This window comes from Lysobacter sp. ISL-50, assembly GCF_018612875.1.
Classification (GTDB): Bacteria; Pseudomonadota; Gammaproteobacteria; order Xanthomonadales; family Xanthomonadaceae; genus Lysobacter.
Map to the genome: position 1 here is coordinate 1 of NZ_JAGGRI010000014.1, position 55554 is coordinate 55554.

General features: G+C 68.1%; 55 protein-coding genes and 1 pseudogene (1 of these 56 only partly in view). 25 read left to right on the forward strand and 31 right to left on the reverse strand.

The genetic code is table 11. The features are described from left to right. A pseudogene (gene minC, locus J7J50_RS09030) lies at positions 1-384 on the reverse strand (septum site-determining protein MinC); the annotation flags it as partial. Further along, a complete protein-coding gene (locus tag J7J50_RS09035) occupies positions 381-995 on the reverse strand; it encodes a GNAT family N-acetyltransferase (protein WP_215056511.1) in 615 nt (204 codons plus the stop codon). The gene J7J50_RS09035 and the pseudogene minC, both read right to left, overlap by 4 nt. 141 nt (positions 996-1136) lie before the next feature. Here J7J50_RS09035 and J7J50_RS09040 point away from each other — a divergent pair, with 141 nt between their 5' ends. The 5 genes from J7J50_RS09040 (at position 1137) to J7J50_RS09060 (ending at position 5629) form a co-directional block, all read left to right on the forward strand. Next, on the forward strand, positions 1137-2339 hold the full coding sequence (locus tag J7J50_RS09040) for a histidine kinase (RefSeq protein WP_215056512.1): 1203 nt from the start codon (positions 1137-1139) through the stop codon (positions 2337-2339). Beyond that, entirely contained in the window at positions 2336-2989 is a 654-nt protein-coding gene (locus J7J50_RS09045; protein ID WP_057942249.1) for a response regulator transcription factor, read from the forward strand. Before J7J50_RS09040 ends, J7J50_RS09045 begins: the two co-directional genes overlap by 4 nt. A 301-nt stretch (positions 2990-3290) precedes the next feature. After that, entirely contained in the window at positions 3291-4373 is a 1083-nt protein-coding gene (locus tag J7J50_RS09050; protein WP_215056513.1) for an SRPBCC family protein, read from the forward strand. A 166-nt stretch (positions 4374-4539) separates the two neighbouring features. Beyond that, positions 4540-4938 carry a DUF423 domain-containing protein gene (locus J7J50_RS09055; RefSeq protein WP_215056514.1) on the forward strand — a complete coding sequence of 133 codons (399 nt, stop codon included), beginning with the start codon at positions 4540-4542 and terminating at the stop codon, positions 4936-4938. A gap of 1 nt (position 4939) precedes the next feature. Further along, positions 4940-5629, forward strand: coding sequence for a DNA-3-methyladenine glycosylase 2 family protein (locus J7J50_RS09060; protein ID WP_215056515.1), 690 nt, complete (start codon positions 4940-4942; stop codon positions 5627-5629). Positions 5630-5769: 140 nt separating this feature from the next. Here the strand turns inward: J7J50_RS09060 and J7J50_RS09065 are convergent, their stop codons facing one another. The 8 genes from J7J50_RS09065 to J7J50_RS09100 form a co-directional block, all read right to left on the reverse strand. After that, positions 5770-7242 carry an FAD-binding oxidoreductase gene (locus J7J50_RS09065; protein ID WP_215056516.1) on the reverse strand — a complete coding sequence of 491 codons (1473 nt, stop codon included), beginning with the start codon at positions 7240-7242 and terminating at the stop codon, positions 5770-5772. Between the two features lie 52 nt (positions 7243-7294). Then, entirely contained in the window at positions 7295-8059 is a 765-nt protein-coding gene (locus J7J50_RS09070) for a class I SAM-dependent methyltransferase (protein ID WP_215056517.1), read from the reverse strand. A gap of 79 nt (positions 8060-8138) precedes the next feature. After that, positions 8139-8942 (reverse strand): M15 family metallopeptidase, encoded by an 804-nt coding sequence (locus J7J50_RS09075; protein WP_215056518.1) that lies wholly within the window; start codon positions 8940-8942, stop codon positions 8139-8141. Positions 8943-9026: 84 nt separating this feature from the next. Further along, positions 9027-9206 (reverse strand): hypothetical protein, encoded by a 180-nt coding sequence (locus J7J50_RS09080; RefSeq protein ID WP_057942254.1) that lies wholly within the window; start codon positions 9204-9206, stop codon positions 9027-9029. Next, entirely contained in the window at positions 9203-9385 is a 183-nt protein-coding gene (locus J7J50_RS09085; protein WP_215056519.1) for an Arc family DNA binding domain-containing protein, read from the reverse strand. The genes J7J50_RS09080 and J7J50_RS09085 overlap by 4 nt, the downstream gene beginning before the upstream one ends. Beyond that, positions 9382-9774 (reverse strand): hypothetical protein, encoded by a 393-nt coding sequence (locus tag J7J50_RS09090; protein WP_215056520.1) that lies wholly within the window; start codon positions 9772-9774, stop codon positions 9382-9384. The genes J7J50_RS09085 and J7J50_RS09090 overlap by 4 nt, the downstream gene beginning before the upstream one ends. 10 nt (positions 9775-9784) lie before the next feature. Then, complete coding sequence (locus tag J7J50_RS09095) at positions 9785-10648, reverse strand: SPFH domain-containing protein (RefSeq protein WP_215056521.1); 864 nt, start codon at positions 10646-10648, stop codon at positions 9785-9787. Between the two features lie 265 nt (positions 10649-10913). Next, a complete protein-coding gene (locus tag J7J50_RS09100) occupies positions 10914-11921 on the reverse strand; it encodes a hypothetical protein (protein ID WP_215056522.1) in 1008 nt (335 codons plus the stop codon). 103 nt (positions 11922-12024) lie between these two features. On the opposite strand from J7J50_RS09100, the gene purT reads away from it, so the two are divergent. The 3 genes from purT to J7J50_RS09115 all read left to right on the forward strand — a co-directional run bounded on the left by purT (position 12025) and on the right by J7J50_RS09115 (position 14148). Next, positions 12025-13224 (forward strand): formate-dependent phosphoribosylglycinamide formyltransferase, encoded by a 1200-nt coding sequence (gene purT / locus J7J50_RS09105; protein WP_215056523.1) that lies wholly within the window; start codon positions 12025-12027, stop codon positions 13222-13224. Positions 13225-13269: 45 nt separating this feature from the next. Then, on the forward strand, positions 13270-13680 hold the full coding sequence (locus J7J50_RS09110; RefSeq protein WP_215056524.1) for a hypothetical protein: 411 nt from the start codon (positions 13270-13272) through the stop codon (positions 13678-13680). A gap of 108 nt (positions 13681-13788) precedes the next feature. Continuing rightward, positions 13789-14148: an ADP-ribosylation/crystallin J1 gene (locus tag J7J50_RS09115; RefSeq protein ID WP_215056525.1), complete on the forward strand. Its 360-nt coding sequence runs from the start codon at positions 13789-13791 to the stop codon at positions 14146-14148. A 175-nt stretch (positions 14149-14323) separates the two neighbouring features. Here the strand turns inward: J7J50_RS09115 and J7J50_RS09120 are convergent, their stop codons facing one another. From J7J50_RS09120 to J7J50_RS09140, 5 genes are all read right to left on the reverse strand, one after another. Further along, on the reverse strand, positions 14324-14671 hold the full coding sequence (locus J7J50_RS09120; RefSeq protein ID WP_215056526.1) for an SMI1/KNR4 family protein: 348 nt from the start codon (positions 14669-14671) through the stop codon (positions 14324-14326). A 5-nt stretch (positions 14672-14676) separates the two neighbouring features. Beyond that, positions 14677-14829 carry an ATP-grasp domain-containing protein gene (locus tag J7J50_RS09125; RefSeq protein WP_215063464.1) on the reverse strand — a complete coding sequence of 51 codons (153 nt, stop codon included), beginning with the start codon at positions 14827-14829 and terminating at the stop codon, positions 14677-14679. Positions 14830-14934: 105 nt separating this feature from the next. Continuing rightward, positions 14935-16179 (reverse strand): endonuclease/exonuclease/phosphatase family protein, encoded by a 1245-nt coding sequence (locus tag J7J50_RS09130; protein WP_251044214.1) that lies wholly within the window; start codon positions 16177-16179, stop codon positions 14935-14937. A gap of 324 nt (positions 16180-16503) precedes the next feature. Further along, complete coding sequence (locus J7J50_RS09135; protein ID WP_215056529.1) at positions 16504-16938, reverse strand: hypothetical protein; 435 nt, start codon at positions 16936-16938, stop codon at positions 16504-16506. Between the two features lie 122 nt (positions 16939-17060). Further along, a complete protein-coding gene (locus J7J50_RS09140) occupies positions 17061-17795 on the reverse strand; it encodes an arginyltransferase (RefSeq protein ID WP_215056530.1) in 735 nt (244 codons plus the stop codon). Positions 17796-18005: 210 nt separating this feature from the next. Here J7J50_RS09140 and J7J50_RS09145 point away from each other — a divergent pair, with 210 nt between their 5' ends. Continuing rightward, on the forward strand, positions 18006-18638 hold the full coding sequence (locus tag J7J50_RS09145; protein ID WP_215056531.1) for a calcium-binding protein: 633 nt from the start codon (positions 18006-18008) through the stop codon (positions 18636-18638). A gap of 681 nt (positions 18639-19319) precedes the next feature. Then, positions 19320-21536: a DUF11 domain-containing protein gene (locus J7J50_RS09150; protein WP_215056532.1), complete on the forward strand. Its 2217-nt coding sequence runs from the start codon at positions 19320-19322 to the stop codon at positions 21534-21536. Between the two features lie 137 nt (positions 21537-21673). On the opposite strand, the gene J7J50_RS09155 is transcribed toward J7J50_RS09150, so the two are convergent. Continuing rightward, entirely contained in the window at positions 21674-22981 is a 1308-nt protein-coding gene (locus J7J50_RS09155) for a sigma-70 family RNA polymerase sigma factor (RefSeq protein ID WP_215056533.1), read from the reverse strand. A 347-nt stretch (positions 22982-23328) separates the two neighbouring features. On the opposite strand from J7J50_RS09155, the gene J7J50_RS09160 reads away from it, so the two are divergent. Further along, entirely contained in the window at positions 23329-23913 is a 585-nt protein-coding gene (locus tag J7J50_RS09160) for a hypothetical protein (protein ID WP_215056534.1), read from the forward strand. A 182-nt stretch (positions 23914-24095) separates the two neighbouring features. On the opposite strand, the gene J7J50_RS09165 is transcribed toward J7J50_RS09160, so the two are convergent. The 3 genes from J7J50_RS09165 to J7J50_RS09175 all read right to left on the reverse strand — a co-directional run bounded on the left by J7J50_RS09165 (position 24096) and on the right by J7J50_RS09175 (position 26897). Beyond that, a complete protein-coding gene (locus J7J50_RS09165; protein WP_215056535.1) occupies positions 24096-24947 on the reverse strand; it encodes a hypothetical protein in 852 nt (283 codons plus the stop codon). A gap of 1 nt (position 24948) precedes the next feature. Continuing rightward, positions 24949-25848, reverse strand: a complete 900-nt coding sequence (tesB, locus tag J7J50_RS09170) for an acyl-CoA thioesterase II (RefSeq protein WP_215056536.1) — start codon at positions 25846-25848, stop codon at positions 24949-24951. Between the two features lie 485 nt (positions 25849-26333). Continuing rightward, positions 26334-26897 carry an N-acetylmuramoyl-L-alanine amidase gene (locus J7J50_RS09175; protein WP_215056538.1) on the reverse strand — a complete coding sequence of 188 codons (564 nt, stop codon included), beginning with the start codon at positions 26895-26897 and terminating at the stop codon, positions 26334-26336. 40 nt (positions 26898-26937) lie between these two features. Here J7J50_RS09175 and J7J50_RS09180 point away from each other — a divergent pair, with 40 nt between their 5' ends. The 6 genes from J7J50_RS09180 (at position 26938) to J7J50_RS09205 (ending at position 32917) form a co-directional block, all read left to right on the forward strand. Continuing rightward, positions 26938-27450, forward strand: coding sequence for an MOSC domain-containing protein (locus tag J7J50_RS09180; protein WP_215056539.1), 513 nt, complete (start codon positions 26938-26940; stop codon positions 27448-27450). Between the two features lie 376 nt (positions 27451-27826). After that, complete coding sequence (locus tag J7J50_RS09185; protein WP_215056584.1) at positions 27827-28354, forward strand: hypothetical protein; 528 nt, start codon at positions 27827-27829, stop codon at positions 28352-28354. Between the two features lie 13 nt (positions 28355-28367). Further along, positions 28368-30695 carry a bifunctional 23S rRNA (guanine(2069)-N(7))-methyltransferase RlmK/23S rRNA (guanine(2445)-N(2))-methyltransferase RlmL gene (gene rlmKL, locus J7J50_RS09190; RefSeq protein WP_215056540.1) on the forward strand — a complete coding sequence of 776 codons (2328 nt, stop codon included), beginning with the start codon at positions 28368-28370 and terminating at the stop codon, positions 30693-30695. A 43-nt stretch (positions 30696-30738) separates the two neighbouring features. Continuing rightward, positions 30739-31332, forward strand: coding sequence for a methyltransferase domain-containing protein (locus tag J7J50_RS09195; RefSeq protein ID WP_215056541.1), 594 nt, complete (start codon positions 30739-30741; stop codon positions 31330-31332). 233 nt (positions 31333-31565) lie between these two features. Next, the gene (locus J7J50_RS09200; protein ID WP_215056542.1) at positions 31566-32420 is read left to right on the forward strand and encodes a pirin family protein; all 855 of its coding nucleotides are present in this window, start codon (positions 31566-31568) and stop codon (positions 32418-32420) included. A 251-nt stretch (positions 32421-32671) separates the two neighbouring features. Continuing rightward, positions 32672-32917, forward strand: a complete 246-nt coding sequence (locus J7J50_RS09205; protein WP_215056543.1) for a hypothetical protein — start codon at positions 32672-32674, stop codon at positions 32915-32917. 102 nt (positions 32918-33019) lie between these two features. On the opposite strand, the gene aqpZ is transcribed toward J7J50_RS09205, so the two are convergent. The 7 genes from aqpZ to mfd all read right to left on the reverse strand — a co-directional run bounded on the left by aqpZ (position 33020) and on the right by mfd (position 41028). Then, on the reverse strand, positions 33020-33733 hold the full coding sequence (aqpZ, locus tag J7J50_RS09210) for an aquaporin Z (protein WP_215056544.1): 714 nt from the start codon (positions 33731-33733) through the stop codon (positions 33020-33022). A gap of 210 nt (positions 33734-33943) precedes the next feature. Then, the gene (locus J7J50_RS09215; RefSeq protein WP_215056545.1) at positions 33944-34414 is read right to left on the reverse strand and encodes a hypothetical protein; all 471 of its coding nucleotides are present in this window, start codon (positions 34412-34414) and stop codon (positions 33944-33946) included. 107 nt (positions 34415-34521) lie between these two features. Continuing rightward, positions 34522-35382: a pirin family protein gene (locus J7J50_RS09220; RefSeq protein ID WP_215056546.1), complete on the reverse strand. Its 861-nt coding sequence runs from the start codon at positions 35380-35382 to the stop codon at positions 34522-34524. Positions 35383-35669: 287 nt separating this feature from the next. Then, a complete protein-coding gene (locus J7J50_RS09225; RefSeq protein WP_215056547.1) occupies positions 35670-36092 on the reverse strand; it encodes a hypothetical protein in 423 nt (140 codons plus the stop codon). A gap of 88 nt (positions 36093-36180) precedes the next feature. After that, a complete protein-coding gene (locus J7J50_RS09230) occupies positions 36181-36693 on the reverse strand; it encodes a histidine phosphatase family protein (RefSeq protein WP_215056548.1) in 513 nt (170 codons plus the stop codon). A gap of 72 nt (positions 36694-36765) precedes the next feature. Continuing rightward, positions 36766-37263 (reverse strand): heme-binding protein, encoded by a 498-nt coding sequence (locus J7J50_RS09235; RefSeq protein ID WP_215056549.1) that lies wholly within the window; start codon positions 37261-37263, stop codon positions 36766-36768. A gap of 309 nt (positions 37264-37572) precedes the next feature. Then, positions 37573-41028: a transcription-repair coupling factor gene (gene mfd / locus J7J50_RS09240; protein ID WP_343222467.1), complete on the reverse strand. Its 3456-nt coding sequence runs from the start codon at positions 41026-41028 to the stop codon at positions 37573-37575. A gap of 303 nt (positions 41029-41331) precedes the next feature. On the opposite strand from mfd, the gene J7J50_RS09245 reads away from it, so the two are divergent. Next, positions 41332-41601: a hypothetical protein gene (locus J7J50_RS09245; protein ID WP_215056551.1), complete on the forward strand. Its 270-nt coding sequence runs from the start codon at positions 41332-41334 to the stop codon at positions 41599-41601. 161 nt (positions 41602-41762) lie between these two features. Here J7J50_RS09245 and J7J50_RS09250 read toward each other — a convergent pair whose 3' ends face one another. Further along, positions 41763-42356 carry a GNAT family N-acetyltransferase gene (locus tag J7J50_RS09250; RefSeq protein ID WP_215056552.1) on the reverse strand — a complete coding sequence of 198 codons (594 nt, stop codon included), beginning with the start codon at positions 42354-42356 and terminating at the stop codon, positions 41763-41765. Between the two features lie 391 nt (positions 42357-42747). Here J7J50_RS09250 and J7J50_RS09255 point away from each other — a divergent pair, with 391 nt between their 5' ends. The 4 genes from J7J50_RS09255 (at position 42748) to J7J50_RS09270 (ending at position 47466) form a co-directional block, all read left to right on the forward strand. Continuing rightward, a complete protein-coding gene (locus tag J7J50_RS09255; protein ID WP_215056553.1) occupies positions 42748-44844 on the forward strand; it encodes a TonB-dependent siderophore receptor in 2097 nt (698 codons plus the stop codon). 109 nt (positions 44845-44953) lie between these two features. Further along, on the forward strand, positions 44954-45868 hold the full coding sequence (locus tag J7J50_RS09260) for a cation diffusion facilitator family transporter (RefSeq protein ID WP_215056554.1): 915 nt from the start codon (positions 44954-44956) through the stop codon (positions 45866-45868). A 117-nt stretch (positions 45869-45985) separates the two neighbouring features. Next, the gene (locus J7J50_RS09265; RefSeq protein ID WP_215056555.1) at positions 45986-46987 is read left to right on the forward strand and encodes a DUF1963 domain-containing protein; all 1002 of its coding nucleotides are present in this window, start codon (positions 45986-45988) and stop codon (positions 46985-46987) included. Next, on the forward strand, positions 46987-47466 hold the full coding sequence (locus tag J7J50_RS09270) for a GNAT family N-acetyltransferase (RefSeq protein WP_215056556.1): 480 nt from the start codon (positions 46987-46989) through the stop codon (positions 47464-47466). The genes J7J50_RS09265 and J7J50_RS09270 overlap by 1 nt, the downstream gene beginning before the upstream one ends. Before the next feature lie 85 nt (positions 47467-47551). Here J7J50_RS09270 and J7J50_RS09275 read toward each other — a convergent pair whose 3' ends face one another. Together J7J50_RS09275 and rlmJ are read right to left on the reverse strand one after the other, a co-directional pair. Continuing rightward, entirely contained in the window at positions 47552-48043 is a 492-nt protein-coding gene (locus tag J7J50_RS09275) for a hypothetical protein (protein WP_215056557.1), read from the reverse strand. Continuing rightward, the gene (gene rlmJ, locus J7J50_RS09280; RefSeq protein ID WP_215056558.1) at positions 48040-48900 is read right to left on the reverse strand and encodes a 23S rRNA (adenine(2030)-N(6))-methyltransferase RlmJ; all 861 of its coding nucleotides are present in this window, start codon (positions 48898-48900) and stop codon (positions 48040-48042) included. Before rlmJ ends, J7J50_RS09275 begins: the two co-directional genes overlap by 4 nt. Before the next feature lie 219 nt (positions 48901-49119). Here rlmJ and creB point away from each other — a divergent pair, with 219 nt between their 5' ends. Together creB and creC are read left to right on the forward strand one after the other, a co-directional pair. Further along, the gene (creB, locus tag J7J50_RS09285) at positions 49120-49791 is read left to right on the forward strand and encodes a two-component system response regulator CreB (protein WP_215056559.1); all 672 of its coding nucleotides are present in this window, start codon (positions 49120-49122) and stop codon (positions 49789-49791) included. 7 nt (positions 49792-49798) lie between these two features. Continuing rightward, the gene (gene creC, locus J7J50_RS09290; protein WP_215056560.1) at positions 49799-51241 is read left to right on the forward strand and encodes a two-component system sensor histidine kinase CreC; all 1443 of its coding nucleotides are present in this window, start codon (positions 49799-49801) and stop codon (positions 51239-51241) included. 17 nt (positions 51242-51258) lie between these two features. Here the strand turns inward: creC and J7J50_RS09295 are convergent, their stop codons facing one another. Both J7J50_RS09295 and J7J50_RS09300 read right to left on the reverse strand, forming a co-directional pair. After that, entirely contained in the window at positions 51259-53280 is a 2022-nt protein-coding gene (locus J7J50_RS09295; RefSeq protein ID WP_215056561.1) for a DUF4034 domain-containing protein, read from the reverse strand. 32 nt (positions 53281-53312) lie between these two features. Continuing rightward, positions 53313-55184, reverse strand: a complete 1872-nt coding sequence (locus J7J50_RS09300) for a DUF1266 domain-containing protein (protein ID WP_215056562.1) — start codon at positions 55182-55184, stop codon at positions 53313-53315. Between the two features lie 238 nt (positions 55185-55422). Between J7J50_RS09300 and creD the strand changes: the two genes are divergently transcribed. Continuing rightward, positions 55423-55554 carry the start of a cell envelope integrity protein CreD gene (gene creD / locus J7J50_RS09305; RefSeq protein ID WP_251044217.1) on the forward strand. Its footprint extends 1311 nt past the window's final position, so the window shows 132 of its 1443 coding nt (coding positions 1-132); the start codon lies at positions 55423-55425; its stop codon lies off the right edge, out of view.

Here is a 55554-nt window from a genome sequence, read left to right on the forward strand (position 1 = left end):
CTTGGGCGCCGGCGCGGCCGGTGCGTCCGCGCCGGCTTCGCCGCGCTCGTAGGAGGCGCGGAACTTGGCCAGCAGCGGCAGGCCCAGCGCCTGCGCCAGGCGGTCGGTCTCGCTGGTGCCGTAGGCCAGCGCCACCGGCAGCACGCCGGCGGCGCGCAGGCCGTCGAGCAGCGCTTGCGCGGTCGCGGTATCGGGGGTGTGGCTCAGGCCGCCGAAATCGATCACCACCGCGGCGCGGCCGAACATGTTCGGCGCGCGCTGCACGCGGCTGCGCATTTCTTCGGTGAGTCGTTCGACGTCGAGGGTGCGGATACGCAGGTTGGCGATGCCGACCTGGCCGATCTTGAGTTCGCCGGCCTGTTCGTAATCCACGGCCACGCTCACGGGCAGGTTCCGGTGGGGCGCGGCGCGTCGGCCTGGACGCGGGCCACCGGCACGCGCGGGCGGGTCAGCCAGCTGGCCTCGGGCAGGGCGTCGCCGTAGGTGTCGCGCACCCAGGGGTAGCTGCACAGCGGTTTCATCAGCATGGCCGCGCGCACGCTGGCCTCCTGCATGACGTGCTGGCCGACCTCACGGAAGCCGAAGCTGCCGTGGAACAGCAGGGCTGGGTCGTTGCCGCCTTCCAGGAACACCTCGCAGGCCAGCTGCGGGTAACGCAGCTCGGCATAGCTCTGGGCGTCGGCATAGAACGCGCGGCCGACACCGCCGCCACGGCGGCGGCTGGCGACGACGATGCGGTCGATATAGAAAAAATCCGGGTAGCGCTCAAGAAACCAGCGGAAATTGCTGCTGTCGTGATCGCTGCCGGCGCCCATGCCGATCAGGAAACCTGCCAGGGTCCCGTCGCGCTCGGCGACGCGGAAGTACTCGGCGGTATCGAAAAAATGACGCAGACGGGCCGCATCCAGCGGCAGGATCGCGGGTCCGGCGGCGTTGTTGAGGGCAAGGACGGAATCCAGCTCGTGCTCACGCACGTCGCGGACGACGATCGACATTCCACGCTCCAAGTATTCAAAAACCGGCACGCGTTCCGTGCCGGCGGCCCGATTATCGCACGGGCATCCCTTTGCCGCGAACGCCAAGTGCATGACTTCTGGACGGCTCCGCGGGAGGGCCCATGCCGTTAGCATGCATTCATGCTCGCTCGCCTCACTCCTACTCAACTCATGCGCTTCGCCGGGCTGTTCACCTGGGGCATGGCGGGGTGCTGGCTGGTGATCATGTGGCTGGAGCCGGAGGCGGCGTCGTCCCTGCCCGGCGGCAGCGAACACACCTTTTTCCTGCTGATCCTGCGCTGGGTGGCGATCCACCTGGCCTTCGGCGCGGTCTACTGGTGGGCCAGCCGCGGCCTGGGCCAGCGCCGGCCGGGACCGGCCGACCACGCCCTGCTGCTGGTCCTGACCGCCTGCGCGATCGGGGTTGGCTACTACTCCAACAGCGGCATCGGCAGCATTCTGCTGATGGTGGTGGCCGGGCTGCTGCCGTGGCTGCTGCCGCTGCGGATCGGGGTGGCGTGGCTGATTCTGAGCAATCTGTCGATCATTCCGGTGTTCGTGATCGCCATCGGCCAGCCGCTGATGGTCGCCATCGTCCAGTCGGTGGCCTATGCCGGCTTCTCCAGCCTGGTGTTCGTCAGCTCGCTGGTGGCCATGCAGCAGGCCCAGGCGCGCGAGGACCAGCGCCGGCTCAACGCCGAGCTGCGCGCGACCCGCGCGCTGCTGGCCGAAAGCGCGCGCATCAACGAGCGCACGCGCATCTCGCGCGAACTGCACGATCTGCTGGGCCACCACCTGACCGCGCTGAGCCTGAACCTGGAAGTCGCCGGCCATCTGTCCGAAGGCCGGGTCAAGGAGCATGTGCAGCAAGCGCATACTCTGGCCAGGCTGCTGCTCACCGACGTGCGCGAGGCGGTCAGCCAATTGCGCGAGAACGGCGCCATCGACCTGTCGCTGGCGCTGCGCCCGCTGGCCGAAAACGTACCGGCGCTGGACATCCGCATGGACATCGAAACGCCCCTGACCCTGGACGATCCCGAGCGCGCCCACGTGCTGCTGCGCTGCACCCAGGAGATCGTCACCAACACCGTGCGCCATGCCGGCGCGCAGCACTTGTGGATCGATGTGCGCCGCAGCGGCGAACAGATCCTCATGAGCGCGCGCGACGACGGCCGCGGCGCCGATCACCTGATCGCCGGCAACGGCCTGCGCGGCATGCGCGAGCGGTTGCAGCAGTACGGCGGCCAATTGCGTATCGAAACCCGGGCCGACGCCGGCTTCAGCCTGCATCTGACTCTGCCCGCCACCGCGGCCGCCATGGTCCGCGAAGGAGCTCTGACATGACGTCCACCCCCATCCGCGTGTTGCTTGTCGATGACCAGACCCTGGTCCGGCAAGGCGTGCGTTCGCTGCTCGCCCTGGCCGAAGGCATCGAGGTCGTGGCCGAGGCCGGCGACGGCCGCCAGGCGGTCGAGATCATCCCGACGATTCGCCCGGACGTGGTCCTGATGGACATGCGCATGCCGGCGATGTCCGGCCTGGAGGCCCTGCAGGCGCTGGCGCGCTCGGGCTACCTGCCGCCGACCATCATCCTGACCACCTTCGACGACGACCAGTTGGTCCTGGCCGGGCTCAAGGCCGGCGCCAAGGGCTATCTGCTCAAGGACGTGTCGCTGGAGCAACTGGTCGGCGCGATCCAGACCGTGGCCGACGGCGGTTCGCTGGTCCAGCCGGCGATGACCCAGCGCCTGCTCTCGGGCCTGGAGCACATGCGCAACGATTTCGTCAGCCTGGACCGCCCGGACCCGCTGACCGAGCGCGAGACCGAGATCCTGCGGCTGATGGCCGGCGGCTTCTCGAACAAGGAGATCGCCAATTCGCTGGGCGTGGCCGAGGGCACGATCAAGAACCACGTGTCCAACATCCTGTCCAAGCTGGGCGTGCGCGACCGCACCCGGGCCGTGCTCAAGGCGTTCGAGCTGCAGTTGGTCTGATCCGGCGCTCGCGGCCCGGGCCGCCGCGGCGCACGACGGCCGAGCGATCCGCCGCATTCGCGCGCACCGGTGGCCCGCGGCGCTTGTCCTGATTTGTGCATCGGCGCGTGCGTACGCTTGCGAATGCCGGCGCGAGCCGGCAAAAAGCCGTCAAGTTCAAGGCTTTTCGCGGCCAAACCGGGATCGCGGACGCTTCGATGATCTTTCTTGGCTGTGACGGCTGCCCCTGCCGGTATTTATCTTGCTACGATTGTGGGTCTGCGCCCCTGGCCCGACCTGGGCCCGGCCCTGGAGAACCTGAATGACCCGTCTGATCGAGATCCTGATTTCCCTGGCGATCGTCGCCGCGCTGTTCCTGATCGTCGGCATCGTGCTGCCGGCGAGCCGCCATCTGTCGCACTCGGTTGAGACCAACCGCAAGCTGACCATCGTGTTCGACACCTTGAACAGCATGCGTCGCTTCAAGGAATGGAACCCGCTCGCACGCCGCGATCCCGCCATGGAGATCAAGCTCGTCGGCAAGGAAGAGGGCGTGGGCGCCCGTCTTGAGTATTCGTCCAAGGAACGCGCGCTGGGCAACGGCAGCTGGGAAATCGTCAAGAGCGAGCCGGGCAAGCTGGTCGGCTACAAGATCAGCAACCCCGAACGCGGCGACAACAAGCGCAGCGAGTTCACCCTCAGGCCCACCGGCAAGAACAATCGCAACGTCGAGATCACTCAGACCTACGACGTCGATTACGGCTGGAACCTGCTGGGCCGCTATTCGGGCCTGTACGTCAGCAGCAACGTCGGCGAAGACATGAAGATGGGTCTGGCGCAGCTGAGCAACCTGCTCGCGACCGTGCCGAACTACGACTACTCCAAGCTGTCCGAGACCGACCCGGCCAACGCGCCCAAGGTCATCGATCGTCCGGCCGAGAACATTCTCAGCGTGAACGCCGCGGTCGAGCGCAACAACGACAAGATCAAGGCCCAGATCCACTCCAACATGGAATGGATCAACAAGGTCATCGCCGCCAACGGCCTGGAGGCGGTCGGTCCGATCCGCGTGGTGACCAACGAGTTCGGCAGCGAAACCTACGACTTCGACACCGTCCAGGTGGTGCGCAAGAAGGGCGACACCAGCACCGAGGCGACCGCGATCGACGTCAAGGTCGAAGGTCCGGTCAAGGCGTCGCTGCTGCCGGCCTCGAAGGTCGTCGTCGCCACCAGCGGCGGCCACAACATCGCCGCGCTGCCGCCGGTGCGCGACGCCGTTCGCGCCTGGGCGCTGACCCGCGGCTACGCCACCAGCGACCGTCCGTACGAGGCCTGGAAGGCCGGTATCGACCAGAGCTTCGATCCGGCCCTGGGCCAGTTCGACGTGTACTGGCCGGTCAAGTAAGACCCCGCGACGCCGCTTGCGCGGCGTTCGCCATCCAAACGCGCCGCGGCTATCCGCGGCGCGTTTTTTTGTGTTGCATGCGCCGGCAATAGCGCCGTTGGCGGTCGGCGCGCGCGGCCGCGGCTGCTATCGTGGGCCGCTCCACGATCCGGCCGCGTCCGCCCGCATGAATCTTCCCGCTTCCGAATCCCGCCACGGGCGCTCGCCCGAATCGCCGCCGCTGTCGGCGCGCGCGCTCGTCGCCGCCGGCGCGCTGCTGGCCGCGCTCGCGATCGCGCTGTCGGCCTATGCCGCCCACGTCGCCGACGCGCATTCGCAATCGCGCCTGCAGACCGCGGCGGTATTCGCCTTCGGCCACGGCATCGCCCTGGCCGCGCTGGCGCCGTCGGCGCGGCGGATGTTGACCCGGCTGGCGCTGTTGGCGGTGCTGATCGGCGTGGCGGTGTTTTCCGGCGGCCTGGCGGCGGCGTATTTCCTCAATACCTCGACCGCGCTGCTGCCGTTCGGCGGCAGTCTGATGATCCTGGCCTGGCTGGCGTACGCCGCCGACGCATTGAGGCGCTGAGATGCCGCGACATGTCCGTGGATTCGACGCGCCGACCGCGCATGCGTACCTGAGCAAGCGCGACCGTAAGCTCGGGGCGTGGATGAAGAAAGTGGATCGGCTGGAGAACGGGCCGATCCCGACCGATCCGCGCTGGCGGCAGAAGTTCGACCCGGTCGATGCCTTGGCGCGGGCGATCCTGTTCCAGCAGCTCAGCGGCAAGGCCGCATCGACCATCGTCGGCCGGGTCGAGACCGCGATCGCCAGCACGCGCCTGCATTTCGACACCCTGGGCCGCTGCGACGACGCGACCTTGCGCGGCTGCGGCGTGTCCGGCAACAAGCTGCTGGCGCTGCGCGATCTGGCCGCGCGCGAGGAGCGCGGGGAGATCCCCGATCTGCGCCGCATGTCCACGATGGACAACGACGCGATCATCGCCGCGCTGGTGCCGATCCGCGGCATCGGCCGCTGGACGGTGGAAATGATGCTGATGTTCCGCCTGGGCCGCCCGGATATTCTGCCGGTGGACGATCTGGGCATCCGCAAGGGCGCGCAGCGGGTGGACCAACTCGATGCGATGCCGGCGCCGAAGGCGTTGGCCGAAACCGGCGAGCGCTGGGGGCCGTATCGCAGCTATGCGAGCCTGTATCTGTGGCGGATCGCGGATATCGCCGATGGGCCGAAGACGAAGGTCGATCGGTCGCAGGATTGAGGTTGGGGGCTGTCGCGATCTGAGCCAAAAGCATCGGGCCTGAAAGGCCCTCCCACAACAAACTTCGAAGCCACGAGGTCTTTTGTGGGAGGGCCTTTCAGGCCCGATGCTCTTGGCACAGATCGCCAAGCAACCCGCCATCACCCAGGCAAATACTTGTCCCACATCCGATTGCGGAACCGCCCCCGCGGATCGACCGCCTGCTTGAGCGCGGCGAACTCCGGCGCCGCGCGATAGCCGCGCAGGAACTGCTCGCGCGTGCCATGCAGCCGATACGGCAAGTAGTGGCGGCCGCCGTGATCCAGGGCGATATCGATCAACCGCCGCGTCCATTGCCCGGCCACGGCGTCCTCGCGTTCGCCGCTGCGCTGCTTGTGATACAGCACGAACGAGAACACTTGCGTCGGCGACCAGCTCAGCAGCGACTGCCGGTCGGCCGGCGCATGCCGGATCGAAATATTCAGCGCATGCACTTCGTTGTCGCGCAGCACCCGCGTCATCGCCCGCGCGAACGCGGCGAACGCCGGCACCGGGACGAAGTATTCCTGCAGCAGATAGGTCGAGTAACGGCGCGTGCGCGGCTCCAGCGAGGCGATGTCCAGGCTGGCTTCGTGATTGCGCCACACCACTTCGCGTTCGCGCAGCATCTCCTGAATCGAGTAGCGCTTGCGCAGCCACGAACCGCCGGGCAGTTCCGACACGCTCCAGATCATCTTGCGGTCGTGGCGATAGTCGCCGTCGCGCGGCACCAGCCGTTCGCTCAGCGTCAGCGGTTCCTCGCAGCGGGTCCAGGTCACCGCCACCGGCGCGTCGAAGCGCGGCGGCAGCAGGTCGGCGTTGTGCAGCACGCTGGCCGGATCGGCGAGCACGCGCTCGGCGAACCAGGCCGGGTATTCGTCCAGAGCCACGCGTTCGGCGCGACGGGCGATGCGGTGATTGGCGGCGAGGTCGAACTCGGCTTCGGTGATCACGCCCAGGCCGCCGTAGCCGCCGACCGCGGCGCGGAACAGGTCGGGGCGATGTTCGCGGTCGAGCTCATGCATCTGGCCGTCGGCGTCCACCAGTTGCAGCGCGCGCAGACTGTGGATGAGGCTGCCTTTGCCGACGTAGCGGCCGTGGCAATTCACCGACAGCGAGCCGCCGATGCTGAAGCTGCTGTAGCTCTGCATGATCGACACCGCCAGCCCGTGCGGATCGATCAGTTCCTGCAGGTCGCGCCAGCGCATGCCGGTCTGCACGCGCACGCGTCGTCGCGCGAGGTCGAGCGCGACCGGCCGGTTCAAGCCGCGCATGTCCAGATGCAGCGAGTTTTCGCAGGCGATCTGCCCGCCCATGCTGCAGCGCGCGCCGCCGATGGACACCACGCCGCGGCTGGCGCGCAACGCGGCGGCGACGGCGGCGACCGAGGCCGGCTTGAGCACGCGCGCTACGTTGGTTTCATCGATGCCGCTGATGTCGTGCAGGCGGCGTTCGTCGCGATCGGGCGATTCGCGCGCGCATCCGGCGGCGGCGAGGGCGGCGGAGGCGGCCAGGGCTTGCAGCACTTTGCGCCGGTCCGGATCGGCGCAGGAAGCATGCGAGCGTTCCAGGGTGCGGCGGCTGTCGGCGTCCATTGCCTCTCCGGTGTGCAGCGGGTGTCGGTGCGATTGCGATCGTTACGGCGGATCAGTCCGCGCCGTCGCGCTGTTCGCGCAGCTCAGCGGAACTCCGGGGCGGCTCCGGCGCGGCCGCGACCAGGATCAACGACGCCGGTTGCCGGGTTTGCGGATGCAGCGGTTCGGACAATTCGCGCAGTTCCAGGCCGCTGCTGCGGATCAGGCTGATCCAGCTGCCGATGGTGCGGAAATACCATGGCGCCGGTTCGCCGAACGCGGCGGCGCCGGTGGATTTGCCGCAACCGGTCCAGTCGCCGTCGCGCCAACCGTCGCGATACGGCGCGTCGCCGCCGGCGAGCGGCGGGTGCAGGGTTTGAATCAGCACGCTGCCGCCCGGCGCCAGCAAGTCGGGGATCGCGGCGAGCAATTCGGCGACCACTTCGAAACCCAGCAGCGAGAAATTGCACAGCACCAGGTCGTAGCGCGCATCCAGCGCGCCGCGCGCGATGGCTTGATAGCTCAGGCAGGCGTAACGGTCGGCCGGCGCGCCGGGATCGGCCTGGCGCGCGGCCTCGACCAGCGCCGGCACCGCGTCCACGCCGCAGGCGCGGATGTCGCACTCGGCCAGCGCGCGGGTCAGCCAGCCTTCGCCGCAGCCCAGGTCCAGCGCCGAGCGCGGCGCCAGACGCAGGGCCGCATCGACGATGGCGTGGTCGGTGACCAGGCGCCGGCTTTCAATCGCCTTGCTGCGCACCGTTTCGGTCCACGGTTCGGCGTTCTCGTGCCAGGCTTCGAGTACGCCGGCGTCGCTGTAGTGTCTGGTATCGGGCGGCATCATGGTTCAGGGCGAACGAAAGGGAAGGGAGTGCGTCGGCGCGCGGCGCGCGACGGATGACACGCGCAGCGCGGCGGTCTCAGACCGGCTCATGGCGCCAATGCCAGGGTTCGTAGACGATGCCGTGCGGGTTGCCGCGCGGATAACTCATGACGAAGCCGTATCCGCCGGCCTGCTCGCGCAGCCAGGCGAAGGCGCCGGTGTGTTCGAAGGATTCTTCCGCCGGCGGCTCGCCGGGCGCGCCGATGTCCAGCGCCAGCCCGCTGTGGTGTTCGCTGTAACCCGGCGCGGCGTTGATGTTGAGGATGTCTTCGACGCTTTGCCCGCGTGCGAGTTTGCGTTCGAAGATGCCCAGTTGGTAATCGTGGCTGCGATAGCCGGAGATCGCATCGAGCACGACGCCGTCGCGCATCGCGGCTTCGCGCAGGTGGGTCCAGGCGCGCGCGGCGGCCGGATGCAGCCACAGCGGGCGGCGGAAACGGTCGAAGCCGGCCAGGGCGAGGCGATCGGGTTCGGCGATCAGCGCAAGACCGGTGCGCGACTCATAGCCGTCCGCGTCCAGGCCCAACCCGGCGAGGCGTTCTTCGAGCCGGCCCAGCGGCAATTCGCCGACCCGCACCAAGCCTTCGCGGCGGTATTCGACGATGCAGTCCAGCGCGTCGAGCGCGGCGTCGATGCCGTCCTCGCGCATCAGCCGGTGCACCAGCGGCAACAGGCCTTCGGGCAGATCGGCGGCGAGGAAGCGGCCGTCGCGTTTGCGCCGCAGCACGTGGCGCGCGCGCGACAGCGCGCGCGCATCGTGATTGCTGCGCGCGCGCAGCAGGCCGCCCGGCCATAGTTCGATCTCGGGCGTGTTGATCAGGAGAGTGCCGTGGCCGCGCATGCAGGCAGGTTAGCCGCTGCGGCGGTGGCATGCCAGATTGGCGGCGCGCGCGAGCCTGCCGCGATTCATGCGCTAACGATTTGTTTACGCCGGCTGCTTGAAATACAGGCGCGTGCCGAGAATGGCCGGATCGTGCTCGACCGCGACCAGCTCCCAGCCCTGCGCGCCGCGCTGGTCGAGTTCGGCCTGGATGCGTTCGCGCATCGGCGCCTCGAACAATTGGTAGGTCAGTTCGGTGACGTGGTGTTTCCACTGCGGGCTCATGCGTCTTCCTCGGGCGTCGTGGGGTCCTGGCGCGGCAGCCGGCCGCTCTTGCGCAGCGCGTCGCGCAGCACATATTCGATCTGGGCGTTGAGCGAGCGCAACTCATCGTCGGCCCAGCGCTGCGCGGCGGCGAGGACGTCGGCGCTGATGCGCAGCGGATAGGCTTTTTTTTCGCTCACCGGCCGCGCGTCCGCTCGCTGCGAGTTCCTTTCGCGTCGCCTTGCCCGCTTGGGCGGTAGTCGCGCTTGAGCGCGGCCAGCGCCAGCATCATCGCCACCGCGACCGCGTTGACCGCGACCAGCAGCGCCACGGTGACGATCATCGTGTGGTTCGGATTGCCGTGCGCCCAGTAGTAGCCCAGCGCGGCGGCGAACATCGAAATGGCGACCAGCGCCAGCAACCGCGCGAAGCGCGCGCAGGCCGCCGCCGGATCGCGCAGGCGCGAGGCGTCCAGGCCGTTGATCAAGTGCAGGTTGCCGCGCGCGACCAGGACCGCGGCGACCAGGATCGGGATGGCGCTGATCACCATCACGCCAGGGACGATGAATGCGTTGGCGGGCAGGTTCATTCGCGCGTCCTCAGTACAAGGTGCCGGCGTTGACGATGGGCTGGGCGCCGCGATCGCCGCACAGCACCACCAGCAGATTGCTGACCATCTGCGCCTTGCGTTCTTCGTCCAGTTGCACCACGCCGTTCTTCTGCAGTTCGGCCAGGGCCATCTCGACCATGCCGACCGCGCCGGCGACGATGCGCGTGCGCGCGGCGATCACCGCGTTGGCCTGCTGGCGCTGCAGCATGGCGTGGGCGATTTCCGGCGCATAGGCGAGGTGGCTGATGCGCGCATCGACGACGTTGATGCCGGCATCGGCCAGACGCTCCTGCAGTTCCTGGCGCAGGTGCAAGGAAATCTCCGCGGCATGGCTGCGCAGCGACAGCTGGCCCTCCTGGTGCTGGTCGTAGGGATAGCTGGTGGCCATCGCGCGCAGGGCGGATTCGGACTGGATGTGGACGAAGGTTTCGTAGTCGTCCACGTTGTAGACCGCTTCGGCCGAATCCACGACCTGCCAGACGATCACCGAGGCGATTTCGATCGGGCTGCCGTCGAGTTCGTTGACCTTGAGCTTGCCGCTTTCGAAATTGCGCACGCGCTGGCTGACCTTGCGCTTGGCGTACAGCGGGTTGTTCCAGCGCAGGCCGTTTTCCTTGACCGTGCCGATGTAGCGGCCGAACAGGCTCAGCACCGCGGCCTGGTTGGGTTCGATCTTGTACAGGCCGAACAGAACGAAGAAGGTGCTGGCGCCGAGCAGCAGCGACAGCACGACGCCCAGGTCGTGGCCGCTGGCGACGCCGCCGAAAAATCCCGAGGCGGCCAGCGCGCCGGCGGCGAGGCACCCCAGCAGCACCGGGATGCCGGGGAGGGACTGGGTCGGGTTCTCTTTCATGGCGTTGGCTCGGTCGTTGTCTGAGATATTGATATCAGATTGATATCAGATGTGTTCGACCGCTCGTCGGCATGGCGCTGGGGTGGGAGGGACCGCTTTTGTGGAAGGGCTGCTGTTGTGGGAGGGGCTTCAGCCCCGATGCTTTTCGCTCAGACCTCGCAGATCCCGGTTTCGGAGCCAAAAGCATCGGGGCTGAAGCCCCTCCTACAAAAGACTTCGGGGCTAAAGCCCCTCCCACAAAAGACTTCGGGGCTGCGACGCGGCCCTACGGCGCGATCTGATACAGCGGCGCCGGAATGAACTCGCCCGTCGCATACAGGCTGCGGCCGTCGGCGGCCCAGCCCAGGGCTTCGGCCTGCGGCAGCCACGGCAGGTCGCGGACCCGCGGCGCGCCGGCCACGGCCTGGGCCCAGCTCTGGCGCGGCTGGCGTGGGTACAGCAGCAGGTAGCGGTAGGTCATCACCGCCAGGGTGGTGCCGTCGGGCGAAATGTCGGCGGCGGTGATCTGGCCCTGCAGCCGCGCCCGCATCGGGTTGTCGCGCTTGAGCTGGGCGTCAGGCTGCGGAATGCCGGCCAGCTCGCCGAGCCTGGTCGCGGTCTGCAGAGCGTTGCCGGCCGGCATCAGCGGCAGCGAGAACAGCTCCGGCGGCTGGCGTTTCTTGGAAATCAGCAGCACCTGGCGGCGCGCGATGTCCACCGCCACCGCCTCGCAATCGCGCGCGCCGTCGGGCCAGCGGAAGGCGATCGACCATGCCGGCTTGAGCCGCGCGTTCTCGATCTTCTCCGGCTCTTCCACGATATGCAGTTGCAGGGTGCGGCGCAGGCCGCCGTTGTCGCCGGTGTCGGCGATCAGCAGGTAATGGCGGCCGTCCAGATCGAAGGCGGCGATGTCTTCCCAGTCGGTCTTGGTCACGCCCTCGATGCGCAGCGTGGCCAGGCGGTCGCCGTGGGTGTCGACCGCGAACAGGCGCTCGGGATTGCCGCCGTCGTCGTGCATCCACAGCACGTCGGCATGCCGGTGCGAGGCGGCCAGGCCGCTGATCTCGGACAACTGCGGGTCCAGCAACATGCCGCTGAGCTGGCTGCTGCCCGGCGCGGGCGGGCCGGAGCGGCCCGAGCACGACACCGCCGCGACGCCGCCCAGCACCGCCGCGACCAGGGCCGCCAACGCCAGCGTCCGCCAGCGCCACGGCCGCGCCGCGCCCGGCGCGCGCGCGGTTTCGGAGGCGGAAGCGGCGGCACGCGCAGGGTGCCGTACGGGGGAGGAGGGCATGCTTCACAGCATCGCATGCGGGCCGGTGTCGCCATAGCCCGCGGCCGCGGGGCCGTCATGGAAAGTTAGACTAGGCGCATCCCCTCGCCTCAAGGTTGCACGCATGACCACGCTCGGTACGCCGCTGTCCCCGCACGCCTTTCGCGTGCTTCTGCTCGGTTCGGGCGAACTGGGCAAAGAGGTGGCGATCGAGCTGCAGCGCTTCGGCGTGGAAGTGATCGCCGCCGACCGCTACGCCGACGCGCCGGCCATGCAGGTGGCCCATCGCAGCCACGTGCTGGACATGCTCGACGGCCAGGCCGTGCGCGCCCTGATCGCGGCCGAGCGCCCGCACCTGATCGTGCCGGAGATAGAAGCCATCCACACCCAGACCCTGGTCGAGCTGGAGCGCGAGTTCGCCGAGCGCGGCACCGACACCCGGGTGATCCCGACCGCGCGCGCCGCGCGCCTGACCATGGACCGCGAAGGCATCCGCCGCCTCGCCGCCGAGACGCTGAAGCTGCCGACCTCGCCGTACCGCTTCGTCGATACCGTCGAGGACTACCGCGCCGCGGTCGCCGAACTCGGCTTGCCGTGCGTGATCAAGCCGGTGATGTCGTCCTCGGGCAAGGGCCAGAGCCTGGTGCGCAATCCCGGCGAGATCGACAAGGCCTGGGACTACGCCCAGACCGGCGGCCGCGCCGGTGCCGGCCGCGTCATCGTCGAAGGCTTCATCGACTTCGATTACGAAATCACCCTGCTGACCGTGCGCCACGTCGCCGGCGTCACCTTCTGCGCGCCGATCGGCCATCTGCAGCGCGACGGCGACTACCGCGAGAGCTGGCAGCCGCAGCCGATGAATCCGGTCGCGCTGGCGCGTGCGCAGGAGATCGCGCGCACGATCACCGACGATCTGGGCGGCTGCGGCGTGTTCGGCGTGGAGTTGTTCGTCAAGGGCGACGAGGTGTGGTTCAGCGAGGTTTCGCCGCGCCCGCACGACACCGGCCTGGTCACGCTGATCTCGCAGGACCTGAGCGAATTCGCCCTGCATGCGCGGGCGATTCTCGGCCTGCCGATTCCGACCATCCGCGAACACGGCGCCTCGGCCTCGTGCGCGGTGCTGGCGCAGGGTCACGGCGTGCCGGTGTTCTGCGGCGTCGAGGCCGCGCTGGGCCAGACCGACACCCAACTGCGTTTGTTCGGCAAGCCGCGCGTGGAGGGCCATCGCCGCGTCGCGGTGACCCTGGCGCTGGGCGCCGACATCGACCACGCCCGCGCCAAGGCGCGCGAAGCGGCCTCGCAACTGCGGATCGAACTGCGCTGAGCGCGGTCCGATCGTACTGAAGCACCCGTCCCGACCGGAGCGATGATGAACGATACACAGGGGTACGCCGTTTTCTTCTTCCCGCAAGCGCTGGAAGCACTCGGCGAAGCGATTCGTCCTTACCTGCTCGACGGCCCGGCCGGCATGCACGTGCTGTGCAAGGAGATCGACACCGGCGGCGCGTTCACCGAGATGACGCTGGAAGGCCGCACCTCCGACGGTCGCGACCTGTCGCTGGAGCTGATGGTGCCCGGCAGCATGGTGCGCATGATCGTCTCCGCGCACGGCGAAGCCTCGTTCGGCTTCGGCTCGCGCCTGGCGCGCAATGCGACGATCGCCTCGGCCAAGAGCGCCGCGGCGCCCGCCGCGCCGCCGGTGGTCGCGCCCGAGGCCGAGCCCGCGCCCACGGTGCCGGCGACGCCGGAGCCGGTGATCGCGGCGAAAAAGCCGGAGTGATCCGTTGACGATGCATCCGATTCCGGCGATCGTCGGAATCCGTTGCGTGATCGTGGATCGGTAATCGACGAGGTGCCAGCGGAGCCGGCGCCCACAAGGATTCGAGAGATGAGCAAGGACGACACCGTCACCCTGTATCGCCCGGTCGGCCCGAACGAACTGGCGAAATTGCGCGAGAGCGATTTCAAGCGCTGGCCGGCGCGCCTGCCGGATCAGCCGATTTTCTATCCGGTCACCAACGAGCGATACGCGGCCGAAATCGCCGAGCGCTGGAACGTCAAGGACAGCGGCTACGGCGCGGTCACCCGCTTCGAGGTGCGTGCGGCGTTCATGGATCGCTATCCGATCCAGAAAGTCGGCGGCGCGCATCACACCGAGTGGTGGGTGCCGGCGGAGGAGCTGGAAGCGCTCAACGACGAAATCGTTGGACTGATCGAAGTGATCCGGGAATTCCGCGCGGAGCCGTGAGCTTCGTCGAGGCCGGCGGATTGCGCTTTTTGTGGGAGGGCCTTTCAGGCCCGATGCTTTCCGATCCGGCGCATCGAAACCGCAAATGCCGGCTGTTTTGTGGGAGGGCCTTCAGGCCCGATGCTTTCCGGCCCGATGCGCCGGAACCATAAATGCCAGCACTCAATCCGCGCTATCAGCCGACGGGACAGCCGTCGGCGATCCAGTCTTTCAGACCGGCGCCGACCTCGACGAAATCGTCTGCGCTCATGCTGCCGTGCCCGACCACGAACACGGTCGGCGGCTCAAGCGCGCCATGGACCACGACCGCGCGACCGCCGCCGTCGTCGCCGATGGTCACGTAACCCGGGCAATACACCTGGGTCTCGTAGGTCTGGTTGCGTTCGAGGATTTCGTCGGCGGCATACAGGCGCACGTGACCGATTTCGTCTCCACCATGCGCGGCGATCGCGGCACGCAGCGGCTCGCCGATCGGCGAGCCGTACCAGTGTTCGAAAGCGCCGAACGCCGCATCCCGAGCCATTGACGTCAGTCCCGCTGGGCGCCGAACGGTCGCGCCGTGAAATGCGCCGTCACCGCCGCGACGATCTTGCCGATGTCGTGCGCATAGAATCCCGACGAGTTGAAGGTGTTGAACTCGATCACCTTGAAGCCGTCATCGGTCTGAGCGACATCCATCACGCAGGTCGGATGCGGCAGCCAGCCGTCGGCCAGCGATGGCCGGCGATGCGGTACGACGATCCGTCCACGACCCGCCCATCAACGATGAAGAACCGCTACTCCGCATCAGTTCGTCAGATCCATCCAAACCAAATGATGGTCGCTGGCCTCGGAAATCTTCGCCTCTTCGCTATCGGATCTGGGCCAGAACACGCCGGTCTCGCGCACGGTCCAGCCGCGCGAGGGCAGTACGTAGTCCAGGCGCAGGGTGCCGGCTTTCGGGCCGAAATCGCCGGTGTGTTCGTGGATGTTGCCCTTGCGCGGGAAGCCGTAGAAGGTCGCGCGTTGGGCCGCGCCTTCGCTGTTCGGTACGTGGCTTGAATCGACGCGCGGGTGATCGAGCAGTTGCTTGATCGAACCCGGCACGCCGTCGCCATCGACGGGATCGGCATTCATGTCGCCGACGATGACGAAGCGCGCGTCGCCGGCCAATCCGCCGCAACGGCCTTGGTCGTCGCACAGCCACGACGGCGTGCCGCCGTCGAGATAACGCGCCCACAGGGCGATTTCGTCGTGGTTGCGCGCGCCGTTGCGGTCTTCGGGGCCATCGAACACCGGCGGGGTGGGATGCGCGGCGAGGAAATGCAGCACGCCCAGCGGCGTGCGCACCGGGACGTCCCAGTGCGATTTGGACGACAGCCGCATCTGCGGCCAAACCTTCGCCGTGTACCAGGGCTTGCCGGTCTTCGGATCGCGCGGCTGGCGCGCGCCGGGCAGCGCGCTCCACTTGAACTTCTGGAAGCTGCGCACGGCATCGACGTCGATCGGATAGCGCGACAGCACCAGCATGCCGTATTGCCCCGGATGCAGGCCGTAGCCCCAGGCGTCGTTGCCGCGCGCGCGGTCGGCGCGCTGCGCGTCGCCGGACTGGCCGTCGCCGTCGAGATCCAGTCCGCTCGGCACGCCGGTATTGACCGGAGCGAGATAGCGATAGGGATAACGCAGCGCCTCGCCGCCGCCGGGCTGTGCGACTTCCAGATAGTCGTGCTGGAACAGATCGGCCGCGCGCTGTTGCGCGTCGTAGTCGAATTCGTTGAGCAGCACCAGGTCGGGACGCACGCGTTGCAGCACCGCGGCGATCTTGCGCGCGTTGCCGTCGCCGGCTTGCAGGCGGCGGATCAGGCCGCCGTCGGCGTCGTCGTAGAGCGAGGTGTTGTAGGTCGCCACGCGCAGGCGCGCGTCGGCGGCGCTGGCGGTGTCGTTCTGGGACTGCGCCCAGGCTTTGGGATCGCCGTGTACGTTCACTTGCGTGCAGGCCGCGAGCAGGGCCGCGATGAGGGCGGCGCAGTAGGGGAGGTGGGGTCTGGACATGGGGGGCATGATCGCATGGGTGGTGATGCGGTTCGTGACAGCGTGGGTCGGGCGACGCCGCATTTTTTTGCTGCTGCCTTTGCTGTTCCCCCCTTTGAAAAAGGGGGGGCAGGGGGGGATTTGCTTTTGTCGCGCCGAACGGCAAATCCCCCGGCGCAGCCTGATTCGTCTGTAGCGGGTCTGCGCTGGCGCCCGCCCCCTTTTTCAAAGGGGGCGAATTTCCTGCGCGCGCCCATCCCCATAAACAACAACGCCCCGGCAAGCCGGGGCGTCGAATGCTGCGAAACACCGGCGGCTAAACCGCCGCCGGCGCGATCGCCGCTATTACAGCGTGCAACCGAACGAAGCGTACTGAGCCTTGCTCTGGTCCAGCGCGGTCTTGCAGGCGGTGGCCAGCGCGGCCTTGCCCTGCGGGGTCGAAGCAGCCTGGGCCCAAGCGTTGCGGCTCTGGTCCAGACCGGTCTGGAACGCGGCGCGCTGGGCTTCGGGCACCTTGTCGTTCAAGCAGGCGCTGATCTTGGTCAGGTAGTCGTCGCACTCGGGAACGCCGACGCTGGCGGCGGCCGGAGCGGCAGCCGGGGCAGCGGCATCGGCCGGCATCGCGGCCGGAGCCGGGGCGTCGGTCGGGGACGGCGGGGTCGCGGCCGGAGCGGCGGCGTCGGCGGCCGGGGCGGCCTCGGCCGGCTTGTCGGCCGGCTTGTTGCACGCGGCCAGGGACAGGGTGATCGCGGCAGCCAGGAACAGGGTGTTCAATTTCATTGCGGACTCCATGTGGCGAAAGGTAATGAGGGTGGCGACTCCATGCCAGGCCTTGAGGGCGCCGTCCCGCACGTCGTGGTCACGACGGGGCTACGAGATACACGACCTGAACGAGACGAGTGTTACAAATGTGTAAAAACGCGCCAATCGCGACCGTCGAATGCCTCCAACGGTCGGTAACGGCGCTTGTAATCCATCTTCGGGTGCCCGGCGATCCAGTAGCCGAGGTAGAGATGGCCGCGCCGCTCGCGCCGCGCCCATTCGATCTGGCGCAGGATCGCCAGGGTGCCGAGGCTGCGCTCGGACAGCTCGGGGTCGTAGAAGGTGTAGACCGCCGACAGCGCCTGATCGACCACGTCGGTGACCGCGACCGCGAGCAGGCGGCCGTGGCCGGGCTCGCGCAGCTCCAGGAAGCGGTTCTCGCTCCAACTGCCGATCAGAAATTGGTCGAACTCCACCGCGCCGTGGCTGTCCATGCCGCCGCCGGCGTGGCGCGAGGCCAGGTAGCGCTTGTACAGATCCAGTTGTTCTTCGCTGCGCTCGGCCGTGCACACGCGCATTTCCACGTCGGCGTTGCGCGCCAGGCAGCGGCGCTGGCTGCGGTCGGGCACGAAGCGATCGACCGGAATGCGCACCGCCACGCAGGCGCGGCAGCCGCTGCAGTGCGGGCGGTAGACGATGTCGCCGGAGCGGCGGAAGCCCCAGCCCAGCGCGTGCGGATACCAGTCGCGCAGGCGCGGGTCGCGCGGGTCCAGCACCAGATCGCGGGCGGTGCGCTCCGGCCAGTAGCCGCAGGCGTGCTCGCCGGTGTGGAACAGGCGGAGGTCGTCGCTGTCAGGCTGCGGTTGCGTGCCCATGGGCTCAGCATAGCGCTGCCTTCGTGTGTTGCGCATGCAGGCGGCTCCGGTTTCGGCGATCGGGGCGGAAAGCGAGGCGGCGGGACGAATCCAGCGTTCGCCGCGCCTGTCGCGGCGATGAATATTCCCATCGCCTTGTCAACCGCCACGTGGCCAGGGCGTTGATCCGGTCATCGGCGCCACGGTGGCGCCGACCGCAGGAGTCAACGCATGAACCGTTCCCCCTTCTATGTCGCCGCGCTGGCCGCGGCCATGTTCGCCGGTGCGGCCATCGCTGCGCCCCAGGACGATGCCGCTTCGCAGCAGCGTCCGCGCATGAAGATCGATACCAACCAGGACGGCGTGATCACGCGCGAGGAAGCCTCCAAGTTCCCGCGCCTGGCCGAGCACTTCGACACGCTCGACAAGAACCACGACGGCAAGCTCGACGCCAGCGAACGCCCGCAGCGTCGCGGCGGACGCGAGCACGGCGGCCATCGCGGCGGCGCGGGCGGCGCGGCCAAGCTCGACAGCGACGGCGACGGACGAATCAGCAAGGCCGAGGCCGCCAAGTCGCCGCGGTTGAGCGAGTCCTTCGCCCAGATCGACGCCAACCGCGACGGCTACATCGTGCGCAGCGAACTGCGCGGTTACTTCGAACGCGAGCGTCCCAAGCGCGAAGCCGAGCGCGCCAAGCGTTTCGACGAAAAGTTCGCCCAGGCCGATCTCAATCACGACGGCAAGCTGAGCAAGCTCGAAGTGCAGGAAAAGATGCCGCGCCTGGCGAGCGAGTTCGCGTTCCTCGATGAGGATCGCGACGGCTTCCTGACCAAGGCCGACCTCAAGCCGGGCCCGCATCGCTAAGCGCGAGCGATCGGTTTTGCCGCGCCGCAGGCAGGGTCCGATCCGGCGGCGCATGACGCGCGGATGCAGGTCGCAGTCGTCCGCTCAGGTTCCCGATGCAATCACAGGCAACGAACCCAGGCGCGATCGGTGATGGCAGCACAAGCCGACACGCCGGATTTTCCGGAACAAGCATACTGAGGCGTGTGCTTGTTTTTCCCTAGCGGGCGCACTTATGTGCGCCTTTTTTTGTGGTCGATCCGAAGCGGCGCGAGCGCATCTGTGGCGTCGATTTCGATAGGTGCGTATTGGCGCGTTTGGGTCAATAAGAGCGCACCAATTTTGCGGAACAGTCCCCGCGATGCCGGCGCGATTTCGCGCGCAACCCGTTTTGGCGCCGGGCGCGGTTGCGGATAAATCCCCGCGATTTAAGGCAGATTCGCGACTTTTACATCGTTACTGCTTACTTAGTGTGTACTTCATACACGCTTAGTGCGGACAACTATTTTATTTTCGAAAATTGCCGGGAGCAGGCTTTAGTTTTCTATGGTTTGCGGATAAGAGTGGTGCCGTGGCATCGCAAAGTCGTGATGCCAAGATGTCGCATAAGGGGAATGCATCATGGCGCCATGGCACACAGGGACTGCGTGTTCCGCAAGACAAGAATGCCTGCCGGCCTGGCGCCGCGCCGGCCTCATCGCGATGCTGGCGTTGTGCGCGTCGCTGCCGGCGTCGCCGGCCCGGGCCGATCGCGCCTTCGCCCCGCGTTATCAGAACCCGGCGGCCAACGGCGACATCGTCGGCCTCGGCAACATCAATCTGCATTGCGGCGGCAACGCCGCCCTGTGCGCGCAGGCGCGCAACGGCGGCGGGACCGTGGTGAACCAGGACCCGGCCATCGCGATGGTCTACGTCGATGTCGATACCGATGCGAGCACCTTCAACTCCAGCAGCGCCACCCTGGCCTTGCCGGCCGGCGCGACGGTGTTGTTCGCCGGTCTGTACTGGAGCGGCGTCAGCGCGTCGCTGTCGCGCAACGCGGTGCGGCTGCGGACGCCGGGCGCGGCGGCCTACAGCGCGCTCAGCGCCGACGAGTTGCTGACCAATTCCGCCGGCGCGTTCGGCGGCTCGGCCTACCAGGGCTTCGACGACGTCACCGCGCTGGTGCGCGCCGCCGGCAACGGCGTCTACACCGTCGCCAACGTGCAGACCACACAGCGCGCGCTCGGCGCGAGCGGCAGCAGTTGGGGCGGCTGGTCGCTGGTGGTCGCCTATCGCGATCCGGCCCAGACCGTGCCGCGCAATCTCAACATCTACGACGGCCTGCTCAGCGCCAGCGATGCCTCGGTGCCGGTGGACATCGCCTTCAGCGGATTCATCACCCCGGCGACCGGGCCGGTCAATTCCACCCTGGGCCTGCTCGGCTGGGACGGCGACGAAACCACCGACGGCAGCGCCGGCCTGCAATTCGGCCGCAACACCGCCTCGCTCAGCAACGTCTCCAACGGGGCCAATCCGGTCAACAATTTCTGGAACAGCTCGGTCAGCCGCGGCGGCGCCAACGTCGCCGCGCGCACGCCGAATTATCTCGACACCCTGGGCATGGACCTGGATTTCACCGCGCCCAGCGTGCCCTTGCCCAACAGCGCGACTTCGGCCCTGATCCGCGCGCGCGGCAGCATCGACGAAGTGCTGATCTTCGGCATGATCACCTTGGCCACCGACGTGTCGCGACCCAATCTCAAGGACCAGTTGCTCAAGCGATCGACCGACCTCAACGGCGGCAGCCTGCTGTCGGGCGAGTTACTCGAATTCACCGTCAGCACCCGCAACACCGGCAACGATCCGTCGATATCGACCGTGTTCATCGACGCGATCCCGGCCAACACCACCTTCGAGCCGGGCAGCCTGAGCATCCTCAGCGGCGCCAATGCCGGCGCCAAGAGCGACGCCGCCGGCGACGATCAGGCCGAGTTCGACGCGGCCAACAATCGCGTGGTGTTCCGCCTGGGCACCGGCGCCAACGGCGCGAGCGGCGGCACGGTCGCGCCGGGCGAGAGTTTCAGCCTGCGTTTTCGCGCGCGGGTCAATGCCGGTGTCGCGGCGGGCACGGTGATCAACAACCTCGGCAGCGTGTCGCATCGCGCCGCCACCCTCGGCGAAGACCTGCTCGATACCACCGACGCCGATTTCGCCGCGCCCGGCGATCAACCCACCCGCGATGTGGTCGCCGCCTTGCCGCAGATCAGGCTCGACAAGATCAGCCTGCGCGGCGTGGACAGTTTCGGCTTCACCCTGAGCAACACCGCGCAGGCCGCCGGCACCGTCACCACGGTGACCGCAGGCACGGCGGTGCAGGTCGATGGCGACAGCAGCAGCGCCGGCCTGCAGCCGTACACCGTGAGCAGCCTGGGCACCGATGTGACCATCGCCGAGACCACGCTGGCGGCGGGCTATCGCCTCAGCGCCGCGGTCTGCCGCAACGCCGGCGGCAGTGTCGTCGGCACGCTGGCGGGCACGGTCTACACGATTCCCGCCGCGAGTCTCGTCGCCGACGACGTGCTGACCTGCACCTTCACCAACAGCCGCAATCAGGCGGCCTTGTCGATCGTCAAGGACGACGGCAGCGCCAGCTACACGCCCGGCGGCGCGGTCAGCTACACGATCACCGTGCGCAACGACGGGCCCGATCCGGTCAGCGCCGCCTTGGTCGAGGACAACCTGCCCAACGGCGCCCGCCTCGCCGCCGCCTGGACCTGCGCGATCAGCGCCGGCACCGGCGTCTGCACTCCCGCCAGCGGCGGCGCGATCGGCGGCGTGGCGGTGAGTCTGAGCGTGGATCTGGCCAGCGGCGCGAGCGCGACGATCACGGTGCCGGTGAACTTCGCTTCGGCGCCGGAGGCTTATCCGCCGCCTTGAGCGGATTCGCGGGGCGAGCGGCGCGTGCGCAATCGGGGGGGAGAGAGCAAGGCGCGGGGGCGCGCCACGCCGCGGCGGTGGGCCAGGGGACACCGCCGCGGCGTGGTTTTTGCGATGCGCCGGAAACGCGGTCGCGATCAACCGAAGCGGCCTTCGCGGCAGAGGATGAAAGCCATCGCGGCGACCAGAATCAGCACGCTGTAGGCCAGCGCCCGCGGCCCGACCAGCCAACGGTAGGCGCAGCTGTCGCGCGGGTCGTAGCCGTGGCTGCGGCGGATGCGCTCGATGCTCGGCGCCAGCACGCGCGGTATGTACGCCAGCCATTGCCAGGTCGTGACCGCGACGGTGAACGCGGTGCACGCGACCGGCAGCATCCAGCCGCGGCTGGCTTCCAGGCTGACCAGGATCGAGGCCGCCATCAGCGCGCCGCTGATCGACACCATCCGGATCATGCGGCGGATCGCGCGCCGTTCCTCGTCGTTGCCGGCGTAGGACATCAGATAGCGGCTCATCAGCATCATCGTCACCGCGCCGCCGACGATGCCGCCGATCACCCCGCTCAGGCCGTACACGCCGGTGTACTGCGACAGCAGGTGGATGCGCGCGCTCAGCGCGGCGCCGTCGATCGGTTCGCCGCCGATCGCCTGCGATACCGGCGACAGCACGCGTTCGGCGAAGAAGACCAGGATGCCGCCGAGCACGCCGCCCGATGCGCCGGCCGCGCCCATGCCGCCGGCACCGAGCTTGCTCGCCAGGCCCGAGCCGAGCGAACCGGCGCCCAGGATCGCCGCGGTGGTGCCGCTGGGCGCGATCACGCCCAGCGCGCTGGCGACCATCGTGGTGAAGCCGACCGTCGGCGCGCTGGCGGTGGCGAAGGCGGCGAAGCGGTCCATCAATTCCTCGCGCACGCTGTTGCGCGCGCGCGACAGGCGCTTGCGCACGGCGGCGTCGCTGAGGCCGAGCAGGGCGGCGACCTGCTGCGAACTCTGGCCTTCGCGGTAGTACAGCAACAGCACCTCGCGGCTTTCGTCGGGCAGGGCCGAGATCAGTTTGGCGGCGACGTGCGCGCGCTCGCCTTCGATCAGGCGCTCGATCGCGCTGGGCTGCGGATCGGCGGCCGAGGCGATCGCCGCCTCCATGTCGTCCACGCCGCGCGGCAGACGCTGGCGCGCGCGCAGGTGGTCGCGCGCCAGGTTGCGGGTGATCTGGCGCAGCCACGGCAGGAAGCTGGACGGGTTCTGCAGCTTGCGGATGTTCTGCCAGGCGTTGAGGAAGGCTTCCTGCGCGATGTCCTCGCTGGCGTGGACGTCGCGCACCATCGCCAGGGCGATGGCGGTGACCGAGTTCTGGCACGCGCCGACGATGCGCGAATACGCCGCGGTGTCGCCGCGCGCCGCCGCCGGCAGGTCGTGGCCGATCAGCGAGTCGAGGGCTTCGGCGTTCATCGCGCGCAGGGTCCGGATAAGGGGCGGTGGCGGAGATCGGGACGGTAGCGCATGTTCGCGGGTCCTGGGACGGCCTCGGGCGAGGTCTGGAAACCATGACGGCGCGCGGCGGCGGATGTGACCGGCCCCTGCCGCCGCGGGCGAGCGCGCCGCAACCGCCGCACCGGGATAGGACTAATCCGAAAGCCGGCGCACTGCGATGGCCTTGGCGAAAATCGCTCGCTCCGGGCGGGGCGATCGATGCCGGGGCGGCCGGGTTCGCGAGCAAATGATCTGCCTTCGCCGACGCGCGAAGGCGGCGGCCGCATCGCGCGGCCGTCTCATCGGATCACTACAGGAAGACTTCCATGACCATGAAATCGTTTCTTGCCTCAGCGCTGCTGTCGGCGCTCGCGCTGGCACCGGCGTCCGCGCCGGCCGCCGGCGGCGACCCGATCGTCGTTCCCGCTTCGACCCCCATTTCCCGGGCCTATGAGGGCCTCTATGCCCAACGGCTGGAACGCGTGGTGGCCGATGCGTCCGGCACCCGAACCGAGAGCCATCTGGTGATCGCCAATAACCCGCTGGACTGCCAGAGAGCGGTTTACGACAAGGTGTCGCAGCGCTGGCTGTTTCCGGCGGGGCAGGAACCGGCGAAAAGCTGCGCCGCGTCCAATGGCGCCATCAACCGGGTCTATCACACGTTCTCGGCCGACGGCCGCAAGTTGCCGCCTTCGGGAACCGTGTCGATCGTGTTCGTCACCCGCGAGCTGCGGCCCGGGGACACCGCGCCGCTGCGGGGCCTGGTGGCGAGCAACGATCCGGCCGGTTGCCTGCGAGTCGCGGCGATGGGACAGATTTCGCCGTACTGGCGCGCCGATGTTTCCGGCCCCTTCTGCGTCGAAGTCCGGGGCACGTTGGTGGTCGACGGCACGGTGATCGCGAACCGGTGATCGGCACTCGGCTGCGCTGAAGCCGGCGTGGGCGAGCGGCGACGCTTGGCGATTCAAACCGCGCGATTCCGGCGATACGCCCGCTGCAGTCTGGCCGCGATCTTCGCGGCCAGACTGGATCGATCGCCTTGCGCGCTCGCGCGCGCTGCCGGATCAGGCCAGAACTTCGCCCGCCTGCGCGCTCAGCCCATCGAGCGCACGGTCTTGACCGTCTTCACCACCGTCCACTTGCCACCGACCCGCTTGACCTCCAGGGTCTTGTAGGCCGCGGCCGGACGGTGGTGATAGGCCGAATATTCGATCGTGCCGGCGTCTTTCGATGTCGGACGGAACGCATGTACCTCGATCAGCTCGGCCGGCGCGCCGTCGCGGGCGAGGCTGCCCTTGTCTTCGTCGGCGACTTCGACGCACTGGCTGTAGGGCAGCAGGCGCAGGCCGGAGCGGGCAAGGGCATTGAGCAATTTGCGCGGCGCGTCGCGGCGATCCACGCGCAGGCATTGGGTGGTCTGGTCGGCTTCCGCCAACTGCTGCGCGAACACCGTCTGCGCCAGCGCTTCGGGCGTCGCCGCGACGCCGCCGTCGAATTTGTGCGTCGCCAGCGCGGCCTCGGCCGGATCGACCGGCGGCGCGGGGACCGGACGATTGCGCAGCCCCTGGAACAAGGCCAGGCCCAGCACCACCGCGATGCACACCAGCAGGCCGACCTTGATCCGCAGCGCGCGCTTGTCCGACGGCATGCGGCTGGCATCGACATCGGAGCGGAAGCGGTACGGCGCCTGCGTCGCCTGTTCGCCGCGGGTGCTGTCGATCAAGCCGGCCTCGCGCAACAGATCGCGCGCGCGCAGTTGGTCTTCCGAACGGATCACCCACACCGTCGGGCGCTCGCCGGGTTGCTCGCGATAACTGAAGCTCGAACGCCGGTTGCCTTTGTAGGAACGGTCGTTGGTGACCCGGATCTCGATCCCGGCATCGCGCAGCAACTGCGCCACGCCTTCGACGTTTTCCAGACGCGGACTGCTGAAAACCTGCCTCATGTCATTCCTTCGCCGGCACTGCGCCGGCCGCGGCGGCGTCCTTGACCACGCGGATCAAGCCTTCCTGCGTGCTGCTCGCCACCAGATGGCCGTGGCGGTCGAAAATCTGCCCGCGCGCCAGCCCGCGCGCGCCGTGCGCGCTGGGGCTGTCGATCGAATACAGCAGCCAGTCGTCGGCGCGGAAGGGGCGGTGGAACCACAGCGCGTGATCGAGCGAGGCCATCTGCACGTTGGGCTGGTAGTAGCTGATGCCGTGCGGAAAGGTGGTGGTGCCCAGCAGATGGAAATCCGAGGCGTAGGCCAGCAGCGCGCGATGCAGTTCCGGCGCGTCGCCGACCGGTTCGCTCAGGCGGAACCACACCTGCTGGAACGGCGGCCGTTTCGGCGGATTGAGCTCATCGCGCGGATACACATGGCGGAATTCGAACGGCCCCTGCCGCGACAACCAGCGTTGCACCTTGTTCGGCAGCGTGGCCATGACCTCGGCCGGCACCGCCGGCGCCGGTTCGATGTCCTCCGGCTTGGGCACTTCCGGCATCGACAGCTGATGCTCGGCGCCGTCCTGGTCCTCATGGAAGGACGCGGCGAGGAAGAAGATCGGCTGGCCGTGCTGGATCGCGGTGACCCGGCGCACCGAGAAACTGCCGCCGTCGCGGGTGCGGTCGGCCTGATAGACGATCGGCGCCTCAATGTCGCCGGCCTTGAGGAAATACGCATGCAGTGAATGCGCCGCGCGCGTGGTGTCGAGGGTGGCCTGCGCCGCCGACAGCGCCTGGCCCAGGACCTGCCCGCCGAACACGTACTTGGTGCCGATGTCGCGGCTTTGGCCGCGGAACAGATTGTCCTCGAGCCGCTCCAGCGACAGCAGTTCGATCAGTTCGGAGACGGGGGAGGAGGTCATGGGCGGGCGGGAAAGTGTGGTCGGGGCAGTATAGCGGGACGGTCGGCACAGTCCCGGGCGGGTGCGGCGCTGGGGGCTTCGGCACCATCTTCCAAGCCGTCATGCCCGCGAAGGCGGGCTCCGCTTTACTTCGGCGGACTGAGCATCCAGAGACTTAGGCGCCATCTTTCCAGATCGTCATTCCCGCGAAGGCGGGCTCCGCTTTACTTCGGCGGAGCCGAACATCCAGAGGCTTCAGCGTCATCTTTCCAGACCGTCATTCCCGCGAAGGCGGGAATCCAGAGGCTTCAGCGTCATTTTTCCAGTCCGTCATTCCCGCGAACGCGGGAATGACGGTAGGTGAGTACATCGCGCTCGTCGCGTAGGAATGACGGTGGGTAGTTGCGTGCCATCTCGAAACCAATGTGATCTGCAGCTGGTCCAGAAACCAACGCGAAACCTTCCAGTTCCAGCATTTCCAGCGCAGACCTCGCCGTTACCGAAATCTACCGCGGCAACCGTTCCAACCCACACGCCGCCAGCACCCTTGCCCACGGAAACCACGGCCCCGGATCGAGCTTGCGTTGCACCAGCACCGAAGGATCGTCGCTGGCTTCGACCTGGGTCGTATCCAGTTCCTCATGCCCGGCGATATAGCGCAGCGACGGCAGGCGTGCGCGCAGATCGTTCAACAGGCCGATCAAGGCCTCGATCTGCACCGGCGCGTAGTCTTCGTCCATGCGCTGATGGCGCGAATCCAGCCAGTGCGGATAACGCCCGGTGTTGACCAGTTCGATCCCGACCGAGCGCGGGTTGTAGCCGCGCACGTGATGGGCGATGCGGTCCTCGCTGATGTAGCGCAAGACCGAACCGTCGCGGTCGATGTAGTAGTGGCCGCTGTTGCCGGTGCCGGATTCGGCGTACAGCACCCGCTCGCCGTATTCGCGCGCGGTGGCCAGGTCCGGCAGCTCGGTGCAGTGGATCACCAGCAGGTCGATCGAGGCGGGATCGCGCGCCTGCAGCCGGGTTTCATAGGGCAACGGGGCGGGCGTGAGGTTCAGGGGCGGCATGCCTGCGGATGCTACCATTCGGCCTCACACGGAGCCCGATATGACCCTGCCTCCCGCCGATTCGGCGCTAGGAAAGCTGATGGCCACGCTGCCCAGGCCCGGCCGGGTCGAGTGGATCGGCGTGCGCCCGGCGCGCGGGGTGGCGATGCAGGCGCTGGACGAAGTGGTCGCCGTGGCCGGCGCCGGTCTGGACGGCGATCGCTATGCCGGCGGCAGCGGCAAGCGCGGCATCACCCTGATCCAGGCCGAGCACCTGCCGGTGATCGCGGCCCTGGCCGGGCTGGATGCGGTCGAGCCGGCGCGCCTGCGCCGCAATATCGTGATCTCGGGCCTGCCGCTGATCGCGCTCAAGGGCCGGCGCTTCCGTCTCGGCGAAGCGCTGCTGGAAACCACGGAAGAATGCGACCCGTGTTCGATGATGGAAGCCGCGCTGGGCCCGGGCGGTTACAACGCGATGCGCGGCCATGGCGGCCTGTGCGCGCGGATCGTCGAAGGCGGCGCGATCCGGCGCGGCGACGCGCTGATCCCGGTGATCGATGCGCCTGCCGATTGAGCCGCCGATCGGCGCGCGGGACCGCATCCGCATGCGAGCCGGTGGTGCGATGCCGCGGCGATGGATGAAGGTTCGCGTCTGTTGATCGCACGTTCGCCGCCGGATACCGCCCGCTTCGCATCGGCGAGGCGATCCCACATTACCGGATGTTCATTTGACACGCGGATGCGGCGGGAGATGCTGGTTTGCATGCGCGATGGGTTGCGATTTTTGGTGCCGCAGCTTTGAAAAACGATTGCTGTCGTAGGTTTGGTTTTTCGGACTTTCAGAAGCTAACTGCTACTGCCACACCTCGGCTCCAAGATGATCGCCCCAGGACATTGCATCTCTGAACTTTCGAAGTGATCCGCTCCTACTAAACCTCGGCTCCAAGATGATCGCCCCAGGACACTGCATTCTTTCTCATGGCTTCGAAAGCGGCCCCGACGCCACCAAGGTCACCGCCTTGGCCGAGGTCGCGCAACGCCATGGCTGGACGCATGAGCGCCCGGACTACAGCGATCTGGACGCCAGGCGCGAGGTCAGCGACCTGGGCGACGTCTACGCGCGCATCGAGCGCCTGCTCGGGCTGGCGCGCGCCGCGGCCGAACGCGGGCCGGTGGTGCTGGCCGGTTCCAGCCTCGGCGCGTACATCTCCGGCGCGGTGTCGCTGCAGGTCAAACCCGCCGGCATGTTCCTGATGGCGCCGCCGATCGCGATGGGTCCCGCGCCCAGGCTGCAGGCCGCCGACGTGCCGATCAGCATCATTCATGGCTGGGACGACGAACTGATCCCCGCCGCCGACGTCGTCGCCTGGGCTTATCCGCGCCGCGCGCGCCTGCTCCTGGTCGACGACAGCCATCGCCTCTCCGCGCATGTGGAAGGCAGCGCCGACGCCTTCTCGCGTCTGCTGCAAAGTCTGTGAGTAACGCATTCGCATGAGCAAGTTCTACGCAAGCTGCGGCAAGGGCCTGGAATACCTGTTGGCCGACGAACTGATCGCCCTGGGTTGCCAGCGCGCCACCGCCGCCACCGCCGGCGCCAACGTCGAAGGCAGCCTCGCCGACGCCCAGCACGCGGTGCTGTGGTCGCGCCTGGCCAGCCGCGTGCTGTGGCCGATCGCCGAGTTCGACTGTCCCGACGAACACGCGCTCTACGCCGGCGTCGCCGCCCTGGATTGGCCGTCGCACATGGAGAGCGTGCACACGCTCGCCGTGGACGCGCACGTCTCCGGCGACGCGATCACCCACGCGCGCTACGCCGCGCAGCGGGTCAAGGACGCGGTGGTCGATGTGATGCGCGCGCGCACCGGCGCGCGGCCCGACGTGGATACCGAAACGCCGGACCTGCGCTTGAATCTGGTCGTGCGCAAGGGCAAGGCGATCGTTTCGATCGATCTGGGCGGCGGTCCGCTGCATCGCCGCGGCTGGCGGCAGAAGCAGGGCGAAGCGCCGTTGAAGGAAAATCTGGCCGCGGCGGTGTTGCTGCGCGGGCAGTGGCCGAAGGTCTACGCTCAGGGCGGATCGTTATTGGACCCGATGTGCGGCAGCGGCACCTTGCTGATCGAAGGCGCGCTGATGGCCGCCGACGTCGCGCCGGGCCTGTTGCGTCACGGCAACCTGCCGCCGACGCGCTGGCGCGGTTTCGATTTCGCCGGCTGGCGCGCGCAATGCGAGGCCGCGCGCGCGCGCGAGTTCGCCGGACTGGCCGCGCTGCGGCCGGCGTTCGCCGGCAGCGATATCGATCCGCATGCGATTCGCGCGGCGCGCGAGAACGAGGCGATGGCGGGGTTGGCCGGGGCGATCGAGTGGGGCGTTTGCGCGGTGGAATCGTTGCAGGCCTTGCCGGCGCAACTTCAAGCCGGCCCGTTGCAGGCCGCGCCCGCGCAGTCTCAAGTCCGTCATTCCCGCGAAGGCGGAAATCCAGAGACTTCAGAGCCATCCCTTGATCGTGGGAACGACGGCGGCGGAGCGCCGGGCATCGATGGGGCAGGCGAAGCGCCTGGTTTCTCTGCTGCCCCAGTTGGACTGGTCGTCTGCAATCCACCTTACGACGCCCGCCTCGCCGCCGACGCCGCGCTGTATCGCGCCCTGGGCGATGCGCTCAAGCGCGTGGTCCCGTCCTGGCGCGCCAGCCTGTTGTGCGGCGACCCGGCCCTGGCCCAGGCCACCGGACTGCGCGCGAGCAAGAAGTACCAGGTGTTCAACGGCGCGATCGAATGCGCGCTGATCGTCTGCGATCCGATCGCCCGCGTCGGTCACGCCGAACAAAAAGCCAAGGCCGAGGACGCCGCGCCGCAGCCGCTGAGCGAAGGCGCGCAGATGGTCGCCAATCGCCTGCGCAAGAATCTGCGCAAGCTCAAGAACTGGCGCCAGCGCGAAGCGGTGACGTGTTTCCGCGCCTACGACGCCGATCTGCCCGAATATTCGGCCGCCATCGACGTCTACCTCAGCGACGAGGCGCAGCCGCGCACCTGGCTGCACGTGCAGGAGTACGCCGCGCCCGCCGACATCCCGGAAACCGATCAGCGCCGCCGCCTCAACGAACTGCTGGCCGCGGCGCGCGAAGTATTCGAAGTGCCGCGCGAGCGGCTGGCGGTGAAGACCCGCAGCCGCGGCAAGGGCGGCAGCAAGTACGGCCAGCTCGACCAGCGCGGCGAGTTCGTGGTCGTGCGCGAAGGCGCCGCGCGCTTGCGCGTGAATCCTTTCGATTACCTCGACACCGGCCTGTTCCTCGATCATCGGCCGATGCGCCTGCGCATCGCGGAAGAATCGCGCGGCCGGCGTTTCCTCAACCTGTTCGGTTACACCGGCGCGGCGACCGTGCATGCCGCGGTCGGCGGCGCGCAGGAAACCACCACGGTGGATCTGTCCGCGACCTACCTGCAGTGGTGTTCGGACAATCTGCGCGAGAACGGCCTCGGCGGCGCGCAGCACCGGCTGGCGCAGGCCGACGCGATGCAATGGCTGGAGGCCGACCGCGGCCGCTACGATCTGATCTTCTGCGATCCGCCGACCTTCTCCAATTCCGCGCGCGCCGACGATTTCGACATCCAGCGCGAACACGTGCGCCTGCTGCGCGCGGCGGTCGCGCGCCTGGCCGACAACGGCGTGCTGTACTTCTCGAACAACTTCCGCCGTTTCCGCCTGGACACCGACGCGATCGCGCAGTTCGCCCGTTGCGAGGACATCAGCGCGCAGACGATTCCGCCGGACTTCGAGCGCGACGCGCGCATCCACCGCTGCTGGCGGCTGGAGCCGCGCTGATGGCCGTCGATCCGATCAACGGCCGCGGCGCGGAGCGTGACGCATGAAGTCGCATCGCAAGCCCGGGACCTGGACCTTCTTCCGCCAATGGCTGAAGAACCCGCTGCGGGTGGCGGCGGTGGCGCCGTCCAGCGCCGAACTGGCCGCAGCGATGATCGCCGAGCTGCCCGACGACGTGGAACGGGTGATCGAACTCGGCGGCGGTACCGGCGCCATCACCCGCGCCTTGCTCGACGCCGGCGTGCGCGACGAAGACCTGCTGGTGCTGGAACTCAACGAAGAACTGCATGCGCACCTGCACATGCGTTTCCCGCGCGTGCCGGTGCTGCTGGGCGACGCGCGCCTGCTGCCGGAGCTCGCGCGCGAGCAGGGTTATCTGGACGCCGGCAAGGCCGATGCCATCGTCTCCGGCCTGGGCCTGTTGACCATGCCGCATCCCTTGCAGCGCGACATTCTCGGTGCGGCGTTCGAATGCCTGCGCGAGGACGGGGTGTTCGTGCAGTTCACCTACGGCCCGGCCGCGCCGGTCGCCGATGCGGTCGCGCGTTCGCTGCGCCTGCAGGTGCGGCGCGGCGATTTCGTGCTGCGCAACGTGCCGCCGGCGACGGTGTACGTCTACAGTCGGATGCGGCGCTGAGTTCGCGAACCCAACCGCGCTGACGCCCCCCCGACGCCCTGCATTCCCTCTCCCGCTCGCGGGAGAGGGCAGGGTGAGGGCCGTTCCCGCCCGGCGCCGAAACGCAGGCGCCCGAACATCGGTCATCGTTCCATTGATGTGATGGATGATTGCGCCGCCAATGCTATCGTTCTGAAAATGTAGTGCGATCCTATGCCCATCGCCAATCCGGCGTACCCATTGGAGAGAGGATCATGGCCACCCCCACCGCTTACGCCCGCGTCGGCCGCAAGCTGCGCGGACAGCCCACGTCCGACGGCGCCGGGGTTCGCCTGACCCGCGTCATCGGCGGCCAGCAGCTGCCCGACCTGGACCCGTTCCTGCTGCTCGACGAATTCGGCACCGACCGGCCTGAGGACTACCTCGCCGGGTTCCCGGAGCATCCGCACCGCGGGTTCGAAACCGTCACCTACATGCTCGACGGCCGCATGCGCCACAAGGACAACCACGGCAACGAAGGCGTGCTCGTGCCCGGCAGCGTGCAGTGGATGACCGCCGGCCGCGGCCTGGTGCATTCGGAAATGCCCGAGCAGGAAGAAGGGCGCATGCGCGGCTTCCAGCTGTGGGTCAATCTGCCGGCGCGCGAGAAGATGACCGAGCCCAAGTACCAGGAGTTCGCGCCCGATCGCATCGTGCAACTGCGTCCGGCCGACGGTGTGCAGGTCAAGTTGATCGCCGGCCGTATCGGCGATCTGCGCGGCCCGATCGCGCAGCCGGCGACCGATCCGGTGTACCTCGACATCGCCCTGGACGCCGGCGCGGGCTGGGAGTACGAACTGCCCGAAGGCCACAACGCCTTCGCCTACGTTTACGAAGGCGGAATCGAAATCGGCGACGGACAGGACGCGCGCGCGCTCGACGCGCAGGAACTGGCGGTGTTGTCCGGAGGCTGTGTGCTCAAGCTGCGCGATGCCGGGCAGGGCAGCCGTTTGATCGTGGTCGCCGGGCGTCCGTTGCGCGAGCCGGTCGCGCGCTACGGCCCGTTCGTGATGAACACCAAGCAGGAAGTGATGCAGGCCTTCGTCGATTTCCAGGAAGGCAAGTTCTGACAGGGCCGCGTCGATGCAGCGACAGCGAAGGCCACGCTCATGCGTGGCCTTCGCGTTTTCGTTTCCGCGTTTGATCCGATCCCGCCGGCGATGTTGCATGCGCGCATCGTTCCGGCGATGGCCGCGACGGCGCGGCGCGCGCGTTGTTTGCTATCGCAAGACGCATCATCGCTGCAAGCCCGCGGCGACGGGCGAAGACGCGCGTGCCGTCGCGCAGAGCGGCGGCGCACGTCCACAAGGAGCGTAAGCACATGGCTACCCGAATCGATCCCAAGCAGTTCACCATCGTCGCCACCTTCGTATCGGCCGGCGTCGCCGCCGGCGCGGGCGGCTGGGTGATCGTCGGCGGCAAGCTCAAGAAAGTCCCGCCGCGCGGCATCAAGCAACTGCAGGCGGTGTACCAGATGCTCGAAGCCGCCGAAGGCGTCGGCAACGCGCGCCTGGCGGCGCAGTTGCAGCAGACCGCGATCGAAGTGGCGGAAGCAGCGGTGAGCTAGAAGACCGCGCGCTGACGTCGGCGCGCCGCGGTTGGCGCGATCCGGCCGATGCAACGAAAAAGCCGCGCATGACGCGGCTTTTTCGTTACCCGATGCGGACCTTCAGTCGTCCTTGCCGAGCCAGCGATACACCGCGCCGCCGAGCAGGCCGCCGATGATCGGCGCGACCCAGAACAGCCACAGTTGGCCGATCGCGGCGCTGCCGGCGAACAAGGCCACCGCGGTCGACCGCGCCGGATTCACCGAGGTGTTGGTCACCGGGATGCTGATCAGATGGATCAAGGTCAGGCCCAGGCCGATCGCGATCGGGGCGAAGCCGGCCGGTGCGTTCTTGTGGGTGGCGCCGAGGATGATCACCAGGAACATCGCCGTCATCACCACTTCGGTCAGGAACGCGGCGGTCAGCGAATAACCGCCCGGCGACATCAGGTCGTAGCCGTTGCTGGCGAAGGTGCCGGCGGCGTTGGGATCGATGCTGAAGGCGCCGGTGCCGCTGGCGATCTGCAACAGGACGAAACCGGCGAGGATGCCGCCGATCACCTGGGCGACGATGTAGGGCAACAGGTCCTTGGCCGGGAAACGGCCGCCGGCCCACAGGCCGAAGCTCACCGCCGGATTGAAGTGGCCGCCGGAGATGTGTCCCAGCGCGAAAGCGCCGGTCAGCACGGTCAGGCCGAACGCCAGCGATACGCCGAGCAGGCCGATGCCGAGTGGATTGCCGGCGCCGCCGAAGTTCGCCGCCAGCACGGCGCTGCCGCAGCCGCCGAGTACCAGCCAGAACGTACCGATGAACTCTGCACCGAGTCGCTTGATCATGATCGTCTTCCTTTTGAGTTGTGGGGCAGGCAGGCCCTAGGATCGACGATCGCCCTGTTCAGCATTGGAACCGGGCAGCTCGACCCTGTTCAGCCAGGCCATTCTTATGCTGGCCGATTCTTTAAAAATGAGCAATCCGTCACGGATCGTGTGCCGAGACAGCAAAAAGCGATCACGCCCAGGGGACGTGATCGCTGCATGTGCGGCGTGTTACTTGTTGACGCTCAATCGGGTCGAAGGAAATCGCAGGCCCTCGGTCTGGCCGAGTACCTCCTTCAACTGTTCCGGCGAACTGGCTTGCATCCAGATGTGCGCCATCTTGCCGTTGCCCACTTCCAGCAAGGTCTCGCGGACCTGCACGTTGGGCTTGCCGGCGAGTTCGCCGCGGTACCAGTGAATCGGCTTGCCGTCGATGGTGGCCGCTTCGGCGCGATCGCTGCGCTTGGGCTCGAACGGCGACTTGCTGGCGATGTAGAGACCGAACGCCTCCGACCCATCGGCACGCAAGGCGCGGCAGAAGTCCGAATCGGCGCTGCCCCGGTACTCCCAACGCAAGCCGGTGTCGGCCGGCAGCATCGGGCAGTTGCCCTGGGCTGGCGCGGCCTGTTGTGCGTTAGCGGATAAAACCAATAAAAAACCCAGCCACGGCAATGCGCGGTGGCTCTTTCCCCATGACTTCACGACACTTCCCCCTGCAACCGGATGTATGGTTAAGCGGTGTTGCGAGCCTTATCAGATGTGACCTTAGTCCAGTTCGCGGGGATTGACAAACGCCAGATTCGGAAAAGTCAGCGTTCAGGTAGCGGAATGTATTCGTGCTCGCCCTGGATCTGCCCGAAACGGCCTTCGGCCCAGTCCTGCTTGGCCTGTTCGATCCGCTCGCGCGAGCTTGAGACGAAGTTCCACCACAGGTGACGGGGGCCGTCGAGAGGCTCGCCGCCGAGCAGCATGGCCTTGAGCGCGGTCTTGGCGCGCAGCCGCGGACGGGTGCCGGGATCGAGCACCACCAGATGCCGCTCGGGCAGGTCGGCGCCGTCGAGCTGGGCCTCGCCTTCGAGCAGATACAGCGCGCGCTCGGCGTGGCTGTCTTCGATATCCAACTCGGCGTCCGGGTCCAGGTCGATCGCCACGTACAGCGTGTCGGCGAATACGCGCACCGGCGATTCCTCGCCGAAACCGCGGCCGGCGACGATGCGCAGCCAGGCGCCGTCGCGGCGCTGCTGCGGCAGGGTCGCGGCGGGGTGGTGATGGAAGGCCGGCGCGGTTTCCTCGAACGAGCGCGGCAGCGCGACCCAGGTCTGCATGCCGTGCAGCGGGTGGCCGTCGGCACGCGGTTTCTGCGGGGTGCGCTCGGAATGGGCGATGCCGCGGCCGGCGGTCATCCAGTTCACGTCGCCCGGATTGATGTCCTGGACGCTGCCGAGGGTGTCGCGATGGCCGATCGAGCCGGCCCACAGAAACGTCACCGTGGCCAGACCGATGTGCGGATGCGGGCGCACGTCGATGCCCTGGCCGGGCGCGAACACCGCCGGTCCCATGTGATCGACGAACACGAACGGCCCGACCGAGCGCGCCTGAATGCTGGGCACGGCGCGGCGGACCTGGAACCCGCCGAGGTCGTGAACGCGCGGGGCGATGATCGTGGTCATGGCGGGCACTCCTGCAAGGCTGATGCAGGCAGATTGGCACGACTTTTCTGCAATCGGGTTATCGGTCCTGCAACTCGGTGTTGCAGCGGGCACGCTTGAGTGGCGCCTGTGTGGGCTCGATCGGCGGGGGCGATGAGCGCGGGTGCCGTGCGGAGCGCGGAGCGGGCTCTGGCACGGTGCGCGTGGGATGGCGCGCTCGTGCCTTCGTTGCGCGTGCGGCTGTTCACGCCGCTGCTCGTTAATTCACCGCGGCGACGACCCGACCGTGCCGTCGCGCAGCATCGCGCTTACTTCGCGTTGACCAGCAGTTTGGCGGTCGGCGGATCGGCGGAATCCAGCGACTGCAGTTCGAACGCCCAGGCGCCGGCGTTCTTGCTGCGATCATTGGCGCTGTTGAACGACAGCGCGCTGCTGTGGCCGTCGGCGCCGGTAAATTGGAATTCCAGCACCGCCTCGCCAGCCCAGATGCATTGCACGTCGGGCTTGCAGCGCGAGTCGGAGGTCACCGCGACGAAGCGCAGTTGCGAGCGATCGGACAGGACCACGCTGCGGCCAGGCTGCAGCGACACCGACTGGCCGGCGCGCACGGTCTCAGGCGCGGCGCCGGAGGAGCCGCCGGTCGCGGCGGAAGCGCCCGCCGGCCCGGCATGCGCGCATGCGGTCAGGGCGAGGACACACGACAGCAGCGGCAGGACGATCAGCGGCTTCATCGGACGGCTCCATTCGGGCATGCATCGCATGCTGGGCGATCGGCGTCCGCGCGTCCAGACGCAAAACCGCGGCGTAACGCGCTTCAGGTCACCGATCGCGCGTCTGAGTGAGCTGCGCGCGGCCGTTCGCGTCGACATCGATGCGCATGCGCCGGTCGAACTCGGTTTCCGGCATCGGCTCCACCGTGCAGCCGCACAGCGCCGCGGAGATCAGCGGTGCGGTGTTGCTGTGGCCGACGATGAGGGTGGTGCCCTGCGGATGATCGCGACGCACTTGCGCGGCGAATTCCCCCGCCGGCAGCTTGGCGTCGTAGGTCGTCGTGCTCAGCCCATGCGCGTGCGCCGCCGGTTCGCCGGTTTGCTGCGTGCGCCGGTAAGCGGTGGCGTAGACCGCGCGCAGCGGCTCGTTCTTCAGCCAGACCGCGAGGCGCTCGGCGCGGGCGCGGCCGGCGTAGGTGAGATTCGGATCGCGCGGATCGTCGCTGGCCTTTTCGGCGTGGCGCACGACCACGTAACTGGCGCCCGGCGCCGGCGGCGCGCTCGCGCAGGCGGCGAGCGAAACGCACAGAGCAATGGCGGCCAGACGCGGGATCGGATGCATAGGGAAGTCCTGTGAATGGATTCGTTCGCTGAGGCGACTGCCGAGCTTACTGCGACCGGTTCGCCGCGCGGCTTATTTCAGCAAATCCGCGCCGGCCTGGGCGATCTCGCCGTCCTGCGCGGCCTGTGCCCCGGACACGCCGATGCCGCCGATCACCTGATCGCCGTGCAGCAAGCGCACGCCGCCTTCGATCGGCGTGATTCCCGGCAGCCCGAGCACGACGTTGTTGCCCTCGCTGAGCAGCTTCTGGTGGAAGGCGGTATCGCGGCGATAGTTCACCGCGTGCACGGCCTTGCCGATGGCGACCTCGACGCTGGAATTGGGCGTGCCGTCCATGCGCTGGAAGTGCATGAGCCGGCCGGCGTCGTCGACGATCGCGATCGACACGCGCAGTCCCTGCGCCCGCGCCTTGTCCTCGGCGGCCTGGGCGATCTGTTTGACCGCGGCGAGATTGAGCACGGCGCGTTGCGAGAGTTCGATCTTCATGGCGGCCGTTGCGGTAAAGCCGATGCCGATGAGCAGCGGCGTCAGCCACACGAGGGCGAAGGAGCGTGCGTGACTGGACGGCATGAGGGGCTCGGCGGGGAAAGGAGGCGCCGATGGTGGAGCGAACGCGGCGATGGTGTGAGTGTGGAATGTCAGGGGAACCGGGCTTGCGAATGCCGCCCGCGAAGCGCCGTCCCTCAGCCGCGCCGCACACCTACAAAATCCCCAGCGAACCAGTTCCCCCCTTTGAAAAAGGGGGGCTAGGGGGGATTTGCTTTTTCCGCCCGATCATCGCGAACAAGCAAAAGCAAATCCCCCGCGCGACCGTTCAGTCAGACATCGCAGCCGACGTCAGGCGCCGCCCCCTTTTTCAAAGGGGGCAATGACCAACGCTCAGTGCTTGGTATCGAGCAACGTCAACAACCCCTTCGCCGCCGCCAATCGCGCCACCGGATCGGGCAAATCCAGCTTGATCTTCAGCCTGTCCGGCCCATCCATCTGATACAGCTTCGGTTGCCCCTGGATCATCTTGATGATCGACATCGGGTCCACGTTCGGCCGTTCGACGAATTGCAGGCGTCCGCCCTTTTCGCCCAGATCCAGCTTGCGGATGCCCAGTTCGGTCGCGGCGAGCTTCAGCTCGGCCACCGCGAACAGATGCTTCGCCGCATCCGGCAACAGGCCGAAGCGGTCGATCATCTCGACCTGGAATTCGCGCAGCTCATCGACGCCGCGCGCGCCGCTGATGCGCTTGTACAAGGTCAGGCGGGTGTGCACGTCGGGCAGATAGTCGTCGGGAATCAACGCCGGAATATGCAGTTCGACTTCGGCGCCGCGCGCGTCGGTGGAATCCACGTCGGGCAGTTTGCCCTGGCGGATCGAACGCACCGCGCGTTCCAGCAGTTCGGTGTACAGACTGAAGCCGACCTCGGCCATCTGCCCGCTCTGATCCTCGCCCAGCAATTCGCCGGCGCCGCGGATTTCCAGATCGTGCGTGGCCAGGGTGAAACCTGCGCCGAGTTCGTCCATCGACGCGATCGCTTCCAGGCGCTTTTGCGCGTCGGAGGTGATCGAGCGCTTGTCCGGCACCACCAGGTACGCATAGGCGCGATGGTGCGAACGCCCGACCCGGCCGCGCAGCTGATGCAACTGCGCCAGGCCGAACTTGTCCGCGCGATTCATGATGATGGTGTTGGCGTTCGGGATGTCGATGCCCGATTCGATGATGGTCGTGCACAGCAGCACGTTGAAGCGCTGCTTGTGGAAGTCGAGCATCACGCTTTCCAGCTCGCGCTCGGCCATCTGGCCGTGGGCGACGCCGATGCGCGCTTCGGGCACCAACTCCTCCAGCTGGCGTTTCATCCGGCCGATGCTCTCGACATCGTTGTGCAGGAAGTAGACCTGACCGCCGCGCGACAACTCGCGCTGGAACGCTTCGCGCAGTTGCATGTCGTCCCAAGGCACGACGAAGGTCTGCACCGCCAGGCGATGCGCCGGCGGGGTGGCGATGATGCTCAGATCGCGCAGGCCGGCCATGGCCATGTTGAGCGTGCGCGGGATCGGCGTGGCGGTCAGGGTCAGCAGATGCACATTGGCGCGCAGCGCCTTCAATGCTTCCTTCTGACGCACGCCGAAGCGCTGTTCTTCATCGACGATGACCAGACCCAGGTCCTTGAAGCGCACATCGCCCTGCAGCAGGCGATGGGTGCCGACCACGACGTCGATCTTGCCTTCGGTCAGCTTCTCCAACTCGGCCTTGATTTCCTTCGTGCTCTTGAAGCGCGAGAGCACTTCGACCTTGAGCGGCCAGTCGGCGAAGCGGTCGCGGAAATTGCGGTAGTGCTGCTCGGCCAGCAAGGTGGTCGGCACCAGCACCGCGACCTGCTTGCCGGCGGTGGCGGCGACGAAGGCCGCGCGCACCGCGACTTCGGTCTTGCCGAAGCCGACGTCGCCGCAGACCACGCGGTCCATCGGCTGGCTGCTGCCCAGGTCGCGGATCACCGCTTCGATCGAAGCGTGCTGATCCGGCGTTTCCTCGAACGGGAATCCGGCCGCGAACGGCTCGTACATCGAGCGGTCCACGTCCAGCGCCAAGCCGGCGCGGGCCTGGCGCTTGGCCTGGATTTCCAGCAGTTCGGCGGCCACGTCGCGGACCTTTTCCGCGGCCTTGCGCTTGGCTTTGGTCCATTGCTCGCCGCCCAGCGAATGCAGCGGCGCGGTTTCCACCGACGCGCCGGAGTAGCGGCTGATCAGATGCAACTGCGCGACCGGCACGTACAGCCGGTCGCCCTTGGCGTATTCGATTTCCAGGTATTCGCCGGGCTGGCCGCCGGCGTCGAGCACGATCAGGCCGCGATAGCGGCCGACGCCGTGATCCTCGTGCACGATCGGCGCGCCTTCGGACAGCTCGCCCAGGTCGCGGATGATCGCTTCGGGCTCGCGGCCCACGCGCTTGCGCCGGCGCGGTTGCGAGGCGCGTTCGGGAAACAGCTGGCGCTCGGTCAGCACCGCGAGCGCGGGCTCGGTCAGGGCGAAACCGTCGTCCAGCGGCGCGACCGCGATCGCGAAGCGGCTGTCGCCGTCGCGAAACGCGGTCCAGTCGGCGACCACGTTCGGCGTCAGCGCCGCGGCCTGCAGCACTTCCAGCAACGCTTCGCGGCGGCCGGCGGTGTCGGCGGCGATCAGCACGCGGCCGGGATAGCTGTCCAGGAACGACTTCAGCGCCTGCGCCGGCGCGGCGTCGCGCGCGGCCACCGGCAAGGTCGGCGCGGGCTGATCGCCGAGCGCGACCGCTTTGCCGCGTTGCGCATGTTGCTCGCCGCACAACTCGACGCGCGGCGCGTCGTTGAGTTTTTCGCGCAGGCCGACCGGGGTCAGGTACAGCGCGTCGGGCGGCAACAGCGGCCGTTCCAGATCGTGGCGGCGCTGTTCGTAGCGCTCGCCGGTGTGAGTCCAGAACTGATCGGCCGCTTCCATCGCGCCGTCGGCGATCACCGGCAGGACTTTGTCGCCCAGGTAATCGAACAAGGTCGCGGTGTGTTCGAAGAACAGCGGCAGGTAGTACTCGATGCCCGACGGCGCCAGCCCGGCCTTGAGATCCTGATACAGCGCGCTGCGCCGGGTATCGAGATCGAAGCGTTCGCGCAGCGCGTCCAGTGCGCGCTTGAGCGAGGCGTCGTCGAGCGGCACTTCGCGCCCCGGCAGCAAATGCACGCCCTGGATCTTGTCGAGCGAGCGCTGCGATTCGGGATCGAAGGCGCGGATGGTCTCGATTTCGTCGTCGAGCAGTTCGACCCGGAACGGCGAGTCCGCGCCCATCGGGTAGACATCGAGCAAGCCGCCGCGCACGGCGAAATCGCCCGGGTCCAGCACTTGCGGTACGTGCCGGTAACCGGCCGATTCGAGCCGGCGTTTTTCGCTGTCCAAGTCAAGAAGTTGACCCACGCGCACATCGAAACTGCCGCCGACCACATGACGCAGCGGCGCGACGCGTTGCAGCAGCGTCTGCACCGGCACCACCACGATGCCGCGCTTGAGCGAAGGCAACCGGTGCAACGCCGACAGGCGCTGCGAGACGATGTCCGGATGCGGACTGAAAAGATCGTAGGGCAGGGTTTCCCAATCGGGGAACGGCAGCACCGGCAGCGCGCCGTTTAGCGCGCCGGCCTGACCGAGCAAGGTGCGCAGATCCGATTCGAGTTGATGCGCGCCCTGATTGTCGCGCGCGACCGCCAACAGCGGGCCGTCGTATTCGCCGGCGGCGCGGGCGATGGCCCAGGCGAGCGCGGAAGGCGAGGCCGGCGCGCGCCACCAGGCGCGCTGCTGGCCGGTTTTGGGCAGCAGGGACACGGATTCTTTCGTAGGTGGCATAGGGGGCGGCTAGTGTAAAGGGATACGTCGCGCAGGGTTTGCGCGCTTTGCGCATGCGGTCGCGGAAGCGGGGAACGTTACGCGCTATACCGGGCGGGGGCGGTCCGCAATGGTCCGCGTGGAAGCTTCGCAGGGATGCCGGGGACGCTAGCAATGGAAGGCCTGCAACCGCAAAGTCCGGCGCGATCGCACAAGGCCCTGTCGCCGCCTCTTTCAATGGAGGCGCCAGGCGCCGAATCAACCGCCGCGCGGCTGCGCGGCATCTTCCAGGAGAAAGCCATCATGATGAGAAAGATTCTGCGCGATGCGCGCGTGCGTCGCGGCGCCTTCGCCGTGTCGCTGCTGGCGCTGACGATGTTCGCCTCGACCGGCTCGGCCGGGCCGGTGATTCCCAACGGCAAGCTGCTGATCACCACCTTCTGGCTGGAAGGCGAGGCGGTCGGCGGCGATGTGCAGGGCGTATGCGCGCCCGGTGCGCCGATGCCGCTGCCGTGGGGCATCCGCACCAGTCAGAAGACCTATTCGTACATGGATTGCGCGGCGCCGCCATAAGCGACGACGGCGATGAGCGGGGTTGCGGCGAGGGGTGCCTCGTCGCGGCTTCGCCGTGTCGATGCTTCAGCGGCGTTGGCAACGATGGGGACGCGGTGACGGCGCTTGCGTCCAATGCCTCGCGATCGGCAGCGAGCCGCCGATCGGATGAACCCCGGCGATCAGCTTTCGCTCTTGGCCGGGGCCGGATCGTCGCCGACCGCGCGCGCGGCCTTGCTGCGCAGATCCAGCGACACCCGGATCAGGCCCGGCGCGTCCTGCTGGAACTCGCGCTCGAACCCCAGCGACTGCGCCAGCGACAGCATCGGCGTGTTGTGTTCGAACACGTCGCCGTACAGCCGGTGGACCTTCTTGCCGCGCGCCCACTTCACCAGCCGGGTCATCAAGTAGCGGCCCAAGCCCATATTGGCGATGTAGCGGCTGACCAGGATCGCGAATTCGGCGTTGTTGCTGCGCTCGTCGAGGGCGACGCGGGCGACCGCGCCGACCAGGGCCTCGCCCGGAGGCAGGGGCTCGGCGGCGACCAGGGCGAATTCGGTACGCGGGTCGATGCGGGTGAAGCGCTCGGCCATCTCCGGCGTGAGTTCCTTGAGCGCATACAGAAAGCGCTGCCGGACCTCGTCGGGCTGGAGCAGGGCGAACCCAGCCCGCAGGGGCTCGGCATCTTCGGGCCTGACCGGACGGATCAGTACCTCGCGCCCGTTCGGGAGGCGCTGGCGTTCATGCCAGGGCGGTAAGCGTTCACGCGTTGCCATGATGGGATAGTGGCACATTGTGACGAATTTGGCCCTTCATCTTCGTGATGGGCGATCGCCGGTCCGACCGGCGGCGCCGAACAGCCTGAATCCCGTCCCGCAAGGTGAAGGGTGGGCCCTGCGGGGCCGGTGCAGCGACTTTCTTGACGCAGTCGGCGGTCAAAATGAGAATGGATCGCATGATGGCCGTGTGAACACGGCTTGACAATGCCTCTCGGCCAGCTACAACGCCAGTGCCTGCTTGCGCTGGCCTTCCGCCAACCGACCCTTCCCGAGTCCCGGCCGGCCCCTCCAGGCGGCGCGAGGCTGCGCGCGCGATCGAAAGCTTGCCGCGCCCGGGTCGCGCCACGCCGGGCCGGCAGCCACCCACCTTCGTTTCCGGATTCAGACCATGACCTTTTCCCTGCCGCGCCCGCATCCGCTCGCCCTCGGCCTGATCGCCGCCTGCGCCTGCGGCCTCGCCCACGCCGAAGATCCGGCCGAGCGCGAGGCCAAGCGCCTGGACGCGGTGGTGGTGACCGCCGACCGTGCCACCACCGCGACCAAGACCGACACCCGTCTCATCCAGACCCCGCAGGCGATCAGCGTCGTCACCGCCGAGCAGGCCGCCGACCGTGGCGCGCAGAACCTGCAGGAAGTGCTGCGCTATTCGGCCGGCGCGGCCGCGGAGGCCTACGGCCTGGATACCCGCGGCGACGGCTCGATGGTGCGCGGCTTCTATCCGGTGTCGTTCCAGGACGGCATGACCCGGCAGGTCGGCTCCAGCCTGGTGCCGCGCCCGGAGATCTACACCATGGAACGGGCCGAACTGCTGCGCGGCCCGTCCTCGATGCTGTACGGCGCGGGTGGTTCCGGCGGCGTGTTGAACCTGATCAGCAAGCGCCCGCAGTTCCAGAGCGCGGGCGAGATCGGGATCAGCTACGGCAGCAACCAGCGCAAGCAGGTGCAGTTCGACCTGACCGGCGCCCTGAACGACGCCGGCACCGTGGCCGGCCGCATCGTCGCCGTCGCCCGCGACGCGCAGTTGCAGACCGATCGCTTGCCCGACGATCGCCTGGTGTTGGCGCCGTCGATCACCTGGCGCATCGGCGATACCACCCAGCTGACCTTCCTGGGCCTGCTGCAGAAGGACGAGAGCGGATCGAGCCAGCAGTTCCTGCCGGTGGCCGGCACGATCCACGCGCCGCCCGGGCGCCGGCTTCCCTCGCACCGCCTGCTCGGCGAGCCCGGCGCCGATCGTCTCGACAGCCGCCAGGCCAGCGGCACGCTGCTGCTGGAGCACGCGTTCTCCGACTCGGTGAAGCTCAACAGCGCGTTGCGTTATTCCAGGTCGCGCACCGAGTTCACGGAAATCTACCCTGACGTCTATTCCAACCCGGACAACCCCTTCCTGGACGCCGGCGGCCGCCTGCTGGCGCGCTCGGCCTACATCAACAATCCCGACATCGACACCCTGACCACCGACCACAACCTCCAGATCGCGTTCGACACCGGCGCGTTGCGCCACACGCTGCTGGCGGGCGTGGACTATCTGCGTTTTCGCCAGACCGCGATGACCGGCTTCGCCGCGACCACGCCGATCGACGCCTACGCGCCGGTGTACGGCGACTACACGCTGCCGCAGCTGGCGCCGCAGTCGCGCCAGGACCAGACCCAGCTCGGCGTGTACGTGCAGGATCAGATTCGCTGGGGCGAACGCGTCACCGCCGTGCTCGGCGCGCGCCGCGATCGCGCCCGAACCCAGGTCGGCGACCAGCCTGAGACCGAGGATTTCGCCACCAGCTACCGCGCCGGCCTGATCCTCGATGCCGGCCGCGGATGGTCGCCGTATGTGAGCTACAGCGAATCGTTCCTGCCGATCGGCAGCCTGGATTTCTTCAGCCAGCCGTTCAAGCCGCAGCAGGGCCGGCAGTACGAGGTCGGGCTGAAGTGGCAGCCGCGCGAGCAGACGATGCTGACCCTGGCGCTGTACGACATCCGCGAGAAGAACCGCCAGACCAACGATCCGCAGAACGTGCTCAATTCCGTGCAGACCGGCGAGGTGTCCTCCAAGGGCGTGGAACTGGAAGCCACCCACACGCTGCCGAATAATTTCTACGTCACCGCCAGCTACGCCTACAACGACGCCAAGGTGACCCGCAGCAACTTCGCGCCGGAAGTCGATCGCCAGCTCGCCGACGTGCCGAAGGAACTGGGCTCGGTGTGGGGCGTGAAGCAGTTCGACTGGGGCGACAGCGGCCGCATCCGCCTGGGCCTGGGCGCGCGCCATGTCGGCTCTACCTTGTCGGTCGGCGGCAACGGCAGCCTGCGCACGCCCGGCTACACCCTGGCCGACGCGTTGGTGTCGTTCGATCAGCCGCAGTGGTCGTTCGCCGTCAATGTGACCAATCTGGCCGACAAGCAGTACTACGCCCCATGCCGAGCCTTCGGCGACTGCTTCACCGGCAACGGCCGCAACGTGACCGGGACGGTGACGTACCGGTTCTGAGCGAAACCCGCGTCGCGGCATCGGGCCGCGGCGCGGGCTTCGCGACCGCCCAATCGCCAGCATCGGCAATGATAGACTGCGCCGCTCGACCCGAAGGAGCAGTTCAGTCATGGCAGGTGGTGGCGATTCGACCCGCGCGATTCTGTTCGCACTTGGCGCCAATTTCGCGATCGCGGTGGCCAAGGGCGTGGCCGCGTTCTTCACCGGTTCCAGCGCGATGCTGGCCGAAACCGTGCACTCGCTGGCCGACTGCGGTAACCAGGGCCTGCTGATCCTCGGCCTGAAACAGTCCAAGCGTCCGCCTTCGCCGGATTATCCGCTGGGCTACGGCAAGGCCATCTACTTCTGGTCGTTCCTGGTCGCGGTGATGCTGTTCACCGTCGGCGGCATGTTCTCGCTGTACGAGGGCATCCACAAACTGCAGCATCCCGAGCCGCTCAAGCAGTGGTGGTGGGCGGCCGGCGTGCTGGTGTTCGGCATCGTCGCCGAGGCCATCTCGATGCGCGCCTGCCTGCAGGAAGTGGCCAAGGCGCGCGGCAATCGCTCGCTGTGGCAGTGGTTCCGCGAGAGCCGCCAGGCCGAACTGGTGGTGATCTTCGGCGAAGACCTGGCCGCGCTGCTGGGCCTGGTGCTGGCGCTGGCCGCGGTGATGATGACGGTGGTCACCGGCAACCCGATCTGGGACGCCATCGGCACGGTCAGCATCGGCGCGTTGCTGATCATCGTCGCGGTGTTCGTCGCCATCGAAGTCAAGGCCATGCTGATCGGCCAGAGCGTGGACCCGCTGCGCCAGCAGCAGATCCGCGAATTCCTCGATGGCCGCCCGGAAATCGCCAGGATCATCAGCGTGATCACGCTGCAGCTGGGCAACGAGGTCATGGTCTCGGTGCAGGCGCAGATGCGCGAAGAGGCCAGCGTGAGTTCGCTGGTCGAGCAGATCAACACGGTCGAGCGGGCGATGAAGCAGGCCTTCCCGGAAGTGCGCTGGAGCTTCTTCGAGCCCGACAATAAGCTCGGCGACTGAGCCGCGCCAGACCGCCATCGCGAATACACGAAGCCGGGGCGGCGTTGGCCGTCCCGGCTTTTTCTTGTCCATAATCCGCCAGGACACGATCGACGCGATCGGTGGGGACGACGGACGATGAAGACGGGCAAGGCGGTGATGGTGTCGGTGGCGCTGGTGGCGGCGGTCGCGGCCGTGCTCGGCGGCGCGGGCTATGCGCTGGTGCGCAAACTCGAAGAGCCGCACAAGGTCGAGGTCAGGGTGCCCGAGCCCAAGGGCCAGCGCACGCCGGCCGCGAACTGTTCCGCGCACGACGAAAACGCCAAGGCCAAGGCGATCCTGGCGCCGGTCGCCGATGCTCTGCAACGCAGCGAGCGTCCCGTCGCGCATATTGCCCTGGCAGAACTCAAGAACGACGACGTCCACCTCAGCAAGGTCGGCGGCCGCGCGTACTGGGCCGCCGGCCGCGATTATCCGCGCGATGGCAAGGGCCAGCCGATGTTCCTGCTGGCGCAGATCGACCTGAGCCAGCCGCCGAAGCGGGCCGATTATCCGCAGCGCGGTCTGCTGCAGTTCTTTATCTCCGGCGACGACTTCTACGGCGCCAATCTCGACGACGCCCACGGCAGCGACCGTATGCAGGCGCTGGCGCAGCAGAAGGGTTTTCGCGTGGTGTATTGGCCCGACGCCTCCGCGCCGGCGATCGCGCCGCCGCCGGCGCTGGCCGGCAAGGACTCGCTGCCGTTCGATCCGGCCAAGCCGCGGCGCATGGTTTTTCGCGCCGATCACGAAGCCATCGGCCTCAACGACGCCGGCTTGAAGAAAACGCTCGGCAGCGACGTGGACAGCGTGATCGAACTGTATGCCGCGCAACACCCGGACGATCGCACTTCCGATGAGGATCTGCACGATGCCGTCGCCAACTATCTGGAACGCACCGGCAGCAAGCTCGGCGGTTATCCCGACTTCACCCAGCAAGACCCGCGCGAGGCCTCGGACCGGCGCGTGTTGCTGCTGCAGCTCGACAGCGACGACGAGATGATGTGGGGCGATTCGGGCATCGCGAATTTCTTCATCGACCCCGACGATCTGGCCCGCGCCGATTTCAGCCGGGTGTCGTATCACTGGGACTGCTATTGATGCATTTGCGCGCTTACACCCCGGCCGACCGCGAGGCCTGCCTGAACTTGTTCGCCAGCAACGTGCCGGACTATTTCGCCCAGATCGAGCGCGCGGATTTCGAACACACGCTCGATGCGATTGCCGACTATCTGGTGCTGGAGCTGGAGGGCGAGGGCATCGTCGCCTGCGGCGGTTACGCGGCCGCGCGTGCCGATCCGGCCCGCGATCCCGATCCGAACACCGGCGTGGCCGTGCTGTGCTGGGGCATGGTGCGTCGCGATCTGCATCGTCGCGGCCTGGGCGAGCGCTTGTTGAGCGAGCGCCTGCGCCGGATCGACGCCGATCCCGCGTTCGCCTCGGTGCGGATCGAAACCTCGACCTTCAGCCGCGATTTCTTCGCCCGCCACGGATTCGTAGTCATCCGCGAAGAGGCCGACGGTTTCGCGCCGGGTTACGACTTGGTGGAAATGCGCCGGCCGGTGCCCTGGCCGCGCTGAGCGGCGGCGAAGATGGCCGCGTCGGGTTCGGCGCAGACCAGCGCCCGGAGAGCCGTGGCCCTCCGGGCGCGGCCGATCGCAGGGATCAGGGCAACACGCAACCGCAGCGGCGATAACACTGGAGATAGGCCAGTTCGCAACCGGCACCGGTGCAGGTGTCGTGAGCGCGTTCGCAACCCAGCCGGCAGGTGTTGTTGCAGGCGGCGACCGCGCTGGTGGCCAGGCCGATACCGAAGGCGAAGGCGCATACCGCGAGAATGGCGACTTTCTTCCTTAACATGGCGAATTCCCTCTCCACGCCCGTCATTGGGCGCAGCCGTGATACGCCCGCGCCGGCGCGGCTCGCAAGCCGGCGCGCGCGGAACTGTGACTTCGGGGTGAGGGTTTCGCCACCGCAATGAGCGCGGCGCAGGCCCCGGTGCGCGACGGCGCGCGCGCCAGAATCGAAATCGCCGGCGGCGCGGTTGATGCGGGCAAACGCAATCGGCGATGGCGTTCGCCGCGCGCGCTGCGGCTTTATCGCTGCGGTGCAGCGCGAAATCGCGGTGCCGCGCGCGGGCCCGGCGCCCGGCCTCAATCGGCCTGCTTGAGCCAGGTGACGGCGGAGCCGGCGTCGGCGGTTTCGCCCAGCGTGCGCGCCAGTACCGGCAGCGCTTCGGTGAGGACGCGGTCGAACTGCCACGGCGGGTTGAGCACCAGCAGGCCGCTGCCGTTCATGCGCAGCGGCGAATCGTCGGCGCGCACCAGCAGTTCGGCGGTGAGGATGGATTTGGCCGGCAAGGTCGCGGCGCGGCGGTAGAACGGCTGCAGCGCGCGCCGGCGCTTGATCGGATACCACAGCACGTAACTGCCTTGCGGCCAGCGCGCCTGCGCCTCGCGCAGCGCGCCCAGGGCGGTGTCGAATTCTTCCAGTTGCGCTTCGAACGGCGGGTCGATCAGGACCAGGCCGCGGTTGTAGCGGGTGGCGCCGAACTTGGGCGGCAGCAGCGCCTTCATCGCCGCGTAGCCGTCGCGCTGGTGCACGGCGATGCGCGCATCGCGCTCGAAATTGTGCTTGAGCTGCTCGGCTTCCTCCGGCTGCAGCTCGCAGGCGGCGATGCGGTCGTCGGCGCGCAGGGCATGGCTCAGCAGCCAGGGCGAGCCCGGATAGGCCGAGGGGCCGTGTTCGCTGCGGCAGGCGCGCACCGCGGCCAGATAGCGGCCGATCGCCGGCTGCTTGGGCGCTTCGGCCAGCAAGCGGCCGATGCCGCCCTCGGCCTCGCCGGTGCGCAGCGCCGAGTTGCCGTCCAGCGGATACAGGCCGCGGCCGGCATGGGTATCGAGCGCGAACAGCGGCGCCGGCTTGGCGGTCAGCGCGTCGCACAGGGCCAGCAAGGCGACGTGCTTGAGCACATCGGCGTGGTTGCCGGCGTGGAAGGCGTGGCGGTAGTTCATTCGGCTGCCGGTTGTGGGGAATGGGGAATGGGGAATGGGGAATCGGGAATCGGGAATCGGAAAAGCGGCGGCGCGTAGGCCGCTGTATACGTCATTATGACGGTAGATCGATCCGTGAACGGCGTTTGCGGAAGCGACAGCTCGAAGCCGGGCAGGGCATCATTAGCCCACGCAGGCGCCTTGCCGATTCCCCATTCCCGATTCCCCATTCCCGCCCCAATGCGCATCCTCCTGGTAGAAGACGAATCCGCCATCGCCGACACCGTGCTCTACGCGCTGCGCGCGGAGGGGTTCGAGGCCGTGCACTGCCTGACCGGCGGCGAGGCGCTGCGCGAGGCCCAGCGCACCGCCTTCGATCTGGCCGTGCTCGACATCGGCCTGCCCGACATCGGCGGCTTCGCCTTGTGCCGCGAATTGCGCCGCGGGCGCGATCTGCCGGTGATCTTCCTGACCGCGCAGAACGCCGAGGCCGACCGCATCCTGGGCCTGGAGATCGGCGCCGACGACTACGTCACCAAGCCGTTCTCGCCGCGCGAACTGGCCACGCGCGTGCGCGTGGTGCTGCGCCGGGCCGGCGCCGGCAGCGCCCCGGCCGAGCCGGAAGCCGGCTTCGTCCACGACACCGAAGGCAAGCGCATCCGCTTCCGCGGCCAGGCGCTGGACCTGACCCGCTACGAATACGGCCTGCTCGCCGCGCTGCTGCAGCGCCCCGGCGCGGTGCTGTCGCGCGCGCAGCTGATGGACCGGGTATGGGGCGACGCGCTCGACAGCGGCGACCGCACCGTCGATACCCACATCAAGACCTTGCGCGCCAAGCTGCGCGAAGTCGCCGCCGACAGCGACCCGATCCGCACCCATCGCGGCCTGGGCTACTCGCTGGAACACGACTGAGCCGCGCATGCGCATCGGCCTGCGGATCTTCCTCGGCTATTTCCTGATCGTCGCGCTCGCCGCGACCTTGCTGGCGCGGGTGTTCGTGGCCGAGGTCAAGCCCGGCGTGCGCCAGGCGATGGAAGACACGCTGGTCGATACCGCCAACATCCTGGCCGAACTGGCTTCGGACGATTTCCTCGCCGGCCGCATCAACGACGGCGACTTCGCCAAGCGCGCGCGCGCCCTGGCCTCGCGCGAGGTCAGCGCGGCGATCTGGGGGTTCCGCAAGCCGGCGTCGAGCTATCGCGTCTATGTCACCGACGCGCGCGGCATCGTCGTGTTCGACAGCACCGGCCAGGACGTGGGCAGCGATTACTCGCGCTGGAACGATGTCTACCTGACCTTGCGCGGCCGCTACGGCGCGCGCTCCAGCCCGGGCGAGGGCGGCGATCCGGACGACACGGTGATGCACGTGGCCGCGCCGATCCGCGACGACAGCGGGCGCATCGTCGGCGTGTTGAGCGTGGCCAAGCCCAATCGCGCGATCGCGCCGTTCATCGCCCGCAGCCAGTCGGTGGTGACGCGCTGGGGCTTCGTGCTGATGGGCGCGGCCTTGCTGATCGGCGTGGGCGTGTCGTGGTGGTTGTCGCGCCAGATCGGCCTGTTGCGGCGTTACGCCCACGCGGTCACCGCCGGTGGCCGCGCCGCGCCGCCGCGCGCGGCCGGCGAATTCGGCGAGCTCGGGCGCGCGCTGGAAACCATGCGTTCGCGCCTGGAAGGCAAGCAGTACGTCGAGCAGTACGTGCACACGCTGACCCACGAAATGAAGAGTCCGCTCGCGGCCATCCGCGGCAGCGCCGAGCTGCTGGAATCGCCGCCCGGCGAAGGCGGCATGTCCGATGCCGATCGCGCGCGCTTCGCCGGCAGCATCCGCGGCCAGGCCGAGCGGCTGGCGCAGATGATCGACAAACTGCTGGCGCTGGCGGCGGTGGAGCATCGGCAGAGCCTGGACAAGCCCGAACCGGTGGCGCTGGCGGCGATCGCGCAGGAAGCGGCCGAGCAATGCGCGCAGCGCCTGGATCGGTCTGGGGCCAGACTGTTGCTGGATATGGAGCCGAATCTGGCGCCGGTCAGCGGCGATGCGTTCCTGCTGCGGCAGGCCTTGATCAACCTGATCGACAACGCCGCGGATTTCTCCCCGGCCGGCGGCGAGATCGTGCTGCGCCTGCGCCGCGACGGCGACACGCAACGCATCGAAGTCAGCGACCGCGGCCCGGGCGTGCCGGACTACGCGGTCGGCCGCGTGTTCGAGCGGTTCTATTCGCTGCCGCGTCCGGCCGGCGGCAGCCGCAGCAGCGGCCTGGGATTGTGCTTCGTCGCCGAAGTCGCGTCCTTGCACGGCGGCGGCGCCGAGCTGGTCAATCGCGATGAAGGCGGCGTGCGCGCGAGTCTGTCCGTGCCGGGCTGAGCGGCAACGGCCGGCCGCTACAGCACCGTATCGTCCTGTCCGGGCAAGCCCTGGCGCTTGGCCTTGCGCTGCGCCATGCCGAATTTCAGCCGGCTCCAGAACGAATCGCCTTCGACGAACTCGCGCACGCGGGCCACGTATTCGTTGTCCGGATCGATATGCCGCGCCGCCTCGACCCAGCGCACCGCCTCATCGAAGCGATATCCGTCCAGCGTCTTGTCGCCGTACCACCACGCCAGCGAGATCATCGAATTGATCCGGCCGGCCTCGGCGAACTTCAGCACCTGCGGCAGGGCGCGCCGGCGCGCGGACAGCGGCGGCCAGTCGCTGTGCAGCAGCGTGCCGTACAAGTCCTTGACGGTTTCCAACTGCCCTTCGGTGAACTCGGTGTAGTCGTGCTGCACGACTTCTTCCGTCCGGGCCAAGGCCCGGTCCAGATAGTCCTGCGCCAGCGCCGCCGCGGCGTTCGCCTGCGTCCCGACGATGTCGCCGTCGCGGATCGGAATCAGCGACAGCGAAGCGACGTTGAACATCGCCACTTCGTGATTGTTGTCGGCGGCGAGACGGAAATACTCGATCGCCCGCGAGCGATCTTCGGCGAAATGATTGCCGCAACAGAACTGCGAGGATGCATCGCCCAGTTCGGCGGCCTTGAGCCACATCGGCAGCAGCGCGTCGGGCCCGAAGACTTCCGCCAGCTCGGCCATGGCATTGAACGGCGAGTCGCGGACGTTGCCGAGGTCGGGCGTCATCTTCACCGCGCGTTCGAACCAGCCGTCGGCGACGTCCGGCCGCCGCGCGACGCCGGCCCATCCGTTGAGGCACAGCAGGCCGTAGAGCGCGGCGCCGTGCGGCGTGACCAGACGGTTCAGCTCGGCGATCTGCCCCAGCCACGGGCCTTTGTCATCGCTGCCGCACCACGTCGTGGTCGCGCGCATGATTTCCCATTCCTGGTACTCGTTGTGCGGCGCGCTGAGGGCGTAGTGCGCGCAGGCCGCATCGATGCGGCCGCCTTTCGCCTCCATATAGGCCAGATACTTGTGCACTCTTCCGCGCAGGTTTTCGCGCAGCGGACGTTCCAGCAGGCGCTGGCCCAGGCGCTGGTGATGCTTGAGCACGCGCGGATCGTCGAGCATCGCGCTGTCCTCGACTTCCAACTCGTCGAACCAGGCGAAGAAACGCAAGGTGTTGCGATCGTGCTCATCGAACTGCGCGCACAGCGGCGAGTCGGCGAAGGCGAGCATTTCCTCCCAACTGCCGCCCCAGCGCGGCATGCGCAGGGAGATGTACGCGACCGCCGCGTCCAGCGCTTGCGGGTCCATCGCCAGGGCCACGCGCAGCCAGTACTGCAGCGCGGCCGAGTCGTCGTTGGACTGCGCGCGCCGCCACGCCAGCGCCGGGCCGGTCAAGACGTCGGCAAGGCGGTCGGGCAGGGATTGAAGGTATTGCGCGCCGGCTTCGGCCGCGCCGGATTGCGCCAGCCGCTCGCCGATCTCGTCGCCCGGCTTTGCGTGCGACGGCAGCGATCGCGGCGCTTCGCCTTTCAACAGCCAGCGTTTCCACCACTTCGGTTCGCCGATGGCGGCCACGGTGTAGAGGACGCTGGTGATGGCCGGCCACGCCGTTTGCTCCCGCGCCAGCATCCTGACCAGCGCGCACAGCAGCGTGTCCTGCGCGGTGCGGGCGCAGGCCCACATCGCCGGGGTCACCTGATCGGCGGTCGAGGTGCTGCGGTATTGCTCGAACCACGCGGCCCAATAGGCGACTTCCAGCAGGGCGGTGAAGCGGCTGTCGGGCCGCTGCGCCTGCCACTGGCGCAGTTGATCGAGCGCGGCGCGACCGCTGCGCTGGGTGTAGGCGATGAATTCCCGGTAGCCGGTGGCGTAGTCGCGCTCGCCCGTTTCGTCGGGCTGATCGCGCAGCGTGGTCAGCGCGCGCTCCAGATCGTCCCAGCGCTGATCGCGCATCCAGGTGTCGTAATCGATGGAATCGCGTTTCGCGACGGCTTCGTTGACGGTCAGAGCGGCGATTTCGGCCATGGACGATTCCTGAGCAGATGAGTTGGCCGCCGTCATGCGGTGGCGTAAATGGGTTGCGCGGCGATGGCCTGGACGAGGTCGAATGCCGGCCACGGCAGGCGCTTCCACGCACAGTCGTATTCGTCCTGGAAATCCTGCAAGGCGACCTGGGTGGCCTTGGCGCGATGGGCTTCGCGGCCGTTCCAGTGCAGCCAGGTGGCGTGACCGCGGGCGGCGGCGGAACCGAAGTCGGGCCAATCGTGGAAGCAGTCGCGCACGCGCTGCGCGTTGAGCAGCAACAACGCCCAGCCGCGGGTTTCGTCCAGCAGGTTCCAGGCCACCAGCAGGCGCAGGACATGGCTTTGCCGCATGGCATGCCAGGCGAGCAGGTCGCGCGCGGCATCGCGCCGCGGGTCTTCCTGTGGTTGAGCTTCCTGCGCTTCCTGCTGCGCCGCCACCAGCAGCGGATGCGCGAGGTAGGGCACGCGAAAGAAGGTTTCGCAGAAGGTCCGGATGGCGGCGTCGGCCTCGCCATCGCGGATGCCGAGTTCGGATTCGATCTGCGCGCGCAAACGGTCGCCGGTTCCCGGTGGCGCGGCCAGACGTCCGCGGCGGCTGTCGCCGTCCACGCCGAGGCGATAGAACAGCAGTTCGGGAACGGCCAGCGCCCACTGGCGATGCGGTGTCGCTTGGTTTGCCGCCGAAGCGTCGCTTCGCGTCAGAAGCCATCGCAACCATCCGCCTTGCGGCGCGCTGGTTTCAGCCGCGACCGGCGGCGCGAGCCATTGCGGAAAGACCTCCATCAACGTCGCCGACAACCGCGCGCGATCCGGCATCGAAGCCTCGTTCGCGTGCATGGCATGCAGCGCCGCCACGACCGGCCCGTGCGGCGCGGCGACCTCGCCGACAACCGCGCCGCCGCCGGCCAGCGCCAGCCATTGCGCGAACGGCTCCGGCTGCGGGTGCTGGGCCAACAGATGCGGGAACGCGCCGAGCAAGGCGTGCCGCCGCGGCGCATCGCGCAGATCGGCGAACGCGACGTAGGCGACTTCAAAGCCGTCGTTCTGCGCGACGATGCCCAGGCGCGACAGATCGAGGCTGCCGATGTCGCGCGGACGCACGGCATTGAGCAGGCACAGCACGTCGCGCGCATACTTGGCGTCGGGAATCGCGTTCTGCTTGCCCTTGACCTGATCCAGACTCCATTCGCCCAGGTCCTCGATCAAACTGACCGTCACATGCGGGCCATTGTTGTGATCGCGCAGACTGAACAAGCGAATCCGGCCCTGCTCGCAGCTGTGCGCATAGTGCTCGCCGTAACCGCCTTCGAGCCGGTCGCGTTGGGCGAACTGGCCCAGGCAGTGCTGCATGTGGAACGACTCATAGGCCAATTCCCCGCGCAGCGTGCGCCCGCTGGCGCGCAGTTCGACGAAGCGGCCGTGCGGCGTGGCGACCACGTCGGCCAGGGCGTGCGGTTGACTGGGCCACCATCCGCGCCGGCTGCGGCGCTGCATGCGTTCGTGGTCTTTGCTCCAGGCGGCCTGCGCGTCGGCGAAGGTGATGCGGTGGAATTTTCCCGCCAGGCGCGAGCCCAGGCGCGCGTGAAAGAACTCGACCATGCGCGCTTCGCGATCGCGCAGCAGATGGTGTTCGGGATCGATGTAGATCATCGGCGCGGCCGCGGCGGCCAGTTTGCTCAGGAACCACGCCGGCGGCGACGGCTCGCCGACGCAGGTGCGCCAGCCCTCGACGCTGCGCACCGGCAGGACGTGCTCGAAGCTGTTGATCGTCCAGCGGAAGAAATGCGTCTGCAGCCAGCGCGCGATGTCGGCGTGGTCCTGGCGATTGCGGCTGCGCCGGGCGATGGCGGCGCGGATCCTGTCGGCGTTGATGACGTCGCGCGCGGCCGCGGGCGTGGCGTTCATGGGCAGTCCGTTCTAAAGCGACAAGCGGGGCGAGTGGGGGATTTTCTGCGTTGGTTCGTCGCCGATCGCGATGCCGCGAGCGACCTTCGACGACGTGCCGAGAATACCGTTCAACGCGCCGCGCGTCAGTCCTCGCGCGCCGCTTCACCCTTGCTTCACCGATGCCGCACGCATGAGCCATCCTCGCTCCGCACAGCGCCTTCAACCTGCCGTCCACATCGCGGACTGGAGCAAGGACATGCGTGTTTGGCTGAAAATGTTGATGGTGCTGGGGATGACCCTGGCGATATTGATTCCGTTGTTGATGATCGGCGGGATCATCAGCGACCGGCAGACGTACCGCGCGCAGGCGGTCGCCACCGTCGCGCGC

What these genes read in the sequence shown, in the direction of transcription:
- J7J50_RS09235 (WP_215056549.1), bottom strand. Translation starts at nt 37,263, where the DNA reads ATGCCGTCCAGTCACGCACGCTCCTTCGCCCTCGTGTGGCTGACGCCG.
- J7J50_RS09230 (WP_215056548.1), bottom strand. Translation starts at nt 36,693, where the DNA reads ATGCATCCGATCCCGCGTCTGGCCGCCATTGCTCTGTGCGTTTCGCTC.
- J7J50_RS09220 (WP_215056546.1), bottom strand. Translation starts at nt 35,382, where the DNA reads ATGACCACGATCATCGCCCCGCGCGTTCACGACCTCGGCGGGTTCCAG.
- J7J50_RS09140 (WP_215056530.1), bottom strand. Translation starts at nt 17,795, where the DNA reads ATGGGCACGCAACCGCAGCCTGACAGCGACGACCTCCGCCTGTTCCAC.
- J7J50_RS09060 (WP_215056515.1), top strand. Translation starts at nt 4,940, where the DNA reads ATGCCGCGACATGTCCGTGGATTCGACGCGCCGACCGCGCATGCGTAC.
- J7J50_RS09050 (WP_215056513.1), top strand. Translation starts at nt 3,291, where the DNA reads ATGACCCGTCTGATCGAGATCCTGATTTCCCTGGCGATCGTCGCCGCG.
- rlmJ (WP_215056558.1), bottom strand. Translation starts at nt 48,900, where the DNA reads ATGAACTACCGCCACGCCTTCCACGCCGGCAACCACGCCGATGTGCTC.
- J7J50_RS09265 (WP_215056555.1), top strand. Translation starts at nt 45,986, where the DNA reads ATGAAGACGGGCAAGGCGGTGATGGTGTCGGTGGCGCTGGTGGCGGCG.
- J7J50_RS09195 (WP_215056541.1), top strand. Translation starts at nt 30,739, where the DNA reads ATGAAGTCGCATCGCAAGCCCGGGACCTGGACCTTCTTCCGCCAATGG.
- J7J50_RS09120 (WP_215056526.1), bottom strand. Translation starts at nt 14,671, where the DNA reads ATGGCTCGGGATGCGGCGTTCGGCGCTTTCGAACACTGGTACGGCTCG.
- J7J50_RS09035 (WP_215056511.1), bottom strand. Translation starts at nt 995, where the DNA reads ATGTCGATCGTCGTCCGCGACGTGCGTGAGCACGAGCTGGATTCCGTC.
- J7J50_RS09065 (WP_215056516.1), bottom strand. Translation starts at nt 7,242, where the DNA reads ATGGACGCCGACAGCCGCCGCACCCTGGAACGCTCGCATGCTTCCTGC.
- J7J50_RS09115 (WP_215056525.1), top strand. Translation starts at nt 13,789, where the DNA reads ATGAGCAAGGACGACACCGTCACCCTGTATCGCCCGGTCGGCCCGAAC.
- J7J50_RS09200 (WP_215056542.1), top strand. Translation starts at nt 31,566, where the DNA reads ATGGCCACCCCCACCGCTTACGCCCGCGTCGGCCGCAAGCTGCGCGGA.
- tesB (WP_215056536.1), bottom strand. Translation starts at nt 25,848, where the DNA reads ATGACCTCCTCCCCCGTCTCCGAACTGATCGAACTGCTGTCGCTGGAG.
- J7J50_RS09295 (WP_215056561.1), bottom strand. Translation starts at nt 53,280, where the DNA reads ATGGCCGAAATCGCCGCTCTGACCGTCAACGAAGCCGTCGCGAAACGC.
- J7J50_RS09095 (WP_215056521.1), bottom strand. Translation starts at nt 10,648, where the DNA reads ATGAAAGAGAACCCGACCCAGTCCCTCCCCGGCATCCCGGTGCTGCTG.
- J7J50_RS09160 (WP_215056534.1), top strand. Translation starts at nt 23,329, where the DNA reads ATGACCATGAAATCGTTTCTTGCCTCAGCGCTGCTGTCGGCGCTCGCG.
- creB (WP_215056559.1), top strand. Translation starts at nt 49,120, where the DNA reads ATGCGCATCCTCCTGGTAGAAGACGAATCCGCCATCGCCGACACCGTG.
- J7J50_RS09250 (WP_215056552.1), bottom strand. Translation starts at nt 42,356, where the DNA reads ATGGCAACGCGTGAACGCTTACCGCCCTGGCATGAACGCCAGCGCCTC.
- rlmKL (WP_215056540.1), top strand. Translation starts at nt 28,368, where the DNA reads ATGAGCAAGTTCTACGCAAGCTGCGGCAAGGGCCTGGAATACCTGTTG.
- J7J50_RS09180 (WP_215056539.1), top strand. Translation starts at nt 26,938, where the DNA reads ATGACCCTGCCTCCCGCCGATTCGGCGCTAGGAAAGCTGATGGCCACG.
- purT (WP_215056523.1), top strand. Translation starts at nt 12,025, where the DNA reads ATGACCACGCTCGGTACGCCGCTGTCCCCGCACGCCTTTCGCGTGCTT.
- J7J50_RS09145 (WP_215056531.1), top strand. Translation starts at nt 18,006, where the DNA reads ATGAACCGTTCCCCCTTCTATGTCGCCGCGCTGGCCGCGGCCATGTTC.
- J7J50_RS09110 (WP_215056524.1), top strand. Translation starts at nt 13,270, where the DNA reads ATGAACGATACACAGGGGTACGCCGTTTTCTTCTTCCCGCAAGCGCTG.
- J7J50_RS09155 (WP_215056533.1), bottom strand. Translation starts at nt 22,981, where the DNA reads ATGAACGCCGAAGCCCTCGACTCGCTGATCGGCCACGACCTGCCGGCG.
- J7J50_RS09260 (WP_215056554.1), top strand. Translation starts at nt 44,954, where the DNA reads ATGGCAGGTGGTGGCGATTCGACCCGCGCGATTCTGTTCGCACTTGGC.
- J7J50_RS09205 (WP_215056543.1), top strand. Translation starts at nt 32,672, where the DNA reads ATGGCTACCCGAATCGATCCCAAGCAGTTCACCATCGTCGCCACCTTC.
- creC (WP_215056560.1), top strand. Translation starts at nt 49,799, where the DNA reads ATGCGCATCGGCCTGCGGATCTTCCTCGGCTATTTCCTGATCGTCGCG.
- J7J50_RS09100 (WP_215056522.1), bottom strand. Translation starts at nt 11,921, where the DNA reads ATGCCCTCCTCCCCCGTACGGCACCCTGCGCGTGCCGCCGCTTCCGCC.
- aqpZ (WP_215056544.1), bottom strand. Translation starts at nt 33,733, where the DNA reads ATGATCAAGCGACTCGGTGCAGAGTTCATCGGTACGTTCTGGCTGGTA.
- J7J50_RS09225 (WP_215056547.1), bottom strand. Translation starts at nt 36,092, where the DNA reads ATGAAGCCGCTGATCGTCCTGCCGCTGCTGTCGTGTGTCCTCGCCCTG.
- J7J50_RS09070 (WP_215056517.1), bottom strand. Translation starts at nt 8,059, where the DNA reads ATGCCGCCCGATACCAGACACTACAGCGACGCCGGCGTACTCGAAGCC.
- J7J50_RS09055 (WP_215056514.1), top strand. Translation starts at nt 4,540, where the DNA reads ATGAATCTTCCCGCTTCCGAATCCCGCCACGGGCGCTCGCCCGAATCG.
- J7J50_RS09270 (WP_215056556.1), top strand. Translation starts at nt 46,987, where the DNA reads ATGCATTTGCGCGCTTACACCCCGGCCGACCGCGAGGCCTGCCTGAAC.
- J7J50_RS09165 (WP_215056535.1), bottom strand. Translation starts at nt 24,947, where the DNA reads ATGAGGCAGGTTTTCAGCAGTCCGCGTCTGGAAAACGTCGAAGGCGTG.
- J7J50_RS09255 (WP_215056553.1), top strand. Translation starts at nt 42,748, where the DNA reads ATGACCTTTTCCCTGCCGCGCCCGCATCCGCTCGCCCTCGGCCTGATC.
- J7J50_RS09040 (WP_215056512.1), top strand. Translation starts at nt 1,137, where the DNA reads ATGCTCGCTCGCCTCACTCCTACTCAACTCATGCGCTTCGCCGGGCTG.
- J7J50_RS09080 (WP_057942254.1), bottom strand. Translation starts at nt 9,206, where the DNA reads ATGAGCCCGCAGTGGAAACACCACGTCACCGAACTGACCTACCAATTG.
- J7J50_RS09135 (WP_215056529.1), bottom strand. Translation starts at nt 16,938, where the DNA reads ATGAAATTGAACACCCTGTTCCTGGCTGCCGCGATCACCCTGTCCCTG.
- J7J50_RS09130 (WP_251044214.1), bottom strand. Translation starts at nt 16,179, where the DNA reads ATGTCCAGACCCCACCTCCCCTACTGCGCCGCCCTCATCGCGGCCCTG.
- J7J50_RS09045 (WP_057942249.1), top strand. Translation starts at nt 2,336, where the DNA reads ATGACGTCCACCCCCATCCGCGTGTTGCTTGTCGATGACCAGACCCTG.
- J7J50_RS09150 (WP_215056532.1), top strand. Translation starts at nt 19,320, where the DNA reads ATGCTGGCGTTGTGCGCGTCGCTGCCGGCGTCGCCGGCCCGGGCCGAT.
- J7J50_RS09075 (WP_215056518.1), bottom strand. Translation starts at nt 8,942, where the DNA reads ATGCGCGGCCACGGCACTCTCCTGATCAACACGCCCGAGATCGAACTA.
- J7J50_RS09090 (WP_215056520.1), bottom strand. Translation starts at nt 9,774, where the DNA reads ATGAACCTGCCCGCCAACGCATTCATCGTCCCTGGCGTGATGGTGATC.
- J7J50_RS09300 (WP_215056562.1), bottom strand. Translation starts at nt 55,184, where the DNA reads ATGAACGCCACGCCCGCGGCCGCGCGCGACGTCATCAACGCCGACAGG.
- J7J50_RS09175 (WP_215056538.1), bottom strand. Translation starts at nt 26,897, where the DNA reads ATGCCGCCCCTGAACCTCACGCCCGCCCCGTTGCCCTATGAAACCCGG.
- J7J50_RS09245 (WP_215056551.1), top strand. Translation starts at nt 41,332, where the DNA reads ATGATGAGAAAGATTCTGCGCGATGCGCGCGTGCGTCGCGGCGCCTTC.